We start from the raw sequence: 57,671 nt of genomic DNA, 5'->3' as shown, positions 1-57,671 counted from the left end.
CAAACCGATTACGCCAGCCATTAGTATTGGTCCGAATTTACTTAAATCAACATCTGTAGTGTATCCCATGATAGCCATTACAGCAAAAATAACGGCTGCTGCAACGAAGCAAATGGCAATAGATGTTGTTGTGTAAATTAAAAGTATAAAGCCCAACATCACACCTGTTAGTAAAGAATACAACAGAAAAATACCCACTAATGCCGGGAAGGATAATCTTTGCATAGCAGCCCCCATCAACATCACTAAACCAAGTGGCGCAAAGATGGCAATGTATCCAAATATGGTAAATCCTTTTTCAGCTACTAAATAGGATAAAATTCCTGGCGAATTTGCCAATACAAATGCAGAAGCGCTTGATATTAACAAAGCAACGAACATCCATAAGAATACGCTGGCAAAGAATTTTTTAGACACTGTGTTTTCCTGGACGAACACGCTATTGCCCTGATATTGATAGTTTTGTTGTTCCATTTTTATTTGTGTATTTAAATAATTATAAAAATAATACTTTAATTCAGTCTTTTTGTCAGCAATTCTTCAACTTTTTTGAAGAACTGTAACGGTTTTAATGTACGCCAGGGCAGGTGATCGAAAGCACCTCCAAAATTAATGTAATAATCAATGTTGTTATCTTTAAACTCCCTGATGACATGTTCCTGGAAATTTACCCCAACAATCCAGCCATCTTCCACTTCCTGAAACCATTCTTCATAATAACTATCGTCTGATGAATGAAAGTTCAATACATTTTCTCCGATTAATACAAACTTATTAATGCCTTCATCCATCATGAGTTCCAAAATATCGCGTTTCAGCAACATGATGTCGTTGTTGATGGCATCATTCCATTCGCCGATAAACTCAATAATCGCGTAACCTCTATCATAATCCGCATACAATACTTTCATGTACAAGGTATTGGAACCAAACTCATCCCATTGCGGGTGCAACAGAAAGTTATAGATCTGCTTATCAAAGTACAGTTCAGAGTATTCGGTATTGTAGAATGGCGATCGCTCATCCTCTGCCGAGATATAATCATCTCTCCACTGGTAATACGGCTCTATCTCGTGCATGTTTTTTTAATTATTGAATGAGTGAATTTTGAATGAGAGAATGCTACAATTACTTCCAAATTCAATCATTCAATCATTCCATCCTTCTCTCATTCTAACATTTCTCAGTGTCCTGCTTCTACTGCTTTACGCACACTTCCATGTTTACTCAGCAAATCTGCAGCTATTTCATAGCTCACATTTAATTCATCAGCTACCATTTGCGTTCCGCGATCAACCAGTTTATGATTAGTTAACTGCATATCTACCATTTTGTTTCCAACCACACGCCCCAATTGCACCATTACGGTGGTACTCAGCATATTTAAAACCAATTTTTGTGCTGTGCCCGATTTCATTCGCGTAGAACCGGTAATAAATTCAGGTCCAACCACCACTTCTACCGGAAAATCAGACGCTGCAGCAATGGGTCCACCAGTATTGCAGACAATGCAACCTGTTAAAACTCCATGCTGGCGTGCTGTATTTAAACCTCCAACCACATATGGTGTGGTGCCGGATGCAGCTAAACCCACCAGGCAATCCTTTTCATTAATATGAAATGCCTGTAAATCTTTCCAGGCCTGCAGGCTGTCATCTTCAGCAAATTCTACAGCCTTTCTGATGGCAGAATCCCCGCCGGCAATAATACCAACTACAGTATCGAAAGGAACACCATAAGTTGGTGGACATTCAGATGCATCTACCACTCCTAAGCGGCCGCTGGTACCTGCCCCTATATAAAAAAGCCGACCGCCCTTTTTCATTCTCTCGGCAACGGCCGAAGTTAATTTCTCAATCTGAGGCAAAGATTTTTCAACAGCAAAGGCTACGGTTTTGTCTTCATTGTTAATCCCCTGCAAAACTTCCATTACCGACATTTCATCAATGTGGTTATAATTTGATTCTTGCTCGGTAACTCTATTCATAAATTTATTTTTGATAAAATTCGGTAAATTCTTTCTAAAATCTACCCTAAAAATTTAAAAATATAGATTGCCACTTGATAGAGCAGATGTTATACTGTTAATTTATGTGAAATATTATAAACAAAAGACAAGAAATTGCAGTTAAAAATATATCAACCCGCTTATTTTCATAAATTTGCCTAACGCCAATGAAAAAGAATACCCGAAAAAACATACTGATTGCCATCAGCTATTCTGTGATTTTGATAGCAGGAATGTATTTGGGTATTAAGTTTATTAAAGATCAGGGATTTGGCGTTACCAGAAGACCTCAACTGGCCAGCAATAGTGATGAAAAACTGGAAGAAATTCTGCATATCATCAATAAAAATTATGTAGATGATATCAATACTGATTCGCTGCAAAACTTACCTATTGATAGTGTACTCCACCAGCTGGATCCACACAGTGTATATTTGCCTCCTACCGATGCGCAAGACATGACCAATAACCTGGAAGGGAATTTTGAGGGCGTTGGCATTGAATACTATATGTTAAACGACACCATGATGGTAACAGGCGTGGTGAAGGATGGACCGGCATATCAGGCGGGCATTAAGCTGGGTGATAAAATCCTGGTGATCGATACCACTATGGTTAGTGGCAGAAATTTACCAAAAGAACAATTAACAGGAAGATTCAGGGGAAAGGCTGGTAGCGGCGTGGGCGTTACCTTATTGCGCAGCGGCACACAGGTACAAAGCCGGCTGATGGTTACCCGGGGTAAAGTGAATATCAGCAGCATTGACGCAGCCTACATGATGAACCCGGAAACCGGGTACGTGAGGATTAGTAAATTCGGTGCCAATACAGACGGTGATTTCGCAGCCGCGGCCGCAAACCTAAAGGCAAAAGGAATGAAAAAGCTGATCCTTGATTTACGTGATAATGGCGGCGGTTACTTTTCTGCAGCTACAGGCCTGGCCGATCAGTTTCTGCCCGAAAATAAATTAATTGTATACACCCAGGGTAAGCACGAACCCCGCACAGATTATTATTCGACCGGGACAGGAGCCTTTCAAAATGGGAAGCTTGCCATCCTAATCAATGAAAACACCGCATCAGCAAGTGAAATCGTTGCAGGTGCCATTCAAGATCTGGGCCGTGGAATAATTGTAGGTCGGCGGTCTTTCGGAAAAGGACTCGTTCAGGAACAGTTTGCTTTTGGAGATGGCTCTGCCTTAAATTTAACTATTGCCCGCTATTATACGCCATCTGGGCGAAGCATTCAGAAATCATATAAAAAAGGATATGATGCGTACAAACATGAGCTTGATGAAAGGATGCTTGACGGGGAGTTAACCGGTGATCATACCTCCTTTCAGGATTCGATAGAAAAAAGTGAGGGTGTTAATATGCAGCAACATAAAAGGGCTAAAACTGTTGGCGGGATTCAGCCAGACATTTTTGTAAAACTGGATACTACCGGATATAATAAGTTTTACGCTAACCTAGTGAGCAAAAAAGTGCTGTCTGATTATGTTTTTAATGTATTGACCAACCGCTATAGTGCTGCTTTTGTAGAACAAAATATTAATAATTTTGCCCTGAGTGATAATGAGTTTAAAGATTTTATAGGCTACTTGCAAAGAAAAAATGTAACTATAGACCGCTTTCAGCTTTATGCTGCAAAATCGATTATCCTGAACGATTTAAAAGCCCTGCTCTGCCGTTACTATCTGGGAGACGTGGGCTACTACCGATCTGTTAATCAAACGGATAACGCGGTAAGACAGGCTTTAACCAATCTTCAGTAAATCACAGACAGGTTTCAAAAGCGGACCAATTTTATGATTCAAAGATTAGCTGGATATTGATCTTATACTTCGATTTCGAACAAACTCAAACTTATGCCTTCATAATGCCTGGGTAAACCATCCGTTTTTGCCATCGTCACTACACCAACATCATCAAAACCACAACTGGTATAGTAATCCAATAGTTTTTTATTATCTGCCCAGGTATCCATGCGGATATATTTAATCTGGTGTACTTTTGCATATTGTTTGGCCCAGCTAATGATTTTTTTCACAAAGGATTGCCCCCGGAAATCGGGATGACTTACAATCCTGTGAATATAGATGGCTTCATGATCCCGGTCACCCCAAATCAGCTGATCATTAAACGTAACTGCAAAAACACAAGCCACTACACCATCCACCAGTATTTTATACTGTCGGTTTTCAGCAATTTCCGTTTCCACCAGTTCTGTACTGAATCCCTGCCAGTGTTTATGAAATACCTTTTTCTGATGGGCAACAGCGATATCATAAAATTTAAATATCGTGTCAAAATCTGATAAAAGGCTGTTTTTGACTTCGATTTGCATGGCAGCGAAGATATGGAATTCAGACTTAATTGTTTAAACCTGATTGACGTGGAAATACTTTTTGCTATTCATCCTCATCATTTTCAGGGCCGACATTCGCAAAAAGATTGAAACAAAAAGCAGGGCTGCAACGCCCTATGGAATGCTGTCCCTGCTTTTCTATTATTTTTAAAATATACTTTCAGCTTTCAAACAGCTTATTTCTGCCTGAAGAAGATCTGAATTGGTGCACCGGAGAAATTAAAGTTCTCTCTTAATTTATTCTCAATGAAACGTTTGTACGGATCTTTAATATATTGAGGCAGGTTACAGAAAAACGCAAACATAGGAGATGTGCCATTGATCTGTGTGATATATTTAATTTTGATGTGTTTCCCTTTTAATGCTGGTGGCGGGAATTTTTCAATCAATGGTAACATCACATCATTTAATTTTGATGTCGGAATTTTTTTACCCCTGTTTTTAGCCACTTCCAAAGCAGCTTCAATGGCTTTAAAGATTCTTTGCTTATTCAATACCGATGTAAACACGATCGGCACATCAGTAAATGGACGGATACGCTCATGAATCTGCTCTTCAAAAGCTTTCATCGTTTGCGTATTTTTTTCAATCAGATCCCATTTGTTTACCAGGATTACGATACCTTTTTTATTTTTTTCAGCCAGGTGGAAAATATTGATATCCTGGCTTTCAATTCCCTCCTGGGCATCGATCATTAAGACCACCACATCGGCTTCTTCCAAAGCTTTGATGGTACGCATGACCGAATAAAATTCCAGATTTTCTTTAACCTTGGTTTTTTTACGTAAACCAGCTGTATCGATCAACATAAATTCATGGCCAAACTGGTTATAATGAATTTTGATGGAATCGCGGGTGGTGCCTGCATTCGCTGTTACAATATTTCTTTCTTTACCAATCAGCGCATTAACCAAAGACGATTTACCTACATTCGGCCTGCCTGCAATGGTAATTTTTGGCAATTGATTTTCTTCTTCCGGAATATCTTCAAAATGTTTAACCACATCATCCAGTAACTCTCCTGTTCCGGAACCGGTCATGGAAGAAAGGGGATAAATCTCGCCCAATCCGAATCCATAAAAAGTACTGATCTCACTATATAAGGCCGTATTATCTACCTTATTGGCACAAACAAATACGGGTTTATTACTGCGGCGAAGTACTTGCGCAATATCATCATCCAAATCAGTAATGCCAGTGGTAACGTCTACCATAAAAACCAGCACGCTGGCCTCTTCAATGGCAATCATTACCTGCTCACGGATCGCTGCTTCATAAACATCTTCGGAGTTGGCCACATAACCACCAGTATCAATTACGGTAAATTGTCTGTTGGTCCACTCCCCTACGCCATAATGCCTGTCGCGGGTTACACCGCTCACATCATCAACGATGGCTTTACGACTTTCGGTTAATCTGTTAAAAAGGGTACTTTTGCCTACGTTTGGCCTGCCTACGATGGCGATAATATTACTCATGGGTGTTCTATTGATAGTTAATGGCTTATAGTTAACGGTCGTGGTGCTTAAGCAAGCTGCTTAAACTATTTGGCTATCAGCCATTGACTATCAACTACTAACCGATTCATTTCGGGCTGCAAAGGTACGGTTAATTATCGTAACCAAAGCTTTTTAAGTAGTTCTTTTTACTTCTCCAATCCGGAATTACTTTTACAAACAGCTCCAGAAACACTTTGGAATCTAAAAATTTCTCAATTTCTATCCGTGCTTCTGTACCTACCTTTTTCAGCATACTGCCGCCGGTACCGATCAGAATATTTTTTTGTGAATCGCGTTCGACTACAATTTCAGCACTGATTCTCACCATCTGGCCTTTTCCGTTTTTGAGTGCCTCATCTTTAAAGCTCTTCACAATCACCTCTGTACTGTAAGGAATTTCTTTCTGGTAATTCAGGAAGATTTTTTCGCGAACGATTTCCGAAACGAAGAAACGCTCTGAACGATCAGTCAAATCTTCTTTATCATAATACGGCGGGTGCTCAGGCAGCATTTCCAAAACGCGATCCAGTAAGCCATCAACATTGTGCTTATGCAGGGCCGATATGGCATAAATGGAAACCGGATTCAGCTTCTCCTGCCAATACGCAATCTTTTCATCTACCTGCTCCTGTAATGCTTTATCTATTTTATTAATGAGTACAATGGTTGGGATATCCCTGCTGAGGATTTTATCCAGCACATCATCTTCATCATGTGTTTCATTGATATCGGTTACAAACAAAAGTACATCTGCATCAGTTAATGAGCCGTTTACAAAGCTCATCATACTTTCCTGCAAACTGTATTTTGGTTTAATGATACCGGGAGTATCAGAAAAAACAATCTGATATTCTTCTTCATTTACAATACCCAGGATACGGTGCCTTGTGGTTTGCGCTTTAGGTGTAATAATGCTAAGTCGCTCGCCTACAAGCACATTCATGAGGGTGGATTTACCTACATTCGGTTTACCTATTATACTAACAAAACCTGCTTTATGCGCCATTGAAATATTTTTTAAAAAAAATTTGCAGCACAAAGAAACGAATTATATCTTTGCATTCCAATTCGGAAATAGCGTTAAGGATTTAATTCAAAGAAAAAACGAGTTGTATATAATGCGGGGTGGAGCAGTTGGTAGCTCGTCGGGCTCATAACCCGAAGGTCGCACGTTCGAGTCGTGTCCCCGCTACTAAAAGGCAGTCTAAAGTCATCAGTACCAAGTCTAAAGTATATCTGACTCCAGACTAAGAACTATAGGACTCAAGACTTAAAAAATGGCCCGTTCGTCTAGGGGTGAGGACGCCAGATTTTCATTCTGGAAACAGGGGTTCGATTCCCCTACGGGCTACAAATTTCAATATCAAAAGATGCTAAAACCCTGCAAATCAAACGTTTGCAGGGTTTTTTATTAGTGTCAAAACACCATTTTATGCATCAATTCGCAACAAATAAGAGCGTAATTCGGTGCGTACCCAAATGGATAGTTACTACGCACCGAATTACGTATAATTAACTGAAAATCAAGATGTTCAATAGTTGAACATCTTGATTGCAGGAGCTTACAGTCTTACTTTTGTTTAACTTTTAAGCTTGTAATTATGAGAAGTAACTTTCATCTGCTATTCTATCTTAGAAAGCAAAAGAACTACAAAGGCGGTGCAATGGCCATTTACATGCGCATCACCGTTAATGGTAAACGTGCAGAAATGTCCGCCGGACGTGAATGCGAACCTGCCAGATGGAACAGTCATGCTGGGCGGGGCATCGGTACCAAAGAAGAAGTAAGGGCGTTGAACAGCTATCTGGACAGTCTGCAAAACAAGGCCAAAGCGGCGCACCAAATCCTGATTGACGCAGGACAGTCTGTTACCGCAGAAAGCATGCAGAACCAGTTTACGGGCAAATCCAATAAAAGCCGCTATCTGATGCAATTATTTGCCGAACATAACGACAAGGTAAAGGCATTGATCGGGAACGGCTTTGAGGCCAATACCCTGAAAGGCTATAAGACATCCGAAAAACATCTTAACGCTTTTCTGCAAACGCAATTCGGCAAGGCCGATATAGATATTACCCAACTGAACCACGCTTTTATAACAGATTTTGAGTTTTACCTGAAAGCGGAATGCAAATGCAGTGCGGTATCAGCGGCCAAATACATCAAACACCTAAAAAAAATTGTTAACCATTGTCTTGCCAATAAATGGCTGCCAGTTAATCCTTTTGTCAATTACAAGCTAAAGGCCAAAGCTAAGGAACGGTTATTCCTGACTCAGGAAGAACTGGAAACCATGACAAACAAAAAACTTACGATCGAAAGGTTGCAACAGGTCAGAGACATATTTGTGTTTTGCTGTTATACAGGTCTATCGTATGCGGATATAAAGAAACTGCAAAGACATGAAATGGGCAAGGGCGTTGACGGTGATCAGTGGATATTCACCGAGCGGCAAAAGACCGATACGGCAAGCCGTATCCCGCTGCTTCCGGCTGCGGTACAAATCTTGAACAGATACAGCGATCATCCCGCTTGCGTAAACCGCAACCTTTTATTACCTGTACTCAGCAATCAAAAGACGAATAGCTACCTGAAAGAAATAGCAGATTTATGCGGAATTACAAAACCGCTGACTTTTCATATTGCCCGGCATACCTTTGCCACCACGGTTACTTTATCCAATGGCGTGCCGATTGAAAGCGTATCCAAGATGTTAGGCCACACCAATATCAAAACAACGCAGCACTATGCGAAAATACTTGATATAAAGGTAAGCCAGGATATGGCGCTCCTTAAAAAAAAATACGGGGCGGCATAATGATCCTTATTTGTGGCTGCAAAGCATGGCCACAAATTTTAATGAATAAAATCTTTAAATTTAAATGTTATGACGAACGATCAGATTATTATATATCAAACGGCGGATGGACAAACATCAATTGATGTTAAGCTTGAAGCTGATACCATTTGGCTATCACTAAATCAATTAACAGCGTTATTTGGACGGGATAAATCCGTTATTTCAAGGCACTTAAAGAACATCTTTACAGAAGAAGAGTTAAATCGCAATGCAGTTGTTGCAAAAAATGCAACAACTGCCCAGGATGGTAAAACCTATGAAGTGGAGTATTATAATCTTGATGCGGTAATTTCTGTTGGTTATCGCGTAAATTCAAAACGTGGTACGCAATTTCGCATTTGGGCTAACAATGTACTTAAAGAATATTTGGTAAAAGGTTACGCTATTAACGAGCAAAGGTTAAGAGAGCAGACCGAACAATTTAACTCCTTAAAACAAACCGTAAACTTATTAGGGAACGTTTTAAAAAATAAGGAGCTGACCTCTGATGAGGCCACTGGCCTTTTAAAAGTTGTCACGGATTACAGTTATGCGCTGGATATCCTGGACAAATACGACCACCAACAGTTGACACTTGACGGCACTTCTGATCAGCAATTATTTACTGCCACCTATGAAGAGGCTATGCTGGCGATTAAGGATCTGAAAGATAAATTTGGCGGAAGCTCATTGTTCGCCAACGAAAAGGATGATTCATTCAAAGGTTCTATAGGCACCATCTACCAGTCCTTTGGTGGTGTTAACTTTTATCCGACCATTGAAGAAAAAGCTGCCAACTTATTATATTTTGTGGTCAAGAACCATTCTTTTTCTGATGGCAACAAACGTATCGCCGCTTACCTTTTTGTATGGTTTTTGGAAAAAAATAGGATATTATATAGGGAAGATGGCTCAAAGCGCATTGCTGATAATGCCTTAGTTGCATTAACGCTGATGATTGCCGAAAGCAAGCCAGATGAAAAGGATATGATGGTAAAAGTCGTAGTAAACTTAATTAACCCAAGAAATGACTAACCTAAAGACTTATAAAGGTTAGAGTTTAATCTCATTTTCGTTTAAATGCCAAATGCCATTGATCGTCATCAGTGGCATTTTTGTAACTAAGCAATCCTGCCAAAAGCCATCATGCCCATTTCGAGTACGGCAGACCATTTACCTCTTTCACCAATTCCAGCCCATCCACATCTGGGTAAAATTTTTCAAGGTAAGCTTTAAATGCCAGCGTAATTTCGAGGCTCCTCCATTCCATCATCGTTAGGCAAAGCTCCGGCCAGCGTTTCCTTTCCGACATAAAGCCGTATAAAGGCAGATAAGGCGGCGCATAATAAAAAGCGTTGGTGACCAGTTTATCATACCGCTCTTTCTGAAAATTCCTCTTAAAATCCCGCATCAGGTCGTAAGCTACAATATGCTTAGCGCCGTGTTTCACAAGGTCACCCAAAAAAGGAGAACCATCATCCCAAAAGAAGGTATAGAGGTATTCCCTAAACCCCCTTTCCAACAATTCGCATAGATCGACGCTATAATAGGCATAGGCTGTCTTAAATATTTCCAATGAGAAATCATCCTTATGTTTTTCTATGATAAAATCGATCACCTCGTTTTCCTTTTTAATGGGCAGCTCAACATCCGGGCCTTTTGACCCCGCCCCCGGAATCTCGAGAAAAAAACGGGGCTGCGAGAAAAGCCCAAAGTAATAGCTCTTAAAGTAAATAGTCTGCCGTTCAAAGGTGACCATAACGTACAAGGGGTGCGTTGCCACACCGTGGAAATCTACCTCTTTCAAGCGGGTATTGTAATACGTTTTGTAGGTGATCTTGTGCATTTAACCTGTTTGTCTAAAATAGCTAAAAAATATTTTCACTTTTTTTTTGATGGCTTTTGCTACTGTTTGAAACCTGCCATCGGCCATCAAATTTACTAAATGATAGCAAAAGCCTGCAAATGCGATCAAACCATCCATTTTGGTTGCCAAAGCAAAGTTATGCAAAAGTTATGACATATTTTTATTTATCATAACATACTGTATATTTGTATTTGATGTGTGCTGGTAAATCCGCAACATTCATTTTCTATAACGGTCAATAACGCCGAAAATCGGCACAATCATATTTTAAACCTATTAAAACAAAGCCTATGACAGCAATCGAGTTAATTACCAAAGACGACCTGCGACAGTTCAAAAGTGAACTGTTAAGCGAGATCAAAGCAATCATGCACCCTCATCAGGGGGGCACCAGCAAACAATGGCTGAAAAGTGCCGAAGTGCGCAAGTTACTGAACATATCACCTGGCACTTTGCAAAACCTGCGGATAAATGGTACGCTTCATTTCACCAAGATCGGAGGCATGATGTATTATAAACTGGAAGACATCACCACCCTACTGGAAGGAGTCAGCCAATGATAGCGGATATCCAGAGCCGCGTTACGGAGTATGGCAAGTTGATTCGCCGAATGGGCAGCGACAACCGTTTAATGGCAACCCACATCAGCCTGTCCACAGCACTTTTCATTAGCTGGCAACGGGGAGGTTTTGCCAGCCCCTTTGCTGTTACCCGCAGAACGCTGATGGCGTACAGCCGTATCGCATCTATTGCGACATATCATAAATGTATGCGGGAACTGGACGATTATGGGTACATCCGTTACCAACCATCTTACCTCCCGAAGCTGGGCAGCCTGGTCTGGTGGCCGCTACCATGAGCAGTACAAAATGGCCTGGAGAATAATGCAGTTAAGTGCTACTGTAAGGAGGCATTTGACTAAAAAATGTGCTTGACTTTGCCAAAGGTTTTAGCACCCTTACTCTATGCGCTTTGTAGGGAGCGAGTTAATGTTTTTGTTATACAAAAACCCGGATTCACCCTAAAGGGATGCCCCGGATTCGCTCCCGTTGGTCGGTTAAAAAAGGAATTAAGAAAGGATCTACTGAAGATTTGGAAAGGAACACGGCGCATGAAAACAGCGACAACTGGTAGTGAAATAAAGAAAAAAAGAGTACCCGGCAGACCAAAAAAAGCGATTAGCCGGAGTGATCTGCTTATGATCCGGTTAACCCCGACGGAAAAACAACTGATCGCCCAGCGGGCAAAAAATGCAGGGCTGAAGCCCAGTGAATGGTTCCGCAGGGCGGCAAAGAGTGCAAGGGTTTTTCCACGCTTTACCCCCGAGGAAAGCCGATGGTTCAGGATGCTATCAGGGATGGCCAATAACCTTAACCAATTGACCCACCTCCGCCCATGTGCAAGGCTTGCCTACGCTGGCTTTAAAATGCCAGGCACTGGTCAGGCAAATAGAAGAATTGTTAACCAAACTTAACAGCAATGATCGGTAAACCGATCACAGCAAGAAGCTTCGGGGGCTGTATCCGCTACATTGTGGACAAGCCCGAAGCGAAGATCCTTTTTGCTGAGGGTTTAAGGATGCAGAACGCAACCACGCTGACCAATGATTTTAACCTGAAACGCAAAATGAGGCAGGAGTTGGGTAAGGCGGTCGGGCATTTGGTCTTAAGTTGTAGCAAGGAAGACCTGCCCAAACTTACCGATGAAGTTATGCTGGAACATGCCAAAGAGTATATGCATAAGATGGGTATCCGGGATACGCAGCATGTGGTGGTACATCACCATGATAGATTGCACCCCCATCTACACGTGGTCTATAACCGGGTCGGTAACAAGGGGCTACGATCACCGATAAGAATAATTACGCACTCAATATTAAAGCCTGCGGGGAGCTTACTTTAAAATACGGTTACCATTGGGGTAAGGGCAAAGAGCAGGTCAAAAGGCAGGCTTTAAATGGGAAGGAAAAGGTCAGGTATGAACTTTATTATGCCATTAAAGCCGCTATGAAAACGTCCACGAACTGGAAAGAGTTGGAAGCGAAGCTGACCGTACGATGCATCGGTATCGCCTATAAGTTCAAAAGCGTTACCAAAGAAGTGCAGGGCGTCTCTTTTGAAAAGGGCGAGTTGAAAATGAAGGGTTCCGCTATCAAATTAAACTAGATTCAATAGTAACATAAAAGTTACATATAGATTTTAAATGCAGCATTGTGGATTTAATAAATTAATAGAGCTTTGTCCTAAATTATACGCAACATTGTTGCAATAGCATTCCTATATTTCAAACTTATTAAAAAAACTAAAAAAATGAGAAAAAAAATTAACGCAAATTCCAGTATTGTAAAAACAATAGGACTCTTTTTCCTGGCAACTCTTATCATCGTCGTCTCATGTCGGAAAACTTCGATTCATGAAGATGTTCGCTCTTCTGAAATTCTTTCAAAAAACGCTCCCGATTTTAAGGAACGACTTAATATAATAAAGGATCAGTTCTTTAATAAAAAGTTAGCAGGACAACTTATTTTTAAAGAAAATAAGAATTTAAGTTGGAGTCCAGACTGGGATCATCCAACCGTACAGATTGTAAATGATACCATTTCTTACGTGTTCTACCCTTTGTTTGCTAATTTGATCAAGGGTGATATAACCCAGAAGGCAAATGAGTTAGGCTCTAGATCTTATTTAATAGTAAAAAACGAAAAAGAGTTTTACCGAGGGATTTACTATTATGGGACTAATGTCAGTGAAGCTGATCAGATGAAAGAAATGACTAATACCAAATCTTTTACGGGAAGCCTTGCGCTGACCAACCTCGAAACGAAAAGGTTTTTTGTTATAGACTACAAAAATGGACTATTAAGCGATACACCTAAAAAATCCAGTGAGATTTTGGCTATGTCGAATAAAGATAAAAAAACGGCATACTATACATCTATCTGTCATACGGAAATGAGGGCGTGTACTTTTTTTAGCTCTAACTGTGGTATTTTACAGATAAAATACAGTATGACCTGTCGGATGCCAGAAACTTTTTCATCCTGCGGAGGCAATGAGTGGCAACTTACCGACTACCAAATGGTTGATGTATGCCAACAAGTCTGGTTTCCTGACCCACCGATAGACCAGCCAGGAAATAATGATAATTTTGGATCAGTTGACCTCAAATCAGGCGATTCATTTGTTGATAATGATAATATAGATAAAGCTATTGCTAAAAAGTTTTCTTCCGTTGGTGAACTGAATGAATATTTATCGCAAGTCCGTAATAATCTTTCACAAGATGCTGTTGTGGAAAAGCCAGGGCGAATAAGATATAATGTAGATGGTATATCTGGTATTGATGTTAATGTAGTTTTAAATAAGTTGGATAACACGAATTATACAGTAAAAAATGCTACTTCTGCAATTTGGGGGCTTGCTCCTTTCATGGAGTGGGCTCAGAAGGATTTTAGTCAAAATGAAAACGCAAACATAACAAGACTAGAAGTCATAGGCTACTTAAGTATGAATTTAGTCCTCCAAGACTTCGGAAAGATCTATAGCATGAGAATAAACTTTATAATTGATATTAATAATAAAACTGGTGAATTCGTAGCCACCAAAGTAAAATCATTCAATTAAAATTATGAAAGATATAGAAGTTACACACATCATTTGGCCAATTTTAATTCTCAAAATAGTGCTTGGAATTATACTTGGGATTATCATATATTATACGATAAGAGTAATCAGAAAATATTTAAAAAATTAATAATTATTTCATTTTAGAATTTAGATAGGGATATAATAATCCTTATCTAATTTTATTTTTAATTCTTCAGAACTGAATGTTTGTAGCTTCGCTTAATAAACTTTCCTACAACCGAGTCGTGACGGATCTTCTCCCTTCTTTCTGCCACAAAATTACTTTGGGGTCAACCAAGCTTACCGCTAGCTAAATCTGAATTAGAAGGAAAAGTGCAAAATCCAGTTCCACGAAAAAATCCTGCCGCCCTTTACGCCGGGGATTTGCTCGGAACTTTATTTAAGCCATAGGTATGCCCAAGAAAAAGCTTAAAATAAGGATCACACTCTCAGTCATAATTTGATTGTCGGGGTAAATGCTGCACAAATCAATAATCTTGAACTTCGCATAGAAAACAATTGCCAAACGGTCGCTGAAATTGCACGCAGGATACATTCTGGCAAAAAAGTCAACTGTTTCTACACAGATGTAAGTATGAATGCGCCCATGGAAGAATTGGTCATCATTAGTGGGATTTTCGGTAATAGCAGACAGCGGATTCCGTTCCAAACTGTACCCCCGTAGATTAGCCCGACTTTGAGCAGAACATCTTGAGAATAGTCCCAAATATATCCATTCCTATCAGTACCACCGCAAAAGAAATTTTGTCAATGCTCTGCCCCCCATCCGCACAAGACTTCACTTCACGGCATCCCGGCTATGATTATCCAGCCAATAAAGCTGTTCTATGGCAAAATTACATCCCAAAACCGACAGACAAAAAACTCCAGCAACACCCTTTCTAAAAAAACCGTTTTTGAGCGCTTTAGCGCTCCTCTGACGCTGCCTCAAGCACAAAAAACAACCATTGAATCAAAGTTGGTTTTAAACAGGCCTTAAAACCGCTTAAAATGAGCCGAGTGACCACTTTGAAGAGAAAACAGTGGCCACTTTTGGAATAATCCCCACTAAATTCATCTTGCTTAGATTTATTTGTAATTTTTTAGGAAATGTATTAAAACAACTAGCCATGAAGATGATCTACTCATTATATAATATTTAGCATATCAGTTTCTAAAGATACCCTCAATTTTCCCTGAGTATATGACCATGATATTTTGAGAAGAACCATCAATACCTGCATAAAGCAAAGTACTGTATGAAGGAAATTCCCAGGAATACAGTATTGTTGTTCCTGTTTCCATTGATGGCAGATTAATTTTTGTTGTAAACTTGCCCATCTTACTAAGTAATGTTTCTATTCGAACTGGCGAAAGTATATAAATCAAGCTTTTAATCTTTTTGTCTGCAGTACCAACTAGAATAGTATCGATGGGTATTTCCTCTTTCAGTAAGCTGGTATAAGCATAACTGTAATCGAAAAGCTTTAAAAATCCAGAGGTTGGGACTGAATCGTTTCTTTTCAGTTTGGAAAGATCTATAGAATTGCGACGTCCTATACTTTCAAATTCATTGCCTATTTTTAGTTTTGTGGTATTCATCAAATTATCAATAAGCTTATTATTGGATTGCGCAGAAGAATATTTTACAAGAAACAAAGCTAAAATGAACAGCCAAAATTTTTCTTTCATATGCTTGCGTCAGTAAAAATCGCTTTTGCGATGGTAACTTCTCCCAAAGGTGTTCTTGGCAGTGATATTTCCTTCACAGCAATATCTCTAAGTTCTTCTGGTAAAAGCGAATAGGCAGGAAAGATTTTGTGAATAATAACGGATATTTTTTCCATTAATATATCAGGAACCTGAGATACATCGAAAGATTCTCTACGCCCACCTGTATTGTAAAATGTTTGAAAAATAAAATAAGGCGCAATTATAGATATACTTGTTAGAAGAGAAAAATCGTATGATACATTAGTGAGTAAACGAAAACATCTATCCCTCGCAAACAGCTGGGTAAAGTCTACCGTATTAGCGATTCCGTTCAACTCTTCCAGTAGCTGGAGATATGTCTGTTTATCTGTGTCAGCAATATCGCATACTTTAGCTAAAAACTGATATTCTTCGCTATCTTGGTATTTTTCGTTATAATAGTCTATATCCTTTGGAAAGTAAGGATATAGACTATTAATTAATTCTAAATGATTCATTCTACTAAGTTAACAACCTGTGCCGAATAGCCAGTCTAAATATCCATCATATTCAGCTTTGGATGGAGACACACCAGTTCTACCATCTGTACCGCGTTTTTGAACTCTTGCACCTGGTACAGCGACTTTCAGGAATGTTTTCATAGGTGTAATAAAGTCGCGTTCATAAGTTGCATCTGTCGAAGTCATCCATTTATTCCCAGACCATATATTGTACCTAGAATCATGACTGCATCATTAGCTGGCGCTGCTGCGGCAGCCGTTCCAGCCGATATGGCCGTACTATTAGCGAGTGTTAGCAGGGCATCGACGATAATATTCCCTAAAGGAAACGAGCGTGAGCTATTACCACCTCCGTCCACGGAAAACGTAGGCGAAGGCAAACCAGTTACGATAGCTGATTGCGAGTTAGAAGTGCCTACCTGTTGAAATTTGAATGATCGACAAGAAAGATCTCCTGGCATTATCCCTGGTTGTTCCCACTCAATGGTCAACCGCCACCACCACAGCTTGGTCATCATTACCATTACTACCTGAGCCTCCAGCGTTTCCTGAACCTCCTGAACCAGAGCCACCAGAACCTCCTCCGACTGGGAACGTTGGGAATGAAGGATTCACTGCAATATTTTCTCAAAAATATGAAATTAGTTTAGCGTACGTTAATCTTGTTTCTATTCTTTTGAATGAATTGGCAAAATGATCGCAATTAGAAATTTTCTAGTATTATATCTGTAAGCGAACTCATTGCGATATCTATCTAAGTGTTTAGGGCTTGTGTAATGGTACGTATCAGTTATACCCCGTTTTAATAAACTCGGAAACCCTAGATATTATTTGCATGGCCATCACCAACAGTGATATGGTTATTTTCAGTAGGTTTAACGGTTACATGATCGTCAACGCTTTTGCGTAAACAGCGAAAGTGAACAGCTAAGGATTGTGGAAGGGCCGTTCACAGGCCGCAAGGAAGCGGTGGCCAACAGCATAATACCTAATGCTAAAGCTCCGGCATAAAATCCCGAAGACGCTCATCATTATACTCCCCCAGGCCACGAAGATATTTCATCGTTACCATCATATCCGAGTGCCCCATCAATTTCTGGATAATATCCAGATCCTTCGTCTTCCGATAGACATTAACTGCAGCAGAATGGCGAAAAGAGTAAATGGTCTGCAGTGGCATCAATAAGGACTTTGCTAACATTTCCTTCTTCAACCGCTGCCACCTGGTGTGAAAATAAGTCATATTATAAGCGTAATGCTGCCTGGTAAAAATATTCTGTTCATCAGAAAGTCCCTCGATGAACTTCTTTAGTTCTGATCTTACATAATCGGGAACGTAAACAATCCGAACCCGGCCACTTTTATTTTCCGATCCCGAGAGGTGGATTTCCGTACAGTCTTTACCAAGGTGCGAAACCTTCAAATTCCTGATCTCCTGATGAGGCCTTAGAAAGCATCCATAACAGATCAGGCAACATAAATATAGATTGGGTTCCCTATCTTTTAAAAAATTAAGTAACCTATTCAACTGCTCCTTTTCATAAATGCTGTGAAGCCTGGCTTTTCTTTTCAATGTCGAAGTTTTCTGGATCAGTGATAGGGGTTCATCAATCTCTCTGGATATCACCGCGAAAATAGCGCCCAGTTCCCTGCGCTTATTCATATAATTACAACCCGAAGACCTGAAGGAATCCAAAAATTGCTGTACCCGTTTAGCTTGCAGGCTACGGATGTCAGCGCTTAACTCAAGCTTAGTCAAAAAGGCTTTAAACTTTTCTACTACCCCTCTTAAGTTCCTCAGGTACGAAAGGCTAAGCCCTGCGTTTAGCTTTTTCGACAAAGCCAGATCAAGCAAACGTCCAGTCATAAAATCACCCGCTTCAGCAACCTTATCAGTGACTTCGAGATCTGACTGTAGCACATCAGACACTAGCGGATAAGTATTAGCCTTCAATGCTTTTATCAACTCCGTTTTGAGCTTTCGCAACAACCTGTTTTTCTCCGCAACACTTTTTGAGTGATTGGGAAAGATATTTAACTTCAGACACTTACCGCAATATTCCCTTATCCGTTTACCCTTAAAATAAAAGCTCACATAACTTCTTTTGTCTAAACGAGGAGCGTTAACGATTTTAAAACAATATTGATCCATACCTATAAAAACGCCATGACAATAGGATTCATATGCTAAAAACTGATTCTATATTCTACTACATTTATTCATATCCGTTCACATCAATATTTGCCTTAAGCTTCCGCCATTTAAAATTCCTTCAAAAGAAACCGAGTTGCGAGGTTTCTTAACCCTTTTAGCTTTGGGAGGAACGACGGGAAGGCTAAAAGGCAAGATCCTTTTTGCCAGACATCATTCCGCAGGAATTAATGTCAGACAAAAAGACATCTTGCCAATGAAAAAACAAACCACCACCAGACCATTACCCATGGGCAAATAACAAGCAACATCACTCCTAAATGATCAGGATAACGAAGTAGCCAGTTAGCTAAAGTAAATGAATCACCAGCTCGATCGTATCTGGAAACATAGCCATTTCGCTACATTAATCGCAAAGAAACGCTGTAGCCAGCTACCTACATATTACGTAATCAATAGAGCACGGAAACAAAATCTCCGGATCATTGGCGCTCCTGATTTACCCATAGCCCGCTCCCAGGCTAATTCGATAACTCTTTAGCCAGCTAACAAATAAGCTAGCTTTCAACCTATAAATAACCTACGGACATATCCAGTAACACTCATCACAAATGCCTGTCTATAACATTATTTAGTACGCCCGCTTACCATGCGAAATTGGAAAAGTATCACACAACACTCCCATTAATTTTCATCTGTTAACGATAATCGTCAATTTGTAAACCCTTCTGGTTACAAGGAAGGTGCACAAACACCTCACCATCAGACAAATCAATTACCTATCAAATCCCAGTATCACACGATACCACTCCATAAGAACTAACATGAGATTCGCCGCTGCAATGCCCATATTTTATGGTGCTTGGTGAGCATACGAAGATCTCACCCTACGGCTGTGCAGGCAGCCTCAAAATATTTATCACTCAAATTATCTTTGTAGGAGCCCTTAGTTTCTATGACATGAAGCTCGCCACTGCGTCCCCTATTTCTTATCAGGTTAATGAGCCTTGATGACTCACCCCACGGCTGCGCAGGCAGCCTCAAATGTGTAAATGCTAAATGTATAGCAACTTTTGTAAGCAGTTGACAAATTGCGCCAAATCCTAAAAAAAATGATGGATCAAGATATACATATATCTATATCATCACCTAGCATTATAGCTTGCTCCATCATGATCATTCAATAATCAGTTGTATCCCCGCTTTTTCTGCTTTATAGTTAATTTTCTCCCTTAAGCTGTAATAGCTCCAGTTCTTTAACAGGAACTGATCATCTTTTGCTATTTCTTCTTTTTCCTGCTGGTTGATCAGCAGGAGCGTAGCGGCGCTGTGTTTTACGCAAAAATCAATGAGCATGCGGCTGTACAGGTGTAATTTTTGTTCCACATACCTTTTTTCGAGGTGCTTATAATCCTCCAGGCTTTTCATCTTCCGCTTTCTGCCATGCCCGCCCCGGTTATATTGAACTGCCTTTTTCACGCGCAGTGCGGCAGCCTGGATGGCTAGCCTGCGGTGCAGGAATTCTTCTTTGCTGCCAATGGAATGCTCCAGACTTCCGATCTTTACGCTTATCGGGTGCTCAATGGAAAGCGAAGCTTCCGCGATAACGGCCGGATCAAGTATATGCCGTTCTTTTTCGATTTCTATGGACGCCAGTAGAAACACTTTGCCTTTATCCAACTGGATGTGACTTGACCGCAGTTTAAGTTCACCACACCTGATCCTTTCCATCATCTTCTTCTTATCAGACCTGTCCCTGCCTAAATATGTCCGGAAAGGGATCTGGAAAAGCTTAAAGGAGAAATCCTTGTTGTCCGCCGTACGGGAAAGCCGACATAGTACTTCGGCCCCAAATGGTAACGGGATATTGCGTTTATAGTTCCGAAGCGTTTTCTCCCCTTTCCAGTAGGCATCTTTTTCCTTATTGAAATTTGTAATGAGCGTATTATTCAGGTTGCTTAAGATATTGGTCGGTACCTGGCCCTTAAAATGGTTGGACAAAAGTTTGTAGGTGGTATTCTGTCTGGAAGACTTCAGCATCCCATTCTCCTTTTTTTTCTCATCGGCGATCTTGAGCTTCACCCCATCAGTCAGGTAAAAAAAGTCCTTCACGTGTTCCTGAACAAAATGATGGCTCATGATCATATTGGCAGAACGAAAACAGATCCATTGCCAGTTGTAAATCTGATCCCTGGCCTGCTTGATAAATTCTTTATCATCAGAATCAATCAGCAGCTGGATCTTGCGGGTCACGATCATTGTAGCACTTTCCATATCACCTGATTTTAGTTTTTTTAATTTTCAGCGAAGCAGCGGCAAAAGCCTTTTGGATATATCCCTGATCAAGGCCCAGGGCAGTAGCAATCTCATCAAAGCTGTACTGCAGTTCATAGCGCATCCGCAGGATTGCAGCCTGTTCTTCGCTGACATCCCCCTCGAAACTGAACCTGCTTGTTTTTTTAATCTTACCAAATCTTTCTGTATCCGTGATCACGGCCTTTAAACAGGCAAGCGTCTTCTCCACCTTTCTTGCCACCTGGTAATCCGAAATACCCCCGATATGCCAGGCCATCTGTCCATAGTCAAAAGCATATTTAATACACAGCCTGATAAAAAGCTGTTGATCAGTGCTGAGGTTAGGAATAACGGCCTGTACCCGTGCCCATTGCTCTTTCTCCTCATCCCCGGGTTCATACACATCAAAGATATCTGCTGCCTCTTCCAGTGCTGGATCATACCCCGCAACAAAATCCTGATAATTCTCCATTTCATCCAGCCGAAGCATACTCCGCTGAAACCTATTTAACGAAGTTTTATAATAAGCCCTGCATCCATCAGCTGTTAATTTTCGAACAAAAGTCTTGATATGTTCTGGGCAGGTAATCTTCTCCCGGCACAGCCAGAGCCTTAGAAACGCTTCATTGACAATACAATCTGCATTCACATCATCTTTGATATACCTGAAACCATAGTAATATATAGAAGGATATAATAGATTATAAAAAAACTCAAGCCCTTTCTCCTTCCCTTCCTTAAACCTTGTAAAATTTATTTCCTGGCTGCGGTTTAGTGTAATGTATTTCATAGTGATTCTAGGTATATTAGCCATAAAAGCTGCTGGCAAACAGAAATTTGATAACTGCGTTCTTTCTATCCGGGACCAGAGGTTTTTCAAATAATCCCTTGATCCTATAAAATTTCAAATCAAATAAGATCATAACCATCATTTAAGATTGTTCTGTGTTAAAATCGGTCAAGAAATAACATTGCCTGTTCCCTCAAAAAACGCAGCCACCCTCAAAATTTGAATATTTTTTCCTGATTGAGTTAACATAAAACAAACTCCAAAAACCAAGGCAGGCCATCATTAAAGAACCTATTTCTATTTAACCATTCAGGTCACCTGCCTTTGGATTTTCTCAAATCATACAGGATTCTTAGGCTTTAAAGCGTAAAGCCTATCGAAAGGATAGTGGTTGCTTAAGCTCATGTTACTAAATTGAGTTTATACCGTGTGTTTAAAAATTAGGCAAAAACCAGCCCCTTCCACATAAAAACATGCGGATACGGGAAACCGTATTTGTTATTAGGAAAAAGATACTTACCTTGGGATTGCGAAAAACCATTGTACTGCACCTTTGCCTAATCAGCAATAAAGGGCTGGTACCAAGCTAAATTAACCCGCCGGGACTTTGTGCGCTCTCCACACACTAGCCTCTGTTCTTTTGGGCTATATTTTAACTTGGAATTCTGGCAAGTATTACGATGGAGAGCAAATAACGTTCTTTAATAATAGTTGTAGGGAATAATTACGATTCACTTCCTGGAGGTGAATCGTTTTGATGGCGCTTAATTTTTTCGTTTTCATAAACGGTTAATTTTATGTGAAACGATGCGGACTCAATAAAGCAGATGGAAACCAGATTGGCGAGAACCAATAAGGCGAACTTCACTGCCTTTTGGATGAGGTACCGTCAAGAACCGCTTAAGCCTGAGCCTAAGTTTCACAAAAGACTAACATGAAGTCCGCCTTATTGAATAAGATATCACGAAGATAGCAAAACTCAATAAATAGGCGAACTCACGATCGGCTCATGTGAAAGTTTGACGGTTTTCATCCATGAGAGACATCGTTAAAGCCAGGTTACCCTAACTCTATTTGTCGCTATAAATAACTGATAACAAATATAGTAAAGTTGATATTAAATATCAACAATTATTTTAAAATATTTTATGATTAATAGGATTGGCGAAGTTTTAAAGGAAAAAGGGGCAGGCAATAAGGATTTAGTTGAGTTTCTAAAAATAGAAAAAGAAACAGTATCAAGGTGGGTAAATAATAAGCATCAGCCGACTGTAACAACACTAAATAAGATAGCGGAATACTTAAGGGTTGATATCAGAGAGTTGCTGCACAAGAGCGATTGGAGTACTAGTAAAGTTGGAGAGTTTAAGAAAAGTAAATAATAAAGATTAGGAAAGAAATAGGGAATTTGTTTTAGCGGTTGAGAAATATGTATGGAAAAACAAGCTCCCTCCTTATTTTTAAAAGTGGCTACGTTATCATCTCTGTCTGATGAGAATAAGCAGGTGTAAATAGAAGAATAAAGTTAGAGAATATATGATTAATGGCTCTAAAAATGTATCGCAAAAAATAGTATTACAAGATGTAATTTTGTTTTACAAAACTTATTCGGCTTATGAGCAGAGGATGATACCAATTACAGAATTGAATTAAATCATGATGGATTTATTTGTAGTTCATTTCACATTAGGTGTTATCTTGTTCTTTCTCATCAACTGGGTTGGAAGACATTCATTTTCTATGGGATATATGGAAATAACATTATTCATTAAGGATGAGGAAGCACCAGCCATTAATTATCTTATTAGAGTTCTTTCTCCAATAGTTTACTTAATCATTGTATCATCGATTCTTTATCTCTTGAAGCTGGATAAATATGTGATTAACATTTATCTTGTTAATATTTACTATATATCATTTAGATTGTTTTTTAATGTCATCACAAGCCGTGGGCCTTTACTAAATTGGGGTAAACAAGTCATTTATTGGGTTTCAATTATTCTGTTATCCTACTTAGTTTACGATAAAATAATAAAGTATCGCGTTAATGTGCTACCAGATTTCACTACCATTGCTAACGAACTTTGGATAATTATTTTAGTCTTTATTTTCCAGATTGTAAATGGCGTAAAATTATCTAGTGATGGACAAATTAAAAGAAAGACCAAATATCTTAAATCTAAATATTTGTATTTCAAGGTGAGATATGGCAATATCATATCCCAGAATACTAGAAATGATTCCTTAGAAATAATTGCATATGCAATATTGATTTACGAAGATTTTAATCGCCCAATAGTCGCCAGGTGGCTTGAATACGTCACATTCTTCATAACCGGAAGCAAACATTCACTTGGCGTCATGCAATTTCCAACAGATAAATTTATAACTGATTTGCAGAGCGTAGATTTAGGAACTAAAAAACTAAGGAACAAATACAATTCGATTCTAGCAGAAATAGATGAAAAACCAGAGATAGGATACTCAATATATGATGCCGAGAGAGAGATAATAGGCAATTATAATGGCGGATCTAAATATTACAACGAGATTATGCAGTTATCGAACTCAATTAAAGAGCAATTTTATTCTGGTTCAATAGACACTTTATTGCCCTTGACAGAATAGATTTATAATAAATATGTTGTTAAAAAAAATATAAATAGGATGAAGTAGAAAACTTTTGGCTCAACAATATCAGATATTGCAGAAGTGATCTAGAGTGGGCCATGATTTCGGTCCAGATCATCGAGCAATAAAACCGATAAATACACTTTTTAAGCCCATCACATATCCGCATCCTCCGTTCCTCTGGGCTTTTGACTTCATTCGTCCGGGAGCGATCATTTAAAGTGTTGGAAATTGCGGTGATTTAATCCTCACGGCTAAATTTTGGGTAGTTGATTCAGCTATCCCCCTGACTCACACATGCAAGCCCCCCTTGATCGTTTTTTGTTTCAAGATCCTTTCACATTTCGACTAATCAGTAACGAAGTTTGACCAACAAAAAATTTCATTTCCTGGTATGATAGATGTCGGCTTGGAGCACTGGAAAAATTGGCTAAGCGTAAATCAGATTACCCCTCGCGCTGCAGCTTAATGATATTGGTGAGGATTAACAAACTTCTCCAAAGTGTTGTGGCGATAATTATTAAGCCAAGGACATTGGCAAAAAAAATATATTTGAGGTAAGCTTCAGGCAAAAACAATTTTAAGGAAAATCCCAGCATGGCAACAAATATGAGCGATTTAATACAACCCTTCAATAGTGAGGTGGTGCGGTAATAAAGTCCTGTAGAAAAGAAGAGATCAAATAAAGGTACATCTTCATTATCACCACTGTTTGGTAGCCTGGCCCCCGTTTTAAAGGTAATCAGTACAGTAAGCAACGTAAGAACAAAACCAGCGAGGGTAAGCGCTATTGTTGCTAAATCCGTTGTGGTAGAGACATTAGTTTCGGTTTTGGGCAGTTCTAACATCCCTTTAAAATACATAAAATATAGCCCGCAAATGAGCAGCCCACTGAATAGGTAGTCATATAACAGGGGCCGTCTAAAGTAAATATCGATCATGATTCAAATCGTTTCATGAATTCGTCAAAGTCCCCCTCTATTTTTTCAAACCATTCTTTTGAGGTCAGATGTGAATCGGGCTCTATTTCCACTGTAATCTGTTTTTTGCCCTTCATGAGGTTAAATGTGGCATCCTCACCTTCCTTATTTATGTATTTAAGTTCAAACTCTTCAAAGTGGTCAATATGATAGGGTTTTTTTCGAAATTTATCTAGAAGAGCTGTGGCCATTGTATTGGCCGCCTTGTTTAGCTCGACACTTTTTACTTTAGCACCCGGGGTCTGAAACATGGCCTCGATACGGATGAAATTTGGCTTAAGCTTTTGTCCAAGGTTAGCAAACTCTGTGATATAGCCTTTTATATCATCATCCATCTGTAGGATGTTGTGAGGCTTGAGCTTTATCTCAAAATTCAACACATTATGGAGCTGTTCGATGGTCTTGTCTATGGGTACATCCATAAAAGTAGTTGTTGTGGTCGCTTTGGCCATGTGGAGCATATCATGAGCAATGTTGCGGAAATAATATTCGATATCCGAAAGCCGAGGTCCATCGTGGTTATATTCCACGCACATGACTGCCGGATTGCGACTGTAGTCTATAAAGAAATTTGTCACCTCAGCGATAGAACCCGTTGCTTTGTTGAAGGGTACAAGTTCATAAGTATCTAGCGGTTTGACCATAAGATTTTTTCCTGCGCGCAGCAAAGCGATTGAACAACGGATTTTCTTTGTCTTCGGAATCCTGTAAGTCACATTCATGAACAGTTCTCTTTTCTCACCTTAATTACGGTTCTTGTTTTTGTCCACTGGGTAGGCTTTGTTTTCCATCCGTTCCTTGTTAAGAAAAGTGATTAACTTGATCAGGATATCGTTCGAGTTATCTTTGACATCTGCAAAGGGGGTGAACTTAAGGGTATGAAGATAAAAACGGATAAGGTGTTTACCAGGATTGGGAGCGTTATTTTCGGACATGTTAAAAGATTAATTCTTAACTAATTTGGTATTAAAAATCAGCATTATCAAATAAACTGCTCGTGATAAACTCCAAAAAGTGAAATTTTTAGAGTAAAATTATTTTGGCTGAATGCAGTCAGCTACTACCTTTAATTTCTTTCACTCATGATTTGAGTTTCCCTAAATGCATACAATGACAATTCTTGTATACCATTTATGCAGGTTCATAACAAATTAAGATGCCTCTAAGTAAACAACCTAAACCGCCTTTGCCAAAGTGGTCATATTGCTTGTACAGAAATTTTTCAGTATTGCCATTTCCCATTTTGCTCGCTTTCAAATTCTGCCGCTAGCGCCTGGTCGGTATTTAGAAACTGAGGAAATTTTTAGTTTGGTTCAGTACACGTTGCTGCTTAACTGTTTGAAACATGGACTTTTGCTTGTTGCCTGATTGTGCTCTAACTTTGGGAGGTTATGGGCGCATTGCTTTCTCGATATTGATTCTTGGGTTATAAATACTTATTCAAGCCAATGAATTAGATTTCTTTGTGAATTACAATCTAATCCGTAAATTTAACTAGGCAACATTTGAGCCAAAAACGGTCATTTTTACAGTGGGTGAGTTGGAATTATTTTTTGCAAGCAATTGCTAGTCAGAAGGTTTTTTAAATAAAGCTTATTCTGGTCTCGTCAGAGCAACAACCAAAACATTTAGTATCAAAAACTATCGAATCGCTAAAAAATCTTTGCTAAATTTCTGACCGCCTCAGTCCAAGCGGTGTCAATATCTGGCGCTGTAGAAATAACCAATGCCTTGCCGGGTGCTGTTGTGTACACACCTAATGGGGAATCCTCCCACATACAGGACCTTACAATTATTGGCACAACAGTCGCAGTACCCTCTTCTTCCCGTTCAATTGCTCTTTTAATTTCGATGTCCCATATATAATCGGTCGCCAAAAAGTCGTCGCTTACCAAAAACAAGATAATATCGGCTTCTTCTAGTTCATTTTTAATTTTACCATCCCATTTTTCTCCTGGCAAAAGCTTTCGGCAGTTCCATGTACTTATGTTGCCGTTTCTTTTCAGCACACTCAAATGGTTTTCTAATTTTTGCAAATGCAGATAGTCAGCTTTAGAATAAGAAATGAAGATTTTTTTCATTTTAAATTTTGTAGAAATATATTCACTAAAATCAATAAGATTATAATAAGATGTGCCGTATTTAAACACGTATTCTTTTTTTTGCTCTGCGTCTTGCAGAATTTTTATTGGAACAAAATCTTCTCCATTTAAAGTTACCGATCTCAATATTGAAGGATCTTCGTAAATCCTCTCCAAATCGGAAGCAATTTTGTTAAGGAAAGTTTTGTCTTTAGACTCATGTAGTCGATATAAATCGATATAACAATCCATTTTCTCTTCATTTCCATTAAAAAACCTTACCAGAACTATTTCATTGGTTAAATGATCTTTAATGACCAGTCCATCACGCCAATAATAATATCCTTCAAGGCTTGCATCGTCACTCAGCGCATTAGCTCCATATTCCTGAAAAAACTCGAGTACAATATGTTTATGAATGTAGCTATTGAATTGAAATCGATAAGCCGGCTTCTGGAAAGCATTTAAAAAAAGTTGTACAGCTTTAAGTGGTTTTTTTGGCAGATACAATGGGGCAATATATGTATTTGCTCGTGATGGATGTTTAAAAATAATTTTAAATTGAATCATTAGTTTTACTAAGGTATCCGCTTCATCATCAAATCTTCTTTTGTCCAATTTTTTTACAACATATTCATGATCAAATTTACCGTTCAAGTCGCTTAGTTTGAATAAAACTTTGTAAATGTTGTTGATTATCCGATCCTGATTAACCAAAACCTTATCCGAAAGGCTTTCATTCTCTGGAAAATATAAAAGCACACCAATGTCATTAAGGTATTGAGCAAGGCTGCTTATACCGGATTCATCAAAAAGCAATGTTTTCAATGTCTTTGTTGGTAGGTCTTTAAATTTTTCCGACTTTTTTATTTCCTGATTGCAGAATTTCTGGAACTCCTTCGATGTGAGATGGCTCTGGAACCTTTGTGGTTCATTAACCAATATATTTTTAACTAATCCCCATGTAGCAAGAATGTCCTCCTCGAAAATCGGCATATTTTCAAGTAATTCCGCAAGTAGTTCTTTGAATTGATTCAGTCCTCGTTTTTCATTGATAGAAATTGCGGTAGTCCCGTAGATCTCTGGATGATCTACCTTCATTTTCTCAAAATCGAGATACCTTATATCCGATTGCGAATCTACTTTGTTCTGGATAACCAAAATATTTGCTTTAACTTCTTTGTCGTCCTCATCTAGCTTAGCCTGAGCACCAGCATCCTTTTTGTCAGATTTTAATTCAATAGGCTCTAAGTTTTTGATATCGCGATTTGCTTGCAATTCGGCAATTTGTTTTTCGCCCTCATGAACAGTACGCTTGTCACAGTGATAACGAATAGAATTAAGCCAGTAAATTACTGGATAGCCTTGTATCGGCATTGTCGCTTCCTCTCCATCGATCTGACGCTGCGTTATATTCTGTTCACTATATTCGTTTGTAAAACGATCCCAAAGGAGAATGTAAGCTGTTCGTTTTGTAAAAAAAATGTGATGGGTGTCATGGTAATATTCTTGCCCCCCAAAATCAAATATCCGGAAATTTACATTTCTAGTACCTATTTTGACCTGCCACAATTTTATTTCAAGCCAATGCGTGCTTTTTATATCTTTATCTGTTTTTCCCGTTCGTAGATATTCTGATAAAGAAGACTTTCCTACATTACTGTTTCCAACTAATATCAATTTAGCATCTCGATTTTTTGAAGGTTTTATATTTGCAGCCCTTTCTGCTTCGAGTTGATCGAAATATGCTAGCACTGAATTTACTCCCCTTTTAATTACGCTTGTGCTGGGAAACATAAGTGTAATATTGTTTCTTATACTTAAAGTACCGAATTCCCATTTGGAATCCTTTATGCCGATCTTTTGAATCAAACTTTTTGCTGGCAACATGTCTTTTATCCTGTTGGAATGCAAATCTAGTGTTGTCAAACCAGGCATTTCCTGTAGAAATTCGACGGAGCTTAAGAGATTGCTGCTTAGAAAAAATACGCGAAGATTTGGTAGCAAGTTATCTAACCTTACAGCACGTATCATATTATTATTTAAGTGCAGCTGCTGAAGATTACTTAGTCGATCAAGCTGACTAATTTTTGAGATTAAATTATTGCTTGCATTGATAAAAGTCAACTTCTCCATTTCAAGAAAGGGCGTGAAATCAGATATTCTCCATCTATTCCAGCTTATCCCCTCCTTTTTCGGGTGCCAATCGCCCCCACAAATCAGTTTTTTAAGGTTTTTTAAGTTTTTAATGGCCTTAGGTATGTGGTATATGTTGTTTACTGGACCATCATTTTTGCTTTCACTAAGAGTCCATTCCTCTCCCTTATGCTCTCCCCATTCATTGCTTAGAATTAACTCTTCCAAATGTTCACAATTGAACAGCTTCGGTAAAAGTTCCAAGTTTGTAATACCAGTTCTTCCTAAATCTAGAATTGTTTCGCGAGTTTGAAGATTATTCGCAATCAGTAGCTGGGCATGAGCATTTCGCTCCTTTAAAAATTCGACTGCAAAACTTCGTTCATCGATCGTCAATCGTGAAGGCAAGTCAACCCCATTTTCCTTGAGACTTAACTCCCTGATTTTACCAAAAGCAATGCCTACCATAGCAGGTGTAAAATCAACAATTTTGTTATGATCTAAGATAAGGACTTCAAGCATCTTCAAACTGTGCAGCGGACTGATGTCAACAATTCGATTTCCACAAACATCCAATGTTTTTAGCCGTTTAAAAGTGCTCAGCGTAGATATATCTTCCAGATGATTATACCTGATTTTAAGAATTTCCAATTTTTTGAATAGATAAAAGCCCCTGAGATTTAACAGGTCATTCTCTACTGCATTAAGGCCAACTACATTTCCCTGCTCGTCTAAAAGAAAACTATTTCGAGTATTAAACAACTTTTCCTCATCACCTACTTGTTGAAACTCGGCGTTTATTAGTTGTTCTAGCTTTAAAATTGAAGGTAATTTGAACATTGATTTGGTTTAATTTGGTTACATTACGTGATCTCGCCAAGCGATGCTAATTGAATATCTTAATAAAAAAGCAAATGAAATAATTAGCCTTTCGGAATTAGCTTAATTTGATAAAACTTACTGTTAAGTAAAATATTAGCGTTACTTTTTAACTCTTTCGCATTACAAAACCTATGCGCTACCAAACTGTTTCTAGCTGGATTTCGTGAACATCTTTTATCCCTTTAAATGCCCGCCCGACAATGATGACTTGACCGTTTAGGTCTTTTAGTTTCATTCGGTTTGTCAATTCAATAAATGGAGTTATCAAATAGTTGTAGCTTGTCTCAACTGCTCGTCCTAGGTCTGGCGGCAAATCAATTATTGTAAAGGCGGGAATATTATATTTCGGTCGATAGCTGAGATTAATGAGGCCGTAATGATAAGCCAATAGAAAAAGTTGTTTATCTAACCCACCCAATGATGTCCAGATTGTGTTGTTTACATAAAAAGTGATTTTTGATTCTGTCAAAGAAACCTCGATTCTTCGACCTCTTGTCCAGACTTTTGGATTAACTTTAACGATTTTGTCGATGTAGTCCTGCATTCCTTTAGAAAGATCATTCGCAACAGTTTCAAAATTGATAGAGGCATTTTCCTTTTCAACAACCAAATTTTCCTGCTCAATCTCCTTTTCAAGCGCATTGATTTTTAACTCTAGCTCTTCCTTGTATTTGTAATTTTCAATTAGCCTGCCATAATTGAGTATTTGTTCTAAAATCCTTCCTTTACTTATATCGATTTCAGATAGTTCATTGTCATTGAGTGCATACAATGGTCTCTTAATCTCCTCTATATTTTTGTCTAAAGAAAAAATTCTTTCGGTTAAAGACTTTTCTTGCTGCTGAAGATCGAGAATTATTTTTTTGTGATCGTGCAATATGGTAAAGAGTTCATTTTGTTCGTTACTGAGCTGTTCAATTTCAAAATCAAGCCTGTTTGATTTTTTTGTATTTATACCAATTGTACTTTGCTTACATAGGAAGCAGGAATCAACGGTATTAGAGTCAGCTGAGATATTTTGGTCACAAGCAGGACAATGCGTAACCCTCATTTCTGAAATGATTCCAGATTTCTTAGTGCGCTTAATCTTTGATATTTCTTCAATAATAGAAGTATGAATTTCCGAAAAATCTTTAACTTTTTTTTGAAACTGGGCAATGTGCTTGCTAACTTCATCTCTTTCCTGATAATATTTTGCTCTTGAAGCTGAGAGGTTTATTTCAAACTCTTTGTTGGTTGACTCAATTTTTTCTAGGCGATTTCTTAAAATGTCGTCCCTTTTGAGTTGAATTTCGTTCAATTGCTTATTCAGATCATTAATCATTTCACCTAATACCCTGGCATTGATTGAATTGGTCATAAATGTCTCTTTGGACGACATTTCTTTTGCAACCTGTGATATTAACTCGGTAAATTGCTCTTTCCTAGACTCAAGTTCTGTTAGTCGCTTTTGCTTTGTTATTGTACTGCTGCTTTCCTTTGAATATAGTTTGTCTGCAATTCCTAAAAGCAAAAACTGAGAGGCAAACTGTTCGCTAATGGGCTGCTTATCTGCTAAGTCGCCCCAACCATCCTCTTTTCTGTAAAGGTGGCGATATAAGCTTCTAAAACCTAAACTTACCCATTGGGTGGTATAAGGATTGCCTTTAGGATATTTGATATCTGATGGAATGGAAAGTAGCTTGAGAATTTCCTGAGAAAATTCAGATGGAGAATAGGGAGTCTCATTGATAAAAATTTTTGTAGCTAAACCCACATCTAATGGAGCTCTCGAGAATTCAACTTCTTGGTCAGCAATAATCACTTTGAGAATGATTTTTTGATATTTCTTAGAAACTTCAGGATCCACAAACATTTCCATTACATTAGCTTCTTTCCCTAGGACAAAATCTATTTGTCTAACCCATGTACTTTTACCAGCGTTTGGTTCGCCAGTTAATAGGTTGACTCCATTAGTGAAGAGAAGAGTTTCTACTTCTCCCTCTATATCTATTCGCTCTACACTTTCTAAATAAAAATTGTTGGCCATAATTCTAAATTTTATTTCCCATTGACCTATTTGTAACTTCGACCTCAAACATTTCATAAACCATGTTTTTCAGCTGCGATCCTGTCATTTTTCCTAGGACATAATTTACATTTCTTATATTGCTAGCCAATTTTGCAAACTCCTCTTCTGAAATTAGCAGATCTGAAATCTCCTGACCTTGCTTTGTTAGGAAAAAAGTGAAAGTACCTTTATCTTTTTCTATTATGATTAAAGACCGAGCCTCCAAATATGGAAGTAGTTGGTAATATCGTTCATCCCAAGGGCCATAATGAAATCGGATCATTCTGGACTCAATTCCTCCTTCATGGGCTAGGAGGTCTACCTGTTCAATTTTCAATTTTGAAATCACCCGCCTAAAAAACTCTGGATACCTGACAAAAAAGTCAAGCTTAGCAAGTTTAGTCAGCCCACTAATTTTATATACTTTTTTAAATCGATCTTTTTGTCCACACAAGCGTAATAGAACTAGAATTCTAGAAGCGTGGAATTCGATCAAGTCATCCGACAATAACGCCGATCCTGCTGGATATGATGATATATGCTTTACAGAAATCATATGCTAGCTTTTGTAAAACGGTGGGTACATCGGTTAGCATTGTCGTACATGCAACCCAGTGCTATTTCTTCACTTATATGTAGCTCCAATGCTAGTATTTTCACTTGATCCCAGCAGTACTTATGAAACTGTGAGTCTGAAGTTATTGGAAAAAACTTACCATCTATATCAAACTTATCTCCATTATCATAGGCCAGCTTCAGATCCTGTATTAAAATGTGAATTCGATTTTTCGACAAATTGATCTGGGATTGACCGTAAAAGTTATGATTCATCACCTCCATTTCAAACTGCCAGCGAAATTCCTTTGCTGCCTCTAATGTTCCTTTTGGTAGTTTCGCCGCTGCTAATTTTTTTTTCAGCTTTTCAGTACCCTTGAGAGGAGCAGCCAATTCAGCCATCATCTTATCAAACATTGCAATAATTTCATCGTCTGTGAAATGGTGTTTGTTGTCCCCAACACCTGCAGATGACGTGAATGAAAGTAATTTTTGATATATCTCTATTTTTTGGTCTGGAGCCAGGATTAAGTTATACTTTTCATGTAAACATTTTTCCAAATAAATTATATTTTCTGCCCGCAATCCTTCCAACTTAGAATTTACCTGCCAAACGCATTTCGAAAACCAGTCACTAACGTTTTCGCCCTTTAGGTTGGCAGGTATTAATGCTAGCTTACTCTTATGGGTCTTTATTAAGCTCGGTATGGAAGTATTGTTTCTTGCTTTATCTGAAATCTCAGTTTTTAAAAAGGATAACGTGGGATCGACATCAGTACATGTTATAATTCGATATGTTACTTGCTCATCACATCTACCTCTGGAAATTGATTTTGCTAATAATTCCAGCGAATACATCTTTGGTACAGTCCATCGAGAGTCTAAGTCGTTGGACTTGACCTGAACCATTTCTACAATGCAATTTTTACCATTAGGGTAAAGCAAAACAATATCATCTTCTCCTTCGATCCAAATTTCTGAAATTGGTTTACCCGATAAAATATCCAATAAAAATTTAACTGCAATATGATCTTGATACTCAAACCCTTTGCGGGCTATTCGACCTCCTACTTCAGCAGGCTTCAAAGTTCTTATAGATTCGAGAGTCATTTTAAATTTTAACCAATATCTCAATTTTTTATCACTTTATAAGATTTATGTTTCCGGTAAACAAATTACATTCTGATTTATTTTAAAAATAGCCTAAGAAACTGGTGGCTATCATGGCAACGTAAATATCTTCTGTTGATAGTGAATAAAGAATGTGAAGCTATAATCTTAAAAAGGCATAACTAATTTATATACTTAACTAAAATACAATTGTATTGGCAATTTATCAAAATGTCTTGGTTGAATGAGATTTCTCCTTTTAAATAACATTCTTTATCTTAGAATATCACTTGGAGCCAAAACACGTCAAACCGTTCTGGTGACCACATTGGCGGAAAACGCTGCGAAAAACCACATTATAGGTCGCAAAGGGATGCTTTCTTATCTTCTCGTCGGCCCGATTTGATATTATATATATATTAATATAAAAACAATTAAGAACCTAGTACTTTTCGATATATACCCTCCTCTTAAATTATCAATGAAAATTGGTTTATTTTCATCTAAATTGTATCTTTGGAATGTAAGATTCAGAGTTAAATTGTATCAAGATAATGGTGAGTAATTCGGTGTGTAGAATATCGATTACCATTCTAAGAAATTGATAACCAATAGGTTGTAATAACGAGGTTATTCCCCTACGGGCTACACTTATTATCATCAAAGTTTTTAAAAGGCTGAAAATCAATGATTTTCAGCCTTTTATGTTTTACAAATATGTTAAAAAGTATAAGATTTTTTGGGGATTAATTCCAGGTATATACTTTTGATCATCTGAATAAGAAGAAATTATTCATTATCCCCTCTTGATGTTGCGCTGAAAGCTTTGATCTTTGCATCGAAAGACGCTGCAGATGCATTGTAGATCTGTTAATAAAGCAGTTTAGGATATCGTCGGAATTTGAATAGGCCATTTCACCCTAATTAATCATAAATATGGCATTTTACCAAAAAATCATACTTTTAAAACGATTTCCCTGATCTAATATATGACGGAAACTATAAAAGGAAAATTAAAATAATTGGCATGTTAAGGATTGCGACCAAAGCTATAAAGCTCCAGAAAAGAATCCTTTTTCTTCCGTCGTGATAAAAAGCGAACATCTTATAATAATAAAAAACAAATCCAATAGCAGCCATTTCCATAAATGCATAAATGATCAGTATCAGGTAGCGCCATAGATGACCTTTAACATAATATAATACATCAAGGAATTGATCTACACCGGAGAAGGAGCTTTTGGCATGCTGCAGATTGAAAAAGGTGATCGTTTCGGCCTTGTCGGATAGTTTGTCAACATCAGTTTCAAATACGTAAAACCGTACAGGCTGACCAGTACCGTTGGCACGATCACCATCATTATCGACCGTAAAGAGTTCATTGATGTGCTCCGATGGGGTATCAAAAACCGACTGGTAATAGCCACGATTAAAGCTAGCCTTGAAAGGAATGATTTTGAAATTATAATTTCTCCTTCCCTTATAAGAAGAAGCTATACCATAAGACCCAACGGTGCCCTTTTTTTCTACCAGTTCATGGCGCAGATGGTCAACATAAAGGAATACAAGTCCTGTCAAAAAAATAGGTAATACAATCGCAAATAACACCAAGCGATTAAGCTTTGGGAACTTACCTTCAGGACTGTAAAAAGTTCCTGAGATACTAACCTCAGGTGAATGGCCAGGTTTATCTATGCATTTCAGGACAATGATGTTCGCTGTAACTTGCTTAATTTTGCCAGATGCGGATTTAAAGTGAAGCGTAATAGGCGTATTGTTGAAACTTTCGGGCTCATTTAAATCAAGATCAGGTAGTGAATTTAATAAAAAGCGCTTAAAAGTAATTTGAAAGAACTGCTGCTCATGAATGACAGTATCATACCGAAATTCCATTAACTCAGATATTGTTGTACCTCGCAAACTTAAGCCAGCTGGTTTTTCCATATGAAACTATTAACATCCGTACAATTGATTTGTTCGAAACATTATTTTGAACCAGATACAACTACTGCACCCAGTAGCACCAAAGAAGGTAAAAAGTTCAGGATGGTAGGTTTTGCGTACTTAAGTCCTGTTGAATAAGGCTATATTTGAGCCGTTGCTATGCAAGGCTTGGATTAGTTGGCCACCACAAATTTGGATGACAGTTGCATGCCCGAGCCCTTTACAACCAAGATATATAACCCTGGTGAAAGATTGAAATAAATACGTTTAGATACCTCTGAGGGTTGATAGTTTACAGCATGCCTGCGGCCACTTATATCATAGCAGTCAATTTCTTCAATCGTAAATGCCAGCGGCACCTTAATATTTATATATTGACTGCAAGGATTAGGAAACAGCAATAAAGCATCCGGCTGCAATTCATCTGTTTTGCCATAACACTCCACGATGCCAATTGACATGGAAGCGGAGTAATTCATTTTGTCTATTGAATTAATATTATGCCAGGCACCATCATAAACATACATGGTCGACGGACCTGTTTTACCACGATTTGCAGAATGATATACTGCAAACCCATCTTTGTTATCATCCATTAACTGGTAGCCAATATAAAAACCTGAGGTTAATTTTAAAACAGAATCAAGCAAAATGTGATTGACCGCCCCCGCTTTTAGTTCTTTCAAAAAAATACTCTTGGTGTAAATCTCCTGCCCGGGCAGGCTTCCATCTCCCCATATCTTTATTTTTATACTGGATGTTTGACTAAAAGCTCCTAACCGTGCAACATTTAAATAAAAGCCTGGCAAAAGCAAATAGCCAGGTAGGGTGAATTTCTCGGCAAACATGACAGAAGAGGTTGCCGATAAGTAATCGGAAGGCTTTTCGGTCAGGTTGTAAGCTGTTTTTTCGTTAACCCTGATATGAGAAACCGTATCACATTGTTCAGCATTAAACCCATAAGGGTCGTAGCCATCCATAAAACTAGCCCCCAGCTGTACGGGATCAAGTAATTCGATCAGCCTATTTCCTATTTTTGCAACGGAAGTGTATGAGACACTTAACTTATTAAAATAATCGCTGCCTTGCGAATTGCAGGAAGAATACCCGCCTGTTAAACTGCCCACCAGCCTATGTTGTGGGTTGTAAAGCGGAGCTCCTGAAGAACCAGGCGCAGTAGCACCAATATCCCATTTCACAACCTGCCACGAAGAATTGGTGATATAATCGGTATTGAATGTTGCCGAATGAAGTTGATTATAATCTATTGCAATTTGCTTATACCTGCCACCAGGATGATGGATGCAAACACCGGCTTCTGGTTGAATATCCCTTACATCCCAACCTGCATAATAAGGACGAAAAGAGGCCGGAGGTACTTCATTAAGCTTGAGCAGGGAAAAGTCAAGTTGATCAGCTGCGGCCACAAGTTTGGCACCCGAAATGGTCTGGTCGTCACTAATTGATGATTGTTCGCAATCATATTCATAATTAAATATAAACACAGATTCTTCTGCATGACTTTCATCGAAAATGGTATGAAAAGATGTTAGCAGATACGGTTGTTTGTCTTTTGCAGTATTGCCGATAAGTGTACCTGAGCTTAGGTTACCATCAGTAATAATTTTACATACGGCCCTTTTATCGGTTAACCAGTTAATACCATTTTCGCAATTTATATTTTGATTGCAAGAGGCAGAAACATTTTTGGTTCCCGCTTTAAAAATGCCGGTTCTATCTAAATATACTTTCGATAATTGAATGATTCCATAATCAGTTACCTGATGAGGTATATTCAGTTCCAGCATGATTGTATCTCCGGAAACGGGAGCCAATGAGATGTGACTGTTTACACTGCTTTTTTGATGATACTTTCTTAACTGCCTTAAACCTTTGTTGTATACAAACAGCGTGACACCTTTTGATAGCTTCAGTGAATTAAAAGTCAGGTAAATGGAATATGCATTAACGCCATGTATGCCTAAGCGCCAAACCCTGCCCTGTGTGGTTTGATCCCAATGGCCAGAATTTTCAGGGTTAAGGTTAACGTTTACGCGTTCTGCAAACTGATAAGATTTTATACCCGCCGCATCTTGTAATGCATTATGACTCAATAACTCCGCCTTTCCTTTGCTACTGCCGCTTAAGGTTTCGTAATTTTTTAAAGGCGTAATTCCGGCAGCAATGCTCATAGGGATGGCATCATTATAAGTTTGTGCAACCGTACAATAACTGCATGCCAGTATTAACAACAGGACTACAGAATAATAGCGGATAAACTTCATAAACACATTAAGATAAACAAATCCGCTGCATATACTGTTAAAATAGAAATCTGCTTTTTCTTCATTTTTTGGAAATATCAACGGCATGAAACGATAATGTTCCATGCCGTTGAAGGTAGTATCCGGCATTTTTATTGCTTATTACAATAAAACGTACTGCCGGCTAAAATTGGTGAAAGGTAGTAATACTTTTTGCAGGAAGTGTATACGTAAATGCATTACCTGAAACAGGAACTGATCCTATCGAAGACATGTTTTCATTACTCGATGTGCGATGAACATTCAGTGAACCAATACCACTAACGTTAGCAACCGAAAAAGACTGGCTTACTGCAGAAGCACCTGTATTAACAGCGACTATTACCAATCCACCTCCACGGTAGGCCGTTAAATAAACATTAGGGGTAGGATTATAGGTACAGGCTATTCTTTGTTTTCCCGGCCTTATCCATTTGGCAAACTGACCGCCAGTGTAGCCGGCTTTGTAAATTGTACCGCTCTGATTAACCAGGTTAACGCTTGCATCATTATCATTTACCCACCAAAAATAGTAAGCACTAAATTGGTTGTTCATACAATCATTAATGTTTTTAGCTAAAACTAAACAGTTATCCATATTATCACGGCTATTGGCCACATAGTATTCTGTCATCCAAATACGTTTTCCCTTATTTAGCGCATTTTGGTGTACATTATTCCCACCACCATAAAGATGCCCGGAAACATAAGAAATTTTAGCAGCAGCGGCAGCATCGTTCAATGTTGGATCAGTATAGGTATCATTAAAATTAATGGCATCAGCACAGGCAATGGGTTTGCCAATATTTGATCCGCCTGCTTTGATAATGTCACGTATCTGGTATCCATCCAAATTGCCATCTTCCGAAGAACCATCAGGCTCATTTTTGATAGATACGAAATCACAATTGATGGCTGAAGCAGCACTACCCAGCCAGTTGCAGAAATTAACATACTGGCTAGACGGAATGGTATTGCCTGAGCGGTAAGCGTCAGGTATTTTCCAGGGGCAGCCTAATACTTTAGCGCCCCGGGCGTGTGCCGCAGCAGCATTGTTCGTTTCATCGGTCCATGCATTATTCTGGTCGAAACGAACCCTTAACAAAGAAAAGCCCAGTGTATTATAAAGTGCATCATTTTTGGCAGCCGTAAGCGTACCACACCACGCGCTGGAAAAGCCCAGCCCGTCAATGGTTTGATAATAGGTATTGCCATCAATGGATGCCAGTCCTTTTAACTGCGGTTCAACATTTTCTACACTTTGCTGCTTTTCTTTTGAACAGCCGTGTAGTAAAAATACCGCAATAGCGATAACACAAATTTTAAATTTCATAATTGCTCGATTAAGGTTTTGTTTAAGATAGATAGTCGCTAATGTTGAAAAATCGTATAAGGTTACTTACTTGAATGCCCCCTCCTTTCTTTTAGTGTCTGAATTTGTTGAGTACAATATATTTTGACAGGTATTTCTGCTGGGCCACAATTGGCAATATGCATGCGGATATTTATAATTATTCATCATCCTATTTATTTGCAATTACCAGCCTCTTAAAAATTTTTCACTAAAACATCAATTAAGCTTATATAAAATCATTAACGATACAACTGTAAATACTTCCTTTTATTTTATTGTTATGCTATAAAAATGCAACATCAAACATCATGTTATACCAAATCATAAAGGACAGATTCAAATCGCTGCATAATTGCAATACTTATCAAGAAATACGCTTTTTGTTTTTGCATTTATTGGCTTAAATACTCATTTACCCAAAAATGAATTCACAAAAAAACTACAGTTAATAATTTTTTATTATACATTTTAATAAATATAAATCCTACATTTTTATTCATTTCAAAATTGAACATATTCAAAATTCAATTATACATTTTTAGCTGGTATAGACATTTAATCTTATGCTAAAAAGGCACTAAAAACCATTTTAACTATTGATTAGCAGTTCAAATGTATAGGCTTATCATTTTAGTTTAGGGTAATAATTATTAAATTAGCAGTTCAAATGTTCAACAAAGATTAACTACACCCATCACCGCTTAAATAATTTTAAATACACATAAGTTAGTAGCACATATGTGATTAATTACATCACGATAATTCTACGAATAAAAGAGCCCATTTAATGCCGTTGTGCGCAAGCTAGGGCTTACCAGGGAAACACTTTGCGGGAATGTGAAATCCAAATTATTTCCGGCAACACCAAGATTGATGATACATGTAGATGAGCAAATTCTTTTTGTATTGTCCTTTTGCAAGGCCAATACAAATCAGCACAAAAATAATCCACTAAAAATCAAGCAGATAATTTAAATATCGAATAAAATTTAGCTAAGCCTTTTGAAAAGCAAAAATATTGTATACCTTTGCACTCCTTCAAACACAGAAAATTTGAAGCTATAGATTGCGGGGTGGAGCAGTTGGTAGCTCGTCGGGCTCATAACCCGAAGGTCGCACGTTCGAGTCGTGTCCCCGCTACTAAAAGTAGTCTGAAGTCATCAGTACCAAGTCCAAAGTCTAGCTGACTCAAAGACGAAGAACTATAAGACTCAGGACTTAAAAAATGGCCCGTTCGTCTAGGGGTGAGGACGCCAGATTTTCATTCTGGAAACAGGGGTTCGATTCCCCTACGGGCTACGATCCCGCTTTACGATAAGTAGAGCGGGATTTTTGCTTTTCATCTAATCCTCTGCGGAAACCAATATTCACAGTATTCTTCATTTGAAATATTTATCATCATTTCGTAAATTGAAATTATATTAACTACCAAATTCCAATGATCAATTTCTTAACAAAAATTATTTTATTAAATATACATCCCCAATTTCACATTATTAACAATTAAAGTTCTCATTATGAGTGATCAAATAAACCCTTACGCCCTTATGGAAAAAGTATTATCAGACAGGGATCTCAAAGTTGAAGAAAAACTAAAATTAATAGATGAACTACGCAAAAATAATCCGGTAACGACAGACCGATGGGCTCCTCGTGTCGCAATCTGGATACTTGGACTGACAGTGATTACGACTGTAATCTGCGTCACTGTAATCATTCTAAATGAAGAAAAAAGCAATGAAGGCTTGATTGCAATTGGTTCTGCAGCAGTTGGGGGACTTGCTGGATTAATTTCACAATCTCCACGTAAAACAGCTGAATCCTAACTTCAAATTAAATAACCCATTGTTCATCTTCGCTTTACTTGATGTACAATATCGAAGCTCCTTTTTGAGCACCATGCAAAATTTAATAGCAAAAGCCATTCAAGATCAAAAATAATGTATAAGAAGCAAAACACCTTGTCTAAATAATTATGTCTCTGATCTTGAATAATTACATTTTAAAGTTTAATTTTATTCAGAAAACATCAGGCATCATTATGCTGATCTAACCATTTAAATTAACACCTCAAACTCTCATCTAAAACGCTACTCATGAGCTCCGTATTCAGAACATCCTATGCACCGGATGTAAAACCCGTGACCGACGATAAATTAAAAGAAATCCTCGCCCAACGAAAATGGCAAACCGTAGAGATTAAAATCTCCCACCAGGACCTGAAAGATCACATCCGTTTTTTGAACGATGCTGTTGTAATCAGAGAAAGCCGGGAGGGTGTTCCACTCATGACTACCACAGGAATTTATGGTCCCATTAAAAAAGGCGATCAGGTGGTTTTAACGCCGAATGAAGGTACCGGAGTAAAGGTTATCTCCACGAACCCGCCTGAAGTCAGCCTGATTGAACAGCTGGAAACCCTTGCAGCAAACCATCAGCACGTTAAAGACGGTAATGCAGTTTTGGTTCATTCCAACTGGGTCAGCAGTGAAGATGGCGGGAAGCTACCCAATCTTGATCCCTCAGCAAACGTATTTGGCGCCACCGGCTCACTGTATGTGAATGAAAATGCAGTCATTTTCCCGGTGCTTGATGTGACCCATCCTGATTATGAGGAAACACTTGCCTTTTACGGCGCAAAATTGCTGAAGCCACAAGAAGCATTTTATCTGGGTTTTGAAGATACCTTATTTGGCATGGAATACGACACCTCTTTACCTGACTACATCCGTAACTATGCCCTCTCACCTATTGGTGGTGGTGGCCTGTTTGTGGAACACCATCCCTTTCCGCATATTTTTCTGCCCAAACCAACTATAAACGGAGAAGTTTTTTGTGAGGCGAAAGTTACACTGGGCCGTAAGGTTGAAGCTGCAGGGAAAAGTGATCCTCAGATCAGGTTTACCACATTCAGGATTCCTGCTGATGGATCAGCACTGGCCATTAAACCCTCTACCATCCACAATGACAGTTTTACCAACGGAAAATTAGCCGTTTTTGTAGCCAATACGCCTGCAGATACGGTGGCTTTCAGGCAAACGGCGCCATTCACCAATATCGTAGTGAAGGATCATGATCCCCAGATCGAAATCCCGCAAACATCGAGCGTTTATTCTGGCACTTAGGTGTTGGAATAGAAATAAAATTAGTAGCCAAGATACTGTTGCAATCAATCCCTGTGATCCACAATCACAGGGGTTTTACCCGTGGTTTCATTGGTATAAAGCTGTAGATCATTGCTTACTAAAACTTCTAAATTTTTCACCTGGTAACCAAATATTTCATAGAGCTGCTGACGTTTTAGTTCCATATATTCTGCTTTGGCCATATCCATAAAATCGGTTACCAGCAAAAATTTTATGCCCGTATGCCCTTCACCTGGAATAATCTGGATCTGGAACCTTTCCACATCCGCTAAAACAGCCTTAAAATCATCCAGGTCATAATTGCACTCGTTAAACATAAACGATTGATGCTCCCGACCTTTTAACTCCAGGTAAGGTTGTCCGTTAATATCAATCCATTTGCCCGCATCACCGGTATTGTATCTAAAAATAGGGAAACGCTTCCGGAACAAATTGCTCACCAGCAAATTGCCATAACCATCAGCATCAGGCGCATGTACTTCAACTACCAGGCCGTCAATCACCCGGAATAACGACGGAGAGTGGCTGTAATCGCACCAGGCCCAGATGCCTGTTTCTGCTGAACCGTACAGTGAATAAATCTGTCGGGTGCCGAAGATCTGTTCAAAAACCCCGATATGCGATGGCGGCAGGAATTCTCCCCCGAACAAAAGATTTTCTATGGATAAATGAAGCTGATTTTTTTTCAGGTATTGGGCAAAAAGAAATAGTTTGGAAGGCGTACCCAGCAATAAATTGGGTTTAAAATGCTGCGCCATATGATAGGCATCTTCATAGGGCAGGCTGGCACTGGCCACCAGGGTGGTTGAACTGCACCTTTCCAGCAGGTCATCCATAATGGCGGCCGTGCGGTACATATCCATGTAGCCAAACAGATTGAGTGCAATGGTTTTCGGCGTAAATACCCCAGCCTGGTTTAAGACTTTGGCCAGTACGGCCCGCTGCTCCAGGTTTTCGGCAATGTCTACAGGAAAAACCAACGGCTTCTGGGTAGAACCACCAGATCGCACCAGGTAAACACCTTTGTCCTCCTGATGCAGATCAAAGTTTTCATGTAACTGCCTGATCAGTTCTTTTTTCCCGATTAGCGGGGCCTTTTGATAGGCCTCATAATCCTGGTAGTGGGATTTGAACAGTTCAGACCGGCGCACAAGCTGATAGTGCGCTTGAAGAAGAGTATCATTCATGATTTAAAATTCATTTTAAGCAGCAAATAGCCCAGGTATGGTTTCAAAAACCGACGGTGATACCATACAAAGCACATTTTCTGATGGTTGGATGTCAAATTTTGCAAGGCATGTTTATACCAGCGTTCACCAATCATACCCATCAATAAGCGATCATGCTTATCACTGCTGTTAATATACCTTGAAATTACCGGTGGCAGTTCAACCTGCTTAAAATGCGTATAGTTTTTCCGCGATAAGCTACCCGGCACTTCATTCACATAAAGATAAGCCCCGGTTTGCAGGGCTATTTTTCCCGGCACATTGTTCACAATTCCTTTGAGCACCCGGTACCAGAAATCAATACCTTCATTTAATTGTGCTTCAGCACTATAGTAGTGACCATTAATCCATTTTCTTCTGGTGATGACATTGCTCCCCACCCCCATAATGAAGTGTGGCGAACTTACTGCCCTTAAAGGGTCCTGAATCAGATAAAGATCCGGTGCAATGGGTTCAATGTATTGTTTTAAGGGATCCAGATCAGGGTATATTTCCCTGCCGGGCATAAAGGTGATGTTGAGTACCATAAAATCGAGTTCATGTCTGCTGAATGCTTCGGCGGCCATTTCAAGCAAGCGCGGATGGTATTCATCATCTGCATCCAAAAAACTGACCAGTGTACTGCTGCTGGCCGCAAAACCAACATTGCGTGCATGGCCTGGTCCCTTATTTTCTGGCAGCTCAATTATTTGTATCCGGCAGGCGCCAAATTCAGTTGTATGATGATGCAAAAACTCACGGGTAATGGAAAGACCATGGTCTGTACTGGCATCATCCACAATAATCAACTCCTCCGGCAGTTTGTGCTGGCGGAGGAGTGATTGCAGCGTTTGAGCAATGTAGGCCGCTTTATTAAATAAGGGAATGATTACAGCATGCGTCATACAGATGATTCAGACATCATGGCCGGGAAAATTACGCCCCTGCCCTGGTGAACATTAACTACATGCTCTGCTGAACCACGAAACAGGCCCGGGCCAAAAGAGTGGCCATTATAACACAATAACATCCCCACCAGATTGATCATAGTCTGCTCCGAACCACTGCCATACTTAAACCAGCGTTGCGGCACATATTGTTGCACCATATATTCCGGCCATTGGTTATCGATAATAGCTGTCCAAACCCCGGCGTCGCAGTCATTTTTTACAAACATATCAATCCCACGGCCACCGCTATTGCGTTTCAATACCCAGTTTAGCGGTGAATGGCTTACTTCTGCCCTTTTCTCAGCGCTATGCAGGTCGTAGGTCGGGATCAGAAAAGACCTTAAAAATCGGTATTCTTCTTCCGACAGATGATCCGACATCATCGCTTCATCATACAAAACCGCCAGGATGCGCTTGTCATGCACCAGAATCAGCGTACGCACATCATTAAAGTAGTTGCCCTGATTGATAATCAGTTTCAACACTTCCGGATCGAAATTGCGCAGTTCCTCCCGGTCCATTTCAAAAATAAACTGACTCACAGGCCGGCCATTTAACATGACGATTCCGTTTTGATGCGTCAGTTGCGAGGGGCTTGCAGAAAGGTAATCCAGCCCCTGTTTACCTAACTCATCCAGCAGGTAAAATACTTCAGTCCCCTTTTCACGGTCGTGCACCAACACAATAGGCGTACTGCTGCTAAATTGATCAAAAATGCTGGCTATAAAATCCTGCTGGGCAGGAACAGCTTCCAGCGATGGCAGCTGACCTTTTGTACCAGCTTCAGTAATGATATTAAGGTAATAACTGATCATCCATCCGTTAATAGGATACCTGGCACCTATTTCACAAATTTTAATGCCGCCATCTTCTGCCTGTAAAAAATCAGGACGGTACATACCCACTTCATAAGGTAGTGCTTGTGCCATTTGCAAAATACGATTCAGTTCTTCATCGAAGTTATAAATGGCACGGATCCTTTCATCTTCAAAGTAGGCATTTACAATACCTGTTAATGCCTTGTTCAAAATCCTGCATAACTGTTCCATCCGCAAAATTTCCCTGCGTTCAACCGCAACAGGCACCGGCGAAAAAGAATCGGCCCCGTTACATGGTATTTCACCCAGGTATTTGATCAGCATTTCATTCAGGAAATCGCTGCTACAAATGGTGTGTCCTGCTATAAGTTCGCCTGTCATTCCTTAAGCAATTTCTTCCATCACCGGTTCTAAACTGGCACTGATAGTTTCCATTACGGCTGCTTTTTTACTTAAATAATCGGCAACAATTTCACGGAGGTCATAATTAGCCAGGCTTACATTCATCGCTTTTACATAGTGATTGATGGCATTCACGGCATAAAAGAAATGGTTTTTCTCTGTTGGGCCGCAGTGTACGGATATCCAGGCCAGGGTATGTTTTAACGTATCTTTATCGAAACCAAAATCATCTTCCAGCCAACGTGTAAACTTAGGCAATATAAATTCTACTTCACCGTGTGTGTAAATTTCATGTACAAGCGTGGTTAATAAGCCAATCATTAAATCTTTGTTGCGCAACGAGTTCTGGTCTTTCCAGTATTTAAAAGTACGGGCACTTGGATCCAGGTATTGCCTTAATAACCAGCCATCATCACCACATGTATTGGTAGCCATCGTATAAAACAAATCAGAATGTAATACCTTTCCTACTACAGCAAGGTCTTCATCCACAATTCTGTTTAAATTGGCCACTGATTTGAAAAGTTGAGCCTCATCGGCTACAGGTGCATTTTTATGGATCAGCATCGTCATGCGGTTACTTAATCCGGCAACAGTAACAGCACTGTTGTTGGTTTGGCTCCAGCTATGGAAAAAGGGTTTAAGATGGTCCCTGTCATGCGGGATTGCCGTCAGTTTGGTAAAACTTTCTTCGATGGTCGTAAAATGTTCTTCCTGTTGCGGAAAATAAGTAAGCAGTTGTTGTTTCAACGGAGATTCCTCCATTCCTTCAAGCACCGGAAGGATAATTGATAATAGATTTTTCACAATTGATTGAGTTAAATTAGAAATAAAAATTTAGATGACTATATAATGAGATGATCTTAATTTTATCTGAAATTGATAAACGAAAGCAGCTTATTATTAAACGTGAAGTGATTATAAATCCTGACTAAAAGGCTAATATTTATAAATAAAAGGCATAACCCCTTAAAAACAAAACGTTAAGTGGCGTTGACAAAAAAACGGCGCGTAAGGATAACGAAAGCAGATAAAGAATGAGCGTATTGCATTGAGTTTGAGCGTTTGGTTTATTTACAAAACAGATTTGTTACACATAGATACAAACTTTATTATAGAAATAAAAAAAATATTTACAAAAATTGTATTTAAAATCCTGCTGTAAATGTACCGTAAGTTTTATAAATTTATTCCTGGCAACCTCAATAAAATATGATGTCCTCTGCTAGCATAAGCTTGGGTTATTTTAAATGTCCATCAAGCAGATTAAAACGAGATAAGGCAGGGGTAACTTTTAGAATAAACCATGGGCTATTTCATTGCAGATTAAATGAATGTATTTAAACCCGCAAATTTAATTATACTACTTGCTGATGCTAAAATACAGCCTCAAAATTTAAGGTATCATGAATAATTTCATATTCAAACCTTACCATCTCTTTTTTGTAAGTAAGCATTTGAACCTTTAATTGTTCAAATGCTACCTTTAAACTACCCGAATCCTCAATACACTGAATATCACTCCCTCTTGAACACAATTGTCCATCTAACATCAAAATAGAAAACTCACCTCTGTTGCTTTGGCTTTTGATCTTGGCAGTTGAAAAGCGGAGCAAAAGTATCGTCAGCGGAATTAATGCCGTAGCGGAAACATCCATATCTTTTATTCCCTTTTCGATTTTTAAACGCAACGGCATTTTTTCGGGAAACATGATCTGATCCATTTTAATCAGGTTGCTAACCAGAACTAATTCTTTCTCCAGCTTAGTGCTCTTCGCCGTATCCGGATCAATATAATAGCGCACTAAATCTGTAGAAAAATAAGAGAAAAGGGCAAGATCAGGATCTTTATCCGCCAGCTTTAAATAAATAAAATTTAAACAACTAAACAGGTGATGCATATTTTGATGTGTATACAATAAGCCGGGAAGCCGTTGTTGCAAGGGGCTCTTGCCATTGGATGACAAGGTAAGCTCATTAAAATAAGACTCCAGTAACATCTGCCTTTGCTGACGTTCTTTAATAAACCTGAATAAATAACAGTAGCCTAATGCACAAAGCATAAAAAACACACCACGGTACAGGTAACCTGAAAATATTTTGATGTTGCTACGCGCTGAACTTTGCTTTACCTCATATTGAATTAATATTACATCATCTAACAAAAATTTCAGCAACATAAAAGCGATTAAACTAACAGCTACACCAAAAGGAATTCGCCACCAGTCATGGAAATCAGATCGCCATGCCCAGTTTAAAATCACCCTGGCAAAAACGTAAAAAAAAGTAACATTTGCGGCCGAATGAAAAACTAAAGCTTTTAAATCAGGCATTTGAAGTTCCATCCCGATGAGCAATAAGTTTTCATATAGTATAAAAACTATCCAGCAGACTATATGAATACGATAATTTTTTACCAATCTCAATAATTTCCTGATTACCCTCATATTCAGTTTCGTATGATCAATATGCCATCTGGTCATAATTTATCTTTTTTATTCCACCATCCAATTAAGTTCGCAGCGGAAATAGAAACCATTTGCAGTATTTATTTCCATTTCTATTATTTATTCAGATCTATATGAAAAAAGCAAAATGCAATTTAGGCGCAAAAACAGTTTTTGTTTTTAAATCAAGAAAGAAGGAAACAAACAAACCATCTACAGACACCAGTATTACCACGAGCGTACTCACCACGCATTAAAGTTTAGTATTGTTATTTATGGTTACGATTTGAAAACCGGTTATGGCCGGTTTTTGAGTATTTTTTGCTGAATATAATTGAAAAAAGCAGTTCGGTATTGCGGACTAATTGACGCCATATAATCATTTTGAAGATAAACAAGGTTAGCGGATACATTCTTGATGGCATTTAACCTAATGATATGCGACTTATGTATTCTCATAAACCGCTTGTCACCTTTAAGGTCGTTCATAACCCTGCCAATCCCGGCGCTCACTACATAATCAGCTTTTGTTGTATAAACATGAACCTGATTTTTCTCTGCACTAAATAAAATGATGCTGGCTACATCTAACCTGAGGTATTGACCTTTTACACCTGTCAATATATATAGTCCGTCATCCGTTACATCAGCTATTAAGCGCACATCTTTTTGATGAAAATGCTGAAGTTGATTAATCTGAGTGAAGGTATCAATCAGATTAATTGCCGTAACAGGCTTAATGAAATATTGCATCGCATTTACTTCAAATGCATCTAAGGAATATTCGCGAAAGGCAGTTACGAAAACGATAAACCGAACTTTTCCCTGAATCCGTTTAGCCAGTTCCAGCCCGGAGAGTAGCGGCATATCAATATCTAAAAAAGCGATGTCAATAACCTCGTTTTGTAGCAGTATATCCCTGAGGGCAAGTTGCGGATCAGTATAGCTTTTTTGGAGGATGAAGCACTGATGATCCTGCAGAAGTGCAGAAAGTATATTGATCGCCTCAAGATCGTCATCAACAACAATACATTGTAATTTTTCGTCCATGAATAAGGAAAATTGAAAGCGTTTCGGATAAAAAACAGGGCGCCCATCATCACTTCATATTCCTTAAAACAGAGGTACATAATGGTTTTATAAATTTAAAAATTAAACCATATTTTCCAAAAAAAGCTGTTTGGAAAATATGGATTGCCAAGGAAAAGCTGCCGAGAAGCTTACATATTGACCCTTAAAAGTTCAGCTTAATAAAGATAGGTACTTCTATTCTCAGCTTTCAGAAATACAATACCTCTTCTGGTACCTGTAATAACCCATTTGAAATAAACAGCCGAATTTTTTATAGAGAAAACAGCGAATTTAGTATAGCAATCGCCAGGCATAATAATGTTCATTGTGTCTGGAAAGAATTGTTGGTTTTTAAGAATTGCGAATCAAACAGAAAGGAGGAAACCAAAAAAACTAAACAACTGATGTGGCATGGCCAGGCCAATGTACATCGATCAGGATTAAAACTTTAAACTAAAATTAAACATGCCATGAATTTAAAAAAATTAAGTTTAGGTCTTGTAGCCCTGATGGGGTTCGGCCTTTTAATCACATTAAACGCTTTTACTTCAGCTTCAAAAAAAAGTTATACCTACTGGCAGTATGAATCGGGAAGCTTAAACGATATCCGCAATGGCGCCAGCTATACGCAGATTAGCGAACCTAATGAATCACCCTGTGCAAATGGCTTAGATCTTCCTTGCGTGTTAAGAGTTGATGAAAGCATCAATACAAAGGATGAGCTGGATACTTACCTTCATAACACTTCAATGTTTCCCTCTTCTGTTGATATTACCAACGCGGCCATTTATAAAAAAGAAGCCGAATAAAATGTAAACATGAAGTCCTATAGGTTTTCTCAAAAACCTATAGGACTGGTTTATTTTGGATTTTGCTGCATCCCTGATAAAGCAATTATATCTTCAGGCAACGGTAAGGCATATCGTAAGCTGTTAGGTTCTAGAATAGTCTTCTCGCCATTTACGGTTCGGCTTAGTACAATACCATCACCCTCCGCATTCCAGCGTTTAATATCTCCCCAGCGCAAGGTTCTGAAAAGCAACTCCTTTCTCCGCTCAACTTTAATTAAAGCCAGTAAAGCCGCTTGTGTAAGGCCGGTGTATGGAGAAAAGGTTCCTTTCCGGTATCGGTTAAGCAACAGAAGATTTAAATCTGCCAGTGCTTCGGTGACCCTGTTTTGTCTTACTAAACACTCAGCCCTGGTTAACAAAAGTTCATCAGTGGCCACGCCATTAAAAATAGATGCCGCACCGGCATAATAACCCTTAAAAATATAAGCATTTCCATTTGTTCTGAAAAATATAGTTTTACGAAGGTCATTAGCGGCATACAGGTTATAAAGTTCCGGATTAATCAATGCCCTGGCCTGGCTTCCCGTTGCAGTGGCTACTGCCTGGCTATCGAAAAGAACCTCGGCATTTTGCTGTGCAACAGGGAAGTTTGCAGATGCATTTAAGGTATTAAAATCCATTAATGTTTTCTGAATTTGCAAGGCACTATCGGCATATCGGCCAGCCTGCACATAATCTCTCATTTGAAGATAAGTTCTGCTCAATAAACCATAAGCTGCTCCTTTAGATGGCCTGGTGGCAGAAATATCTTTAACAGGCAAATCTGCGATTGTAGCTTTAAGGTCGTTCAATACCTGATTATAACTTTCGGCCAGGCTGGCCCTGAAAGATATTTTATTAAAATCTGCATCAAGCCGCAGCGGGATCCCCAGATCTGATGGCGCCGAAGTCGGGTCATAAGCTTTTGTCCAGATGCCAATTACATTCAGAAAAGCCCTTGCCCGGTGAAAACGGGATTGGGCTGCGATGTGTTTCACTTTATCAAGAGGCGTAATGCGATTTCCATTTCGCGCAATGGCATCCAATATAGCATTGCAGATATAAATCGTCTCAAAAGAGGATGCCCAATGCAGGGATAAAGGTGCAAAATTATTTTCCGCCTTCCACAGATAAAGATTCCGGTCTTGTTCAGTACGGGCATTGAATACCTCATTTGTTACATAATAATCATCCGTACATGAATTGGCTACGCCCGGATCATTAAAGTTCATTTTAAGATAGTAATCCAGCAGCGCCTGCATATCTTCCGTTGTTTCAATCGTAGCCAGCTGCTGATCGGGCTTTTCATCCAGATATTTTTTACAGCCAGAAAAGCATAGAAGAATTAAAAATCCCATAATCGGGTAGAACATTGTTTTTTGATATCTTTTCATCTTTTATTCCTTTAGAAGTTAATTCTGCATCCGGCAGATATGGTTTTGGCAGGGCGTAGTATGGTCGGACTGGCATAATCCGGATCGATTCCTTTTTTATTGGCCCGCCAGAGCATACCGAGGTTAGTGGTATTCAAATAAAATTCAGCATCGCGAATGGCCTTTCCAAGCCATTTCCCGGGTAATTTGTAACCCAGGTTGGCATATTGGAAACGGATGTGATCACCCCGTTCTACCAAAGCTTCAGAACCAGCATAAAAAGCATCACGTGCTGAATTATTCGGATAAATAAAAGCCGGAACATCGGTAATTAACTCATCACCAGCCTTCTGCCAGTGCAAGCCATAATCATTATGGCCAACGCCACTATTTACTAATCTGCTGTAATTGATGCTTTGACGCCTGAAATAATATCCTAGTTTAAAGCTTAGGCTGAGCTGTAAACTAAAACCTTTATAGCTAAAGCGGTTTTGCAAATTGCCGAAAACCGTTGGCAGTGCAGAACCAAATAATTTAAGTTCATCCAGCGAAGTACCGGTTTGCGTAATCTTGCCATAATCTTTACTAACCTCCCCCTTAAGAAAGGCTATAGGATCACCGGCAGCATCAAGCCCCGGACTTTTAAAGGCATAGATACTGTAAACCGGGCTGCCCACAATACCACTAATGTTGGCTGTTGTGCTGCCCACCCAATCGGAAGCACTATTACTAAGCTGGTAATAATCAGTTACCTTTGTTTTATTGGCACTGAGGTTTAAGGTACTTTGCCACTTTAATAATCCTTGGGTGTTAAGGCTGTTTAACTGAAGATCAATGCCCCTTCCTTCCATTGAGGCGACATTTTTAGTAATAAAGTTGCCCACTCCGGTAGTATAATCTACCGGATAAACCCCCAAAAGATCTTTCCCCCGTTTAAGGTAGCCGTCAATACTGCCCGATAAGCGACCGCTCAGCGCATTAAAATCCAGGCCAAGGTTAATCGTTTGTACGGTTTCCCATTTCAAATCCGGATTGGCTTTTTTGTCAATAATGGCGTATGGTGCCTGTGAATAAACCGATGTACCTACATATTGTATAGTGGTAAGCCCAGCCTGGTTCGGATCGGCATTGCCGCTAAAGCCATAACTTAATCTCAGTTTCATAAAATCGATGGCTTTCAAATGGTAAAACCCAGCCTTTGAAATGATCCATCCGATACCGGCCGACCATAATGGCTTCCATTTATCGTTGGTATTTATCCCGAAAAAATTTGTAGCATCCCTGCGTGCACTTCCATACAGCAAATATTGTTCACGGTAATCGTAACTGATATTGCCATATGCACTTACATAACGGTTTTGTGTTTGACTGATGCCCTGCCGATCAGGAATATAGGAACTGCTACCAGTAACATAATTCGGAAAGGCGGTGGTATAATCTACCTGTGTAATGCTCAGGGTATTGGTATTTAAACCATAACTTCTGAAATGATCTCCATTATTTATTTGTTCTCTTCGTTCTGCACCAAGCATTACATCAATACCATGAGCAGCAAATTTTTTAGTATAGTTTAACTGTGCCCTTAAATCCTGCGCCCGGAGTAAAGATGCAGAACGATCATTAATGCTGCCCGGCGGAACCTTATAAACAGCTGTGCCGGTATTGCTCAATTGCGTAAATGCATTAATCAGATTACGTGTGGTAAAGCTGCCCATTTCCTGCAACAGGTTGCTATTGCCCGATTGCCTTTGTAAGCGGTAAAGGAGTGTAGCCGAGAGGCCGTTCCATTTATAGTTTAACCCTGTATTGATATTTAAATCATCAAAATGGCCTTTAGTTTGCTGATAGGCATCATCATTAAGCGGATAATAATGCCAGTCCAGCAATTTCAATCCGTTTAAACTATTGATATAATTCAGGCTATAATTTTTAGCTACTGGCAGGGCATTACCGTTTTCATCTGCAAAGCTGGCATACGGATAAAGGCTGCCGGTAGCAGAGGTAATACTGCCATAACCTGTTTTGCCCGTTAAGGTATTGCTTCCGGTGTATAGCAGGCTTAAATCAAGCTTAAGGTTTTGCAGCAGGTTAAAATTAAGGCCATAGCGCAGGCTGAGGCGATCGCTTTTTACATTTAATTCAGAACGGCTTTGGTCATAACCTGCCGAGGTGGTCCACCCGAAACCCTTCCCGCCTGATGCAGCCTGCACATAGTATTGTTGTGTGTAACCGTTTTGATAAAAGTATTTTGTAAAATCATCCCTTACATCCTTTTTTCGGTATTCTGCAATACGGAGGTCTTTATCTGCCTGGCTAATGGTATTATTATACATTAATTCTACCACCGGAGAGAGTACCGGCTTGTTTGGACTAGTATAATTGGCCAGGTAAAACCCTTTTTGAAAAAGGTTCAGTTCTACATCAATAAAATCGCTGCTGCTCATTTGCGGCAACCGGTAAAGATCAGGTGCCTGCTTAAAGCTTTGATTTAAATTGGCACTGATGCTGAGTGGCTGATTGTATTTACCTTTTTTAGTTTGAATGACAATGACACCGTTACCTGCACGGCTGCCCCATATAGAAGTAGCTGCTGCATCCTTTAAGATGCTGATACTCTCCACATCATTCGGATTCAGGTTATCCAGACTGCCTTCGTAAGGGAAGTTATCCAAAACTACGAGTACATTTCCTGGTCCACTGAATGTGCTTACACCGCGGATATTAATGCGCTCCCGATTAAAGCTTTCACGGTCTACACTTAATCCGTTACCCACGGCTTCCAACCTGCGCATAATATTACTGCCCACTTGTTCATTTAGTACAGCGCCACTAATTTGCTGGTAAGCGCCCGTTAATTTTTCCTTACCCACTTTTTGGTAACCAGTATTTACGGTTACTTCTTCCAGCTGATGTATAGCCGGTATCAATTCAAAACGAACAGATTGGCCAGCGAAACGAATAACCGTATCTAACGTGCTGTAATTAAGCAGGCTGATTTTAAAATGGTGAGGCCCGCTGCTTAAACCTAAAGAAAACTGTCCGTTACGGTCACTTTGTACATTTAATTTCCCCTGATCAATAATGATGGTGGCATTTGGCAACGCACTTCCATCAGCCCTGCTCACAACGCTTCCTGTAAACCGCTGTTGCGCCCTTGAATTTGCAATGCTACAAAAGAAAATCAGGAGGGCGATAATATAAGATTTCATAATTTGTTTGGTTTAGTTGAAATTTTGATGGTTTATGGAGTGCTTCCTTTTAAGCGTTGCTGGCGATCGAGAATGGCATTAAAGTTTCCCTTCTGCATAAATTCACTTCCACTTGCGGCCAGGATATATCCGCCGGCTATCCAGATATAATGTGGTACGGTGCCGTGCACAAAATATCTGCTTAATGTAGTATCAGCCATAACTGTTACCAGCTGATCATTAAAGCGCTTCATGGTGGCGACAATCTTTTCAGGTGTATCGCGGGTGCTTTTGGCGTCTACCAGCAGTACTATGGCCTGCCCTTCGTATTCTTTCTGCAGGCTATCCATGTATTTAAACTTATGGGTACAACTGCTGCACCATGTTGCCCAGAAATCGAGAATCAATAACTGGTTTTTATATCGGAGCAGGCTTTGCCGGGTGGTTTTTCCTTTTGCATACACCAGGTGCTCCTGTGTCCAGAAGCTTTCTGGTAATTTGCTGCCAACCTGCTGTGGCTTAATCTCTGCTGCCATATTTTGTGCATTTGTAGGAATAGTAGCGCAGCAGCAGAAAAAAAGTAGTATGATAGTGATTTCTTTGCTTCGTTTAATCCATTCCAGTTTAATTTCTGCAAAGGAGAGTTCGGCCAGCAAACTCAATTCACGTGAGCGTATAGAACGTTTCTGCCCCCTTGCTATTTTCTTGCTGAAGATGATGGGTGCCTGATGCCTGGTAATCTGGTCTGAAATGGCATCCGCAGCTATGCGTTTAATGCTTTCTTTTCTGAAATTTTTAAGGCATAGCCATGCCCTTACGGCTATTGCCGTTATTTTTTGAATCATAATGGTTTGTTTTAATTCAGCCGGTAAAGCCTGGTTAATTTTCCTGCGCGATCTGTTTTCTTAAAGAAAGAAACCAGCAGGTTTTAATTACCGCAGTTTTAATGTGCTGAAAGCTTAGGTTATGGTTTGGTATTGCCTTAGGTTTTAACAACAGGCATGCCGCCGGTGGTATGCTAATGGCTGTATCTGTTATTTATGCAGCATGATGCATAACCTAAAATGTGTTACCCTGCAATAAGCGCAGGATAAACACATATTTAGGGTTCGCCCTTAAATTTTAAATGCCTGCATTTTTCCAAATGATTGATGTACCTGTATGTCCTGTGAAGAAAATAGCAGATACCGCCAGCGCCTGATGCTGTTTTAACAAATTACCTGGTTTTGTTTCAAGTTTCACAAAACCCGGCTGCTTCACCGCTGTTATACCTCTAAATCAGCATGTGAAAGCAGCGCAGGGATTGTGCTCTAAACTAAACAGGATTTTTTGGTTTCAAAGCAAACAAATAATTGAAAGGACATTTTTGGGGATGATGACCATACATGGGATGTTTAAACATAAAGCTGAACGTAAAACCAAGTGCCGCGCCGGGATGAAGCGGGGAATTTAACTGTACTTGTTTTACCTGTGGGTTCATACTTATATTGATCAAATACAAGCCTTGACAAATCAGCTTTCACAATACATGTGAGGCCGCAAACCATCACTACATTAAAGTTTCTGACGCCTTACATTGAAATGGATTTACAGCAGCCCCACATCTATTTCGATGTACAAATATATACAACTACACATAGATATGGGTATTAAACTGCTGTCTTGCTTCAACGGCGTCAGATTCTGTAGTTGCAAGACTTTTATTAATACCTAGTTATAATACACGAATATAGCTTTCATTATTTATTATTCCAAATTTGGAATAATAAATATTTAATTATTAAAGTCTTTTTGTCAATAATGGCTGAACAGTATATTGATAAGGAGATTTTAGTACTCATCAGGGCAAGGCTTTGGGAAATTTCCCAGTCGAAAAAAATTACTTTGGAAGATATTCAGGATCGGACTGGCTTCAGCTACAGCCAGGTTTACCGTATTGTGCGGGGAGAAAACAATATTTCAGTTAGTGGCTTGTTTGCCGTATGCAAGGCACTTGAAGTTCAGCCAGCTGAAGTATTTAATTTTGAAATTGCCATCCCTAAATATCCAGATGTCAGAAAACAACGGAAAGGGTAAACCTTACAGATTATAAAACCTACAAGGTTTGTGAACTAAACCGTGCACCGATTACCTGCTCACACAATCCAAAAGATAAAGTCATACCGTTACCGCCTAAACCATTAATAATGGTTATACCTGGTGCTATCGCCATAACCAGTTCGGTTTCGCCGTTTTTCATTTTCGGATAAATGCCATTCCAGGTTTGGATGATGCTGTTATCTTTAAAATGAGTAAAGGTTTTCAAATATTTTATAATCAGCTGGTTGATAAAATCCTTGTCGAAAGGATTATGAACCAGGCCATACTCATGCGAATCGCAGATGGTAATTTCTCCGGTATGGTTTTGGCCGGCCATTCCCCTATCGGTTGGTGTCTCACCAACCGAAATATTAACCCGAAAAATCCTATATTGCTTTTATTGTCCCTCTAATCTAAAAAAAGTATTATGAGTATTTTTCACAAAAGACAGGGACAAATGGATTATAATTATCCT

The 57,671-nt window shown here is 39.0% G+C and carries 48 protein-coding genes, 4 tRNA genes and 1 pseudogene (1 of these 53 running past the window's edge); 20 read left to right on the top strand and 33 right to left on the bottom strand.

Going from position 1 to position 57,671, the window contains the following annotated elements; translation table 11 throughout:
- The 3 genes from OQX64_RS19055 to murQ all read right to left on the bottom strand — a co-directional run.
- On the bottom strand, positions 1-474 hold the 5' portion of the coding sequence (locus OQX64_RS19055; RefSeq protein WP_265819964.1) for a Bax inhibitor-1 family protein. Its footprint begins 264 nt before the window's first position; 474 of the gene's 738 nt are visible here — the first part of the coding sequence; it begins with the start codon at positions 472-474; the stop codon falls past the left edge of the window.
- A 38-nt stretch (positions 475-512) separates the two neighbouring features.
- Positions 513-1,079: a hypothetical protein gene (locus tag OQX64_RS19050; protein ID WP_265819963.1), complete on the bottom strand. Its 567-nt coding sequence runs from the start codon at positions 1,077-1,079 to the stop codon at positions 513-515.
- Positions 1,080-1,183: 104 nt separating this feature from the next.
- Entirely contained in the window at positions 1,184-1,987 is an 804-nt protein-coding gene (gene murQ / locus OQX64_RS19045) for an N-acetylmuramic acid 6-phosphate etherase (protein ID WP_265819962.1), read from the bottom strand.
- Positions 1,988-2,175: 188 nt separating this feature from the next.
- Here murQ and OQX64_RS19040 point away from each other — a divergent pair, with 188 nt between their 5' ends.
- Positions 2,176-3,783, top strand: coding sequence for a S41 family peptidase (locus tag OQX64_RS19040; protein ID WP_088299520.1), 1,608 nt, complete (start codon positions 2,176-2,178; stop codon positions 3,781-3,783).
- A gap of 62 nt (positions 3,784-3,845) precedes the next feature.
- Here the strand turns inward: OQX64_RS19040 and OQX64_RS19035 are convergent, their stop codons facing one another.
- The 3 genes from OQX64_RS19035 to era form a co-directional block, all read right to left on the bottom strand.
- Positions 3,846-4,355, bottom strand: coding sequence for a GNAT family N-acetyltransferase (locus OQX64_RS19035; protein ID WP_265819961.1), 510 nt, complete (start codon positions 4,353-4,355; stop codon positions 3,846-3,848).
- Positions 4,356-4,552: 197 nt separating this feature from the next.
- Positions 4,553-5,854 carry a ribosome biogenesis GTPase Der gene (gene der, locus OQX64_RS19030; RefSeq protein ID WP_088299521.1) on the bottom strand — a complete coding sequence of 434 codons (1,302 nt, stop codon included), beginning with the start codon at positions 5,852-5,854 and terminating at the stop codon, positions 4,553-4,555.
- Between the two features lie 130 nt (positions 5,855-5,984).
- Entirely contained in the window at positions 5,985-6,881 is an 897-nt protein-coding gene (gene era, locus OQX64_RS19025; RefSeq protein WP_265819960.1) for a GTPase Era, read from the bottom strand.
- A 113-nt stretch (positions 6,882-6,994) separates the two neighbouring features.
- Here era and OQX64_RS19020 point away from each other — a divergent pair.
- The 4 genes from OQX64_RS19020 to rhuM all read left to right on the top strand — a co-directional run bounded on the left by OQX64_RS19020 (position 6,995) and on the right by rhuM (position 9,750).
- Positions 6,995-7,067: transfer RNA gene (locus tag OQX64_RS19020), tRNA-Met, on the top strand.
- Between the two features lie 87 nt (positions 7,068-7,154).
- Positions 7,155-7,226 (top strand) — tRNA-Glu (locus OQX64_RS19015).
- A gap of 250 nt (positions 7,227-7,476) precedes the next feature.
- Positions 7,477-8,694, top strand: coding sequence for a site-specific integrase (locus tag OQX64_RS19010; protein WP_265819959.1), 1,218 nt, complete (start codon positions 7,477-7,479; stop codon positions 8,692-8,694).
- 69 nt (positions 8,695-8,763) lie between these two features.
- Entirely contained in the window at positions 8,764-9,750 is a 987-nt protein-coding gene (gene rhuM / locus OQX64_RS19005) for a virulence protein RhuM/Fic/DOC family protein (protein ID WP_265819958.1), read from the top strand.
- Between the two features lie 109 nt (positions 9,751-9,859).
- Here rhuM and OQX64_RS19000 read toward each other — a convergent pair whose 3' ends face one another.
- Complete coding sequence (locus OQX64_RS19000; protein ID WP_265819957.1) at positions 9,860-10,561, bottom strand: hypothetical protein; 702 nt, start codon at positions 10,559-10,561, stop codon at positions 9,860-9,862.
- A 311-nt stretch (positions 10,562-10,872) separates the two neighbouring features.
- Between OQX64_RS19000 and OQX64_RS18995 the strand changes: the two genes are divergently transcribed.
- From OQX64_RS18995 to OQX64_RS18980, 4 genes are all read left to right on the top strand, one after another.
- Positions 10,873-11,142, top strand: a complete 270-nt coding sequence (locus OQX64_RS18995; RefSeq protein ID WP_265819956.1) for a helix-turn-helix domain-containing protein — start codon at positions 10,873-10,875, stop codon at positions 11,140-11,142.
- A 551-nt stretch (positions 11,143-11,693) separates the two neighbouring features.
- On the top strand, positions 11,694-12,056 hold the full coding sequence (locus OQX64_RS18990) for a plasmid mobilization protein (RefSeq protein WP_265819955.1): 363 nt from the start codon (positions 11,694-11,696) through the stop codon (positions 12,054-12,056).
- 5 nt (positions 12,057-12,061) lie between these two features.
- Positions 12,062-12,484: a relaxase/mobilization nuclease domain-containing protein gene (locus OQX64_RS18985; RefSeq protein ID WP_265819954.1), complete on the top strand. Its 423-nt coding sequence runs from the start codon at positions 12,062-12,064 to the stop codon at positions 12,482-12,484.
- Positions 12,485-12,891: 407 nt separating this feature from the next.
- The gene (locus tag OQX64_RS18980; RefSeq protein ID WP_265819953.1) at positions 12,892-14,205 is read left to right on the top strand and encodes a hypothetical protein; all 1,314 of its coding nucleotides are present in this window, start codon (positions 12,892-12,894) and stop codon (positions 14,203-14,205) included.
- Between the two features lie 1,170 nt (positions 14,206-15,375).
- On the opposite strand, the gene OQX64_RS18975 is transcribed toward OQX64_RS18980, so the two are convergent.
- From OQX64_RS18975 to OQX64_RS18965, 3 genes are read right to left on the bottom strand one after another with little or no spacing between them, the layout of a single operon-like run.
- On the bottom strand, positions 15,376-15,900 hold the full coding sequence (locus tag OQX64_RS18975) for a hypothetical protein (RefSeq protein ID WP_265819952.1): 525 nt from the start codon (positions 15,898-15,900) through the stop codon (positions 15,376-15,378).
- Positions 15,897-16,418 (bottom strand): hypothetical protein, encoded by a 522-nt coding sequence (locus OQX64_RS18970; protein WP_265819951.1) that lies wholly within the window; start codon positions 16,416-16,418, stop codon positions 15,897-15,899. The genes OQX64_RS18975 and OQX64_RS18970 overlap by 4 nt, the downstream gene beginning before the upstream one ends.
- A gap of 9 nt (positions 16,419-16,427) precedes the next feature.
- On the bottom strand, positions 16,428-16,607 hold the full coding sequence (locus OQX64_RS18965; protein WP_265819950.1) for a hypothetical protein: 180 nt from the start codon (positions 16,605-16,607) through the stop codon (positions 16,428-16,430).
- Positions 16,608-16,643: 36 nt separating this feature from the next.
- On the opposite strand from OQX64_RS18965, the gene OQX64_RS18960 reads away from it, so the two are divergent.
- On the top strand, positions 16,644-16,847 hold the full coding sequence (locus OQX64_RS18960; RefSeq protein ID WP_265819949.1) for a hypothetical protein: 204 nt from the start codon (positions 16,644-16,646) through the stop codon (positions 16,845-16,847).
- Positions 16,848-16,854: 7 nt separating this feature from the next.
- The gene (locus tag OQX64_RS18955) at positions 16,855-17,118 is read left to right on the top strand and encodes a hypothetical protein (RefSeq protein ID WP_265819948.1); all 264 of its coding nucleotides are present in this window, start codon (positions 16,855-16,857) and stop codon (positions 17,116-17,118) included.
- On the opposite strand, the pseudogene OQX64_RS18950 reads toward OQX64_RS18955, so the two are convergent.
- From OQX64_RS18950 to OQX64_RS18935, 4 genes and pseudogenes are all read right to left on the bottom strand, one after another.
- A pseudogene (locus OQX64_RS18950) lies at positions 17,090-17,227 on the bottom strand (transposase); the annotation flags it as partial. The gene OQX64_RS18955 and the pseudogene OQX64_RS18950 overlap by 29 nt on opposite strands.
- A gap of 188 nt (positions 17,228-17,415) precedes the next feature.
- Entirely contained in the window at positions 17,416-18,573 is a 1,158-nt protein-coding gene (locus OQX64_RS18945) for a tyrosine-type recombinase/integrase (RefSeq protein ID WP_265819947.1), read from the bottom strand.
- A gap of 1,176 nt (positions 18,574-19,749) precedes the next feature.
- The gene (locus tag OQX64_RS18940) at positions 19,750-20,847 is read right to left on the bottom strand and encodes a hypothetical protein (RefSeq protein WP_265819945.1); all 1,098 of its coding nucleotides are present in this window, start codon (positions 20,845-20,847) and stop codon (positions 19,750-19,752) included.
- A gap of 1 nt (position 20,848) precedes the next feature.
- Positions 20,849-21,658 carry a hypothetical protein gene (locus tag OQX64_RS18935; RefSeq protein ID WP_265819944.1) on the bottom strand — a complete coding sequence of 270 codons (810 nt, stop codon included), beginning with the start codon at positions 21,656-21,658 and terminating at the stop codon, positions 20,849-20,851.
- Between the two features lie 1,148 nt (positions 21,659-22,806).
- On the opposite strand from OQX64_RS18935, the gene OQX64_RS18930 reads away from it, so the two are divergent.
- Together OQX64_RS18930 and OQX64_RS18925 are read left to right on the top strand one after the other, a co-directional pair.
- Positions 22,807-23,040, top strand: a complete 234-nt coding sequence (locus OQX64_RS18930) for a helix-turn-helix transcriptional regulator (RefSeq protein ID WP_265819943.1) — start codon at positions 22,807-22,809, stop codon at positions 23,038-23,040.
- A gap of 274 nt (positions 23,041-23,314) precedes the next feature.
- Positions 23,315-24,286 (top strand): hypothetical protein, encoded by a 972-nt coding sequence (locus OQX64_RS18925; protein WP_265819942.1) that lies wholly within the window; start codon positions 23,315-23,317, stop codon positions 24,284-24,286.
- Positions 24,287-24,735: 449 nt separating this feature from the next.
- Here the strand turns inward: OQX64_RS18925 and OQX64_RS18920 are convergent, their stop codons facing one another.
- From OQX64_RS18920 to OQX64_RS18880, 9 genes are all read right to left on the bottom strand, one after another.
- Positions 24,736-25,137: a hypothetical protein gene (locus tag OQX64_RS18920; RefSeq protein WP_265819941.1), complete on the bottom strand. Its 402-nt coding sequence runs from the start codon at positions 25,135-25,137 to the stop codon at positions 24,736-24,738.
- 89 nt (positions 25,138-25,226) lie between these two features.
- Positions 25,227-25,991, bottom strand: a complete 765-nt coding sequence (locus tag OQX64_RS18915) for a hypothetical protein (RefSeq protein WP_265819940.1) — start codon at positions 25,989-25,991, stop codon at positions 25,227-25,229.
- Positions 25,992-26,921: 930 nt separating this feature from the next.
- A complete protein-coding gene (locus OQX64_RS18910; RefSeq protein ID WP_265819939.1) occupies positions 26,922-30,326 on the bottom strand; it encodes a leucine-rich repeat domain-containing protein in 3,405 nt (1,134 codons plus the stop codon).
- 178 nt (positions 30,327-30,504) lie between these two features.
- Positions 30,505-32,397, bottom strand: coding sequence for a hypothetical protein (locus OQX64_RS18905; RefSeq protein ID WP_265819938.1), 1,893 nt, complete (start codon positions 32,395-32,397; stop codon positions 30,505-30,507).
- Positions 32,398-32,401: 4 nt separating this feature from the next.
- Positions 32,402-32,974: a hypothetical protein gene (locus OQX64_RS18900; RefSeq protein WP_265819937.1), complete on the bottom strand. Its 573-nt coding sequence runs from the start codon at positions 32,972-32,974 to the stop codon at positions 32,402-32,404.
- The gene (locus OQX64_RS18895; protein ID WP_265819936.1) at positions 32,971-34,083 is read right to left on the bottom strand and encodes a dsDNA nuclease domain-containing protein; all 1,113 of its coding nucleotides are present in this window, start codon (positions 34,081-34,083) and stop codon (positions 32,971-32,973) included. Before OQX64_RS18895 ends, OQX64_RS18900 begins: the two co-directional genes overlap by 4 nt.
- A gap of 999 nt (positions 34,084-35,082) precedes the next feature.
- Positions 35,083-36,027, bottom strand: coding sequence for a hypothetical protein (locus OQX64_RS18890; protein ID WP_265819935.1), 945 nt, complete (start codon positions 36,025-36,027; stop codon positions 35,083-35,085).
- A 173-nt stretch (positions 36,028-36,200) separates the two neighbouring features.
- Entirely contained in the window at positions 36,201-38,441 is a 2,241-nt protein-coding gene (locus tag OQX64_RS18885; protein ID WP_265819934.1) for a trypsin-like peptidase domain-containing protein, read from the bottom strand.
- 34 nt (positions 38,442-38,475) lie between these two features.
- Positions 38,476-39,663, bottom strand: coding sequence for a glycoside hydrolase family 30 beta sandwich domain-containing protein (locus OQX64_RS18880; RefSeq protein WP_265819933.1), 1,188 nt, complete (start codon positions 39,661-39,663; stop codon positions 38,476-38,478).
- 1,088 nt (positions 39,664-40,751) lie between these two features.
- Here OQX64_RS18880 and OQX64_RS18875 point away from each other — a divergent pair.
- The 4 genes from OQX64_RS18875 to OQX64_RS18860 all read left to right on the top strand — a co-directional run bounded on the left by OQX64_RS18875 (position 40,752) and on the right by OQX64_RS18860 (position 42,809).
- Positions 40,752-40,824, top strand: a tRNA-Met gene (locus OQX64_RS18875).
- 87 nt (positions 40,825-40,911) lie between these two features.
- Positions 40,912-40,983, top strand: a tRNA-Glu gene (locus OQX64_RS18870).
- Between the two features lie 218 nt (positions 40,984-41,201).
- Positions 41,202-41,510, top strand: coding sequence for a hypothetical protein (locus tag OQX64_RS18865; RefSeq protein WP_265819932.1), 309 nt, complete (start codon positions 41,202-41,204; stop codon positions 41,508-41,510).
- Between the two features lie 270 nt (positions 41,511-41,780).
- Positions 41,781-42,809 (top strand): hypothetical protein, encoded by a 1,029-nt coding sequence (locus OQX64_RS18860; RefSeq protein WP_265819931.1) that lies wholly within the window; start codon positions 41,781-41,783, stop codon positions 42,807-42,809.
- A gap of 44 nt (positions 42,810-42,853) precedes the next feature.
- Here OQX64_RS18860 and OQX64_RS18855 read toward each other — a convergent pair whose 3' ends face one another.
- From OQX64_RS18855 to OQX64_RS18835, 5 genes are all read right to left on the bottom strand, one after another.
- Entirely contained in the window at positions 42,854-44,017 is a 1,164-nt protein-coding gene (locus tag OQX64_RS18855) for an AMP-binding protein (protein WP_265819930.1), read from the bottom strand.
- Positions 44,014-44,943, bottom strand: a complete 930-nt coding sequence (locus OQX64_RS18850; RefSeq protein WP_265819929.1) for a glycosyltransferase family 2 protein — start codon at positions 44,941-44,943, stop codon at positions 44,014-44,016. The genes OQX64_RS18855 and OQX64_RS18850 overlap by 4 nt, the downstream gene beginning before the upstream one ends.
- Positions 44,940-46,187 (bottom strand): hypothetical protein, encoded by a 1,248-nt coding sequence (locus OQX64_RS18845; protein ID WP_265819928.1) that lies wholly within the window; start codon positions 46,185-46,187, stop codon positions 44,940-44,942. The genes OQX64_RS18850 and OQX64_RS18845 overlap by 4 nt, the downstream gene beginning before the upstream one ends.
- 3 nt (positions 46,188-46,190) lie before the next feature.
- Positions 46,191-47,015 carry a hypothetical protein gene (locus OQX64_RS18840; RefSeq protein ID WP_265819927.1) on the bottom strand — a complete coding sequence of 275 codons (825 nt, stop codon included), beginning with the start codon at positions 47,013-47,015 and terminating at the stop codon, positions 46,191-46,193.
- 569 nt (positions 47,016-47,584) lie between these two features.
- Positions 47,585-48,691 carry a hypothetical protein gene (locus OQX64_RS18835; protein WP_265819926.1) on the bottom strand — a complete coding sequence of 369 codons (1,107 nt, stop codon included), beginning with the start codon at positions 48,689-48,691 and terminating at the stop codon, positions 47,585-47,587.
- A gap of 98 nt (positions 48,692-48,789) precedes the next feature.
- Here OQX64_RS18835 and OQX64_RS18830 point away from each other — a divergent pair, with 98 nt between their 5' ends.
- Entirely contained in the window at positions 48,790-48,912 is a 123-nt protein-coding gene (locus OQX64_RS18830; protein WP_256387648.1) for a hypothetical protein, read from the top strand.
- A 40-nt stretch (positions 48,913-48,952) separates the two neighbouring features.
- Here OQX64_RS18830 and OQX64_RS18825 read toward each other — a convergent pair whose 3' ends face one another.
- Positions 48,953-49,705 (bottom strand): LytR/AlgR family response regulator transcription factor, encoded by a 753-nt coding sequence (locus OQX64_RS18825; protein WP_265819925.1) that lies wholly within the window; start codon positions 49,703-49,705, stop codon positions 48,953-48,955.
- Positions 49,706-50,196: 491 nt separating this feature from the next.
- Here OQX64_RS18825 and OQX64_RS18820 point away from each other — a divergent pair, with 491 nt between their 5' ends.
- Positions 50,197-50,535: a hypothetical protein gene (locus OQX64_RS18820; RefSeq protein ID WP_265819924.1), complete on the top strand. Its 339-nt coding sequence runs from the start codon at positions 50,197-50,199 to the stop codon at positions 50,533-50,535.
- 50 nt (positions 50,536-50,585) lie between these two features.
- Here OQX64_RS18820 and OQX64_RS18815 read toward each other — a convergent pair whose 3' ends face one another.
- From OQX64_RS18815 to OQX64_RS18805, 3 genes are read right to left on the bottom strand one after another with little or no spacing between them, the layout of a single operon-like run.
- Positions 50,586-51,950, bottom strand: coding sequence for a RagB/SusD family nutrient uptake outer membrane protein (locus OQX64_RS18815; RefSeq protein WP_265819923.1), 1,365 nt, complete (start codon positions 51,948-51,950; stop codon positions 50,586-50,588).
- Positions 51,951-51,961: 11 nt separating this feature from the next.
- Entirely contained in the window at positions 51,962-55,138 is a 3,177-nt protein-coding gene (locus OQX64_RS18810; RefSeq protein WP_265819922.1) for a SusC/RagA family TonB-linked outer membrane protein, read from the bottom strand.
- 32 nt (positions 55,139-55,170) lie between these two features.
- Positions 55,171-55,962 carry a TlpA family protein disulfide reductase gene (locus OQX64_RS18805; RefSeq protein WP_265819921.1) on the bottom strand — a complete coding sequence of 264 codons (792 nt, stop codon included), beginning with the start codon at positions 55,960-55,962 and terminating at the stop codon, positions 55,171-55,173.
- Between the two features lie 955 nt (positions 55,963-56,917).
- Between OQX64_RS18805 and OQX64_RS18800 the strand changes: the two genes are divergently transcribed.
- Positions 56,918-57,193 (top strand): helix-turn-helix domain-containing protein, encoded by a 276-nt coding sequence (locus OQX64_RS18800; RefSeq protein ID WP_088299537.1) that lies wholly within the window; start codon positions 56,918-56,920, stop codon positions 57,191-57,193.
- A 19-nt stretch (positions 57,194-57,212) separates the two neighbouring features.
- On the opposite strand, the gene OQX64_RS18795 is transcribed toward OQX64_RS18800, so the two are convergent.
- Positions 57,213-57,533 carry an FAD-dependent oxidoreductase gene (locus OQX64_RS18795; RefSeq protein WP_265819920.1) on the bottom strand — a complete coding sequence of 107 codons (321 nt, stop codon included), beginning with the start codon at positions 57,531-57,533 and terminating at the stop codon, positions 57,213-57,215.
- Positions 57,534-57,671 lie beyond the last annotated feature (138 nt).

This window comes from Pedobacter sp. GR22-10 (assembly GCF_026239715.1).
GTDB lineage: Bacteria > Bacteroidota > Bacteroidia > Sphingobacteriales > Sphingobacteriaceae > Pedobacter.
Note: the sequence above shows the minus strand (reverse complement) of the source record. Positions and strands in the feature narration are given on the sequence as shown.

Coding starts and splice junctions, on each gene's coding strand:
- OQX64_RS19050 (WP_265819963.1), bottom strand. CDS start 1,079: ATGCACGAGATAGAGCCGTATTACCAGTGGAGAGATGATTATATCTCG.
- murQ (WP_265819962.1), bottom strand. CDS start 1,987: ATGAATAGAGTTACCGAGCAAGAATCAAATTATAACCACATTGATGAA.
- OQX64_RS19040 (WP_088299520.1), top strand. CDS start 2,176: ATGAAAAAGAATACCCGAAAAAACATACTGATTGCCATCAGCTATTCT.
- OQX64_RS19035 (WP_265819961.1), bottom strand. CDS start 4,355: ATGCAAATCGAAGTCAAAAACAGCCTTTTATCAGATTTTGACACGATA.
- der (WP_088299521.1), bottom strand. CDS start 5,854: ATGAGTAATATTATCGCCATCGTAGGCAGGCCAAACGTAGGCAAAAGT.
- era (WP_265819960.1), bottom strand. CDS start 6,881: ATGGCGCATAAAGCAGGTTTTGTTAGTATAATAGGTAAACCGAATGTA.
- OQX64_RS19010 (WP_265819959.1), top strand. CDS start 7,477: ATGAGAAGTAACTTTCATCTGCTATTCTATCTTAGAAAGCAAAAGAAC.
- rhuM (WP_265819958.1), top strand. CDS start 8,764: ATGACGAACGATCAGATTATTATATATCAAACGGCGGATGGACAAACA.
- OQX64_RS19000 (WP_265819957.1), bottom strand. CDS start 10,561: ATGCACAAGATCACCTACAAAACGTATTACAATACCCGCTTGAAAGAG.
- OQX64_RS18995 (WP_265819956.1), top strand. CDS start 10,873: ATGACAGCAATCGAGTTAATTACCAAAGACGACCTGCGACAGTTCAAA.
- OQX64_RS18990 (WP_265819955.1), top strand. CDS start 11,694: ATGAAAACAGCGACAACTGGTAGTGAAATAAAGAAAAAAAGAGTACCC.
- OQX64_RS18985 (WP_265819954.1), top strand. CDS start 12,062: ATGATCGGTAAACCGATCACAGCAAGAAGCTTCGGGGGCTGTATCCGC.
- OQX64_RS18980 (WP_265819953.1), top strand. CDS start 12,892: ATGAGAAAAAAAATTAACGCAAATTCCAGTATTGTAAAAACAATAGGA.
- OQX64_RS18975 (WP_265819952.1), bottom strand. CDS start 15,900: ATGAAAGAAAAATTTTGGCTGTTCATTTTAGCTTTGTTTCTTGTAAAA.
- OQX64_RS18970 (WP_265819951.1), bottom strand. CDS start 16,418: ATGAATCATTTAGAATTAATTAATAGTCTATATCCTTACTTTCCAAAG.
- OQX64_RS18965 (WP_265819950.1), bottom strand. CDS start 16,607: ATGACTTCGACAGATGCAACTTATGAACGCGACTTTATTACACCTATG.
- OQX64_RS18960 (WP_265819949.1), top strand. CDS start 16,644: ATGACTGCATCATTAGCTGGCGCTGCTGCGGCAGCCGTTCCAGCCGAT.
- OQX64_RS18955 (WP_265819948.1), top strand. CDS start 16,855: ATGATCGACAAGAAAGATCTCCTGGCATTATCCCTGGTTGTTCCCACT.
- OQX64_RS18945 (WP_265819947.1), bottom strand. CDS start 18,573: ATGGATCAATATTGTTTTAAAATCGTTAACGCTCCTCGTTTAGACAAA.
- OQX64_RS18940 (WP_265819945.1), bottom strand. CDS start 20,847: ATGGAAAGTGCTACAATGATCGTGACCCGCAAGATCCAGCTGCTGATT.
- OQX64_RS18935 (WP_265819944.1), bottom strand. CDS start 21,658: ATGAAATACATTACACTAAACCGCAGCCAGGAAATAAATTTTACAAGG.
- OQX64_RS18930 (WP_265819943.1), top strand. CDS start 22,807: ATGATTAATAGGATTGGCGAAGTTTTAAAGGAAAAAGGGGCAGGCAAT.
- OQX64_RS18925 (WP_265819942.1), top strand. CDS start 23,315: ATGATGGATTTATTTGTAGTTCATTTCACATTAGGTGTTATCTTGTTC.
- OQX64_RS18920 (WP_265819941.1), bottom strand. CDS start 25,137: ATGTTAGAACTGCCCAAAACCGAAACTAATGTCTCTACCACAACGGAT.
- OQX64_RS18915 (WP_265819940.1), bottom strand. CDS start 25,991: ATGAATGTGACTTACAGGATTCCGAAGACAAAGAAAATCCGTTGTTCA.
- OQX64_RS18910 (WP_265819939.1), bottom strand. CDS start 30,326: ATGTTCAAATTACCTTCAATTTTAAAGCTAGAACAACTAATAAACGCC.
- OQX64_RS18905 (WP_265819938.1), bottom strand. CDS start 32,397: ATGGCCAACAATTTTTATTTAGAAAGTGTAGAGCGAATAGATATAGAG.
- OQX64_RS18900 (WP_265819937.1), bottom strand. CDS start 32,974: ATGATTTCTGTAAAGCATATATCATCATATCCAGCAGGATCGGCGTTA.
- OQX64_RS18895 (WP_265819936.1), bottom strand. CDS start 34,083: ATGACTCTCGAATCTATAAGAACTTTGAAGCCTGCTGAAGTAGGAGGT.
- OQX64_RS18890 (WP_265819935.1), bottom strand. CDS start 36,027: ATGGAAAAACCAGCTGGCTTAAGTTTGCGAGGTACAACAATATCTGAG.
- OQX64_RS18885 (WP_265819934.1), bottom strand. CDS start 38,441: ATGCCGGATACTACCTTCAACGGCATGGAACATTATCGTTTCATGCCG.
- OQX64_RS18880 (WP_265819933.1), bottom strand. CDS start 39,663: ATGAAATTTAAAATTTGTGTTATCGCTATTGCGGTATTTTTACTACAC.
- OQX64_RS18865 (WP_265819932.1), top strand. CDS start 41,202: ATGAGTGATCAAATAAACCCTTACGCCCTTATGGAAAAAGTATTATCA.
- OQX64_RS18860 (WP_265819931.1), top strand. CDS start 41,781: ATGAGCTCCGTATTCAGAACATCCTATGCACCGGATGTAAAACCCGTG.
- OQX64_RS18855 (WP_265819930.1), bottom strand. CDS start 44,017: ATGAATGATACTCTTCTTCAAGCGCACTATCAGCTTGTGCGCCGGTCT.
- OQX64_RS18850 (WP_265819929.1), bottom strand. CDS start 44,943: ATGACGCATGCTGTAATCATTCCCTTATTTAATAAAGCGGCCTACATT.
- OQX64_RS18845 (WP_265819928.1), bottom strand. CDS start 46,187: ATGACAGGCGAACTTATAGCAGGACACACCATTTGTAGCAGCGATTTC.
- OQX64_RS18835 (WP_265819926.1), bottom strand. CDS start 48,691: ATGACCAGATGGCATATTGATCATACGAAACTGAATATGAGGGTAATC.
- OQX64_RS18830 (WP_256387648.1), top strand. CDS start 48,790: ATGAAAAAAGCAAAATGCAATTTAGGCGCAAAAACAGTTTTTGTTTTT.
- OQX64_RS18825 (WP_265819925.1), bottom strand. CDS start 49,705: ATGGACGAAAAATTACAATGTATTGTTGTTGATGACGATCTTGAGGCG.
- OQX64_RS18820 (WP_265819924.1), top strand. CDS start 50,197: ATGAATTTAAAAAAATTAAGTTTAGGTCTTGTAGCCCTGATGGGGTTC.
- OQX64_RS18815 (WP_265819923.1), bottom strand. CDS start 51,950: ATGAAAAGATATCAAAAAACAATGTTCTACCCGATTATGGGATTTTTA.
- OQX64_RS18810 (WP_265819922.1), bottom strand. CDS start 55,138: ATGAAATCTTATATTATCGCCCTCCTGATTTTCTTTTGTAGCATTGCA.
- OQX64_RS18805 (WP_265819921.1), bottom strand. CDS start 55,962: ATGATTCAAAAAATAACGGCAATAGCCGTAAGGGCATGGCTATGCCTT.
- OQX64_RS18800 (WP_088299537.1), top strand. CDS start 56,918: ATGGCTGAACAGTATATTGATAAGGAGATTTTAGTACTCATCAGGGCA.
- OQX64_RS18795 (WP_265819920.1), bottom strand. CDS start 57,533: ATGGCCGGCCAAAACCATACCGGAGAAATTACCATCTGCGATTCGCAT.